Consider the following 54,160-nt stretch of genomic DNA (forward strand, 5'->3'; position numbering starts at 1 on the left):
TGACCGGTAGGCGCTCCGCTCAACATGCGATCATTTTGCAAGGTCGCGGGCGCGCGAACTCCTGTCGGGACTGTCGATCCTGAAGGCGACGCGCGGACATCTGCAACATCGAGGCGTTTCGACAGATGCTTGAAGCCCTTATATTCGTCGTGTTCCCATTCTGCATGGCTTTCGCGGCCATTTCCGACATGCTGTCCATGACCATCTCCAACCGCGTCGCGGTTGTCCTCGTCGCCACATTCGCGGTCGTGGCGCCCCTTACCGGCATGGAATGGACGACCTACGCCTGGCATTTCGCGGCATTCCTGGTTGTCCTGCTGGTCGGCTTCTCGCTCTTCGCGCTCGGCGGCATGGGCGGCGGCGACGCCAAGCTGCTGGCGGCCACGGCTCTCTACATGGGCCTTGGTCTTCAACTGGTGGAGTATCTGGTGATCTCGGCCTTCCTCGGCGGGTTGCTGACATTGGCCGTGATGGGCTTTCGCGGTTCGGCGCTGGCGGTCTTCACCGGGCACAACATGTTCCTAAGGAACTTTACCGACACCAAAAAGGGTATTCCTTACGGCATAGCGCTGGGCGCCGGAGGTTTACTGACTTATTCAAGCTCACCCCTGATGATTTGGGCGATGGACCGGCTTGCTGGTCAATGAAAGGCCGGAGGGAAAGGATTTCGGGGCGGCTTCGGCCGCCCTCTGCATTTTCCGACGAATGCTTATCGTCCCGCGTCGTTCGCTTTTCGGCACGAGAAACTTAAAATTAATCATGATTGTTCGCATTGCGTTAACCGTAATTTGACGATTGCCCCCGCATGGTCCGCCTTGGGTTTGAGGTACGCCAAGTGCGGGGTCAAAAGAGATGGCTGCATCGCGACTGATCATTCTCGGCGTGGCAGTGGCCGCGGCGGGTGGTGCGGGATATGTTGCGAAGAACATGACTGCTCCGCAGGAGCGGGTCGTGATCGATCAAGGGCCTCTGCAGCCTGTGGTCGAGACCACGCAGGTTCTCGTGGTAGCGGGCGATGTCCCGATGGGCGCCAATGTCGGCGAACAACTGTCCTGGCAGGAATGGCCGTCGGCAGGGGTGAACGAGAACTTCATCACACGCGACGCTGATCCTGAGGCGCTCGAGCAATTCAAGTCGGCAATCGCCCGTGTGCCGATCTACGCCGGTGAGCCCCTGCGCAAGTCGAAGCTGGTCGGCGAAGGCCAAAGCTTCATGTCGTCGATCCTGCCCTCCGGTTACAGGGCGATCGCCACGCAGATTTCGGCCGACACCTCGGCGGGCGGTTTCATCCTTCCGAACGACTATGTCGATGTCATCATGACTCGCCGTTCCGAAAACGGATCGGCGACCGGCTTCATCACCGAGACGATCCTGCAGAACATCAAGGTTCTGGCGATCGACCAGACGATTCAGGAAGACGAGGAAGGCAAGAAGGTCAAGGTCGGCGATACCGCGACGCTCGAGCTGACGCAACAGCAGGCGGAGATCATCACGGTTGCCCAGCAGATGGCCGACCGGCTGACGCTGGCGCTTCGCTCCGTCGCCGACGCGCAGCAGGCTTCCGACCAGGAGGCCGACTACCTCGTCACCGGCAGCGGCAAGCGCGGGACCATCCGGTTGATCAAGTCCGGCGAGGTCACCGAAGTGGGAGCGAAGAAATGAGCAGAAGAGGAGAGCCGGTGGCAACCGGACGCTATGTTCCCGTGGCCATACTCAGGAAGGCGACCTCGGTTGCGACCGCATGCGCCGTTCTGCTGGCCGGAACGGGCCTCGCCGGCATCGAGACGGCATTCGCCGGGTCCAACCTGGTCCAGGTAGGGCCGAGCCAGCGGGACAGCCAGCGCATCAATCTGGGCCTGAACAAGTCGATCGTCATAGACCTTCCCACCGATGCCTACGACATCCTCGTCGCGAATCCGGCGGTCGCCGACGCGGTGACCCGGACCGCGCGTCGCATCTACCTCTTCGGCAAGGCCGTGGGTGAGACCAACATCTTCGTCTTCGGCCCCAACGGCGAGCAGATCGCCAGCCTGGATCTGCAGATCGAGCGCGATGTCGCGGGCCTCGAAGAGTATATCAAGCGATTCATCCCGACATCGGATATCACGGTCGAATTGTTGAATGACAATGTGGTGCTGACGGGGACGGTGGAGACGCCACTGGATTCCAAGCGTGCCGCCGACCTCGCGAACATCTTCGTGACTGGCGGCGAGGCGACTACGGGTCAATATTCCCAGACCGCTTCCGGCGGTTCCAGCGACAGTGGCGTCGCCATCGACAATCCGGACCAGGAACGCCGGGTCAGCCAGATCGTCAATCTGCTGCAGATCATTGGCGAGGACCAGGTGACGCTGAAGGTTACCGTCGCCGAGGTGAGCCGCAACGTCTTCAAGCAACTGGGCGTGAACCTGATCGCGGGCGGCGACTCGAACGGCATCAGTTGGGGCGCCATCGCGGAAAACGCCTACGGCCTCGGCAAGCCGCTGTCGGCGACCGGCTTTGCCATCGGCGGCTCCGCCATCGATGCTTATGTCAATGCTATGGAACAGGCGGGCGTCATGAAAACGCTTGCCGAACCAACTCTGACCGCGGTGTCCGGCGAGAAGGCAACGTTCAAGGTCGGCGGCGAGTTCAACCTCGTCACCGGGCGATCCAGTGCGGTCTCGGACGAAAACCAGACCGGCCAGATCACCTACACGGTCGAGAAGTTGGAATACGGTATCGGCCTGGAGTTCATCCCGGTCGTCCTGTCGCCGGGCCGAATAAGCCTCAAGGTGAGAACCTCCGTTTCGGAACCCACGAACGAAGGCTCCGTCGCATTTGAGGGCGGTCCACCGGCCAAGAATGGCGGCTTCCTGAGCGGAATCCTCGAACCCCGCACCAATTTGCAGGGCACGAACATGCTGTCCATCCGCAAGCGCTTGGCCGATACGACCGTCGAACTGCCCTCGGGCGGCTCGATGATGATCGCCGGCCTGGTGCGCGACGATGTCCGTCAGGCGATCCAGGGGGTGCCCGGTCTCTCCAAGATACCGGTTCTCGGCGCCCTGTTCCGCAGCCGCGACTTCGTTCGCAACGAAACCGAGTTGGTTATCCTCATCACGCCTTATCTGACCAAGCCGGTGGCGCGTACCGCGCTCGCCAAGCCGGACGACAATTTCGATCCGGCAAGCGACGGCGCCGGCATGTTCCTCGGCCGCGTCAACCGCGTCTACGGCACCATGAAGACCAACAAGCCGAACGGCCGCTACCACGGCATGGTCGGGTTCATCTACAAGTGATCGGGAAACGGGCCATGATCGACAACATCACCGTGACGACGCCGGCGGCCAGGAGCCATCGCGCCCGTATCCTCGGCAAGCCGATGCTTGCCTTGACCGCAGCGGTTTCGGTCGTCCTGATGGCGGGTTGCGCGACCAAGACCGACAGCGTGACCGTCGGGGCGATACCCGACGACTATCGCACCAACCATCCGATCGTGATCGCCGAAAAGGAGCAGGTGATCGACCTGCCGGTGGGAGCGGGCGACCGCGGCATGACCAAGACGCAGCGCGTCGCGCTGGGCGGCTTCCTTGCCGACTACGACCGCAGCGCGGCGCCCGTCGTGACCATCCTGGTTCCGGCCGGTTCCTACAATGCCCATGCGGCGTCCCAGGCCGGCGCCGACTTCGCACAATTTGCCAAGCGGCGCGGCGTGCCTGCAAGCCGCATTGCGCTCGCTTCCTACCAGGCCACCTCGGCCGAGGTTTCGGCGCCCGTCCGCGTGACCTACACCGCGATGTCGGCGCAGACCAACAAGTGCGGACGCTGGCCCGAAGACATCGCCAACACGTACGAAAACAAGCACTACGCCAATTTCGGCTGCTCGTATCAGAACAACTTGGCTGCCCAGCTCGAGAATCCAGCCGACCTGCTTGGTCCGCGCAAGACGACCGAGGTTGATGCCGAGCGCCGCAACAACGTCATCGACGCCTATCGCAACGCGCCGGTCTTTGTCGACTCGGCTGTCCGCGAAGTCGACTACTGAGGCCAGCAGCGTAAGGGGTAACGCCGATGAGCAGTCTCGCCTACGATCCCGATATCAATGCCGAACATTCCTCGGAACGCCACGCTTCCGACATGTACGCGCTTCGCCCGGTCCCTCGGATCTCCATCCAGGCGTTCTGCGAGACCGACGGCATCGCGGTGCCGATCGAGCGCGCCGGCGAGGACCGGCGCATGGCCAAGGTGCATCTGAAGATGCACATGGGCGGCCTCGCCACGGCCGTCGAACTCTACCAAAGTGCTCCGACACCCAATCTGATCATCGTCGAATCGCGCAGTGAACCCCGCAAGTTGCTCGGTGATCTCGGGGAACTCGCAGAACTCTGCGATCCCAGCACGAAGGTCGTCGTCATCGGCCACTACAACGACGTCGCGCTCTACCGCGACCTGATCAAGGCCGGCGTCTCCGAATACATGGTGGCGCCGATCTCGCTGGCAGACATCGTCGGCGTGATCTCCAATATCTTTGTCGACCCGGAAGCAGATCCGATCGGCCGCTCGATCGCCTTCATTGGCGCCAAGGGCGGTGTCGGATCCTCGACCATCGCCCACAATGTTGCCTGGGCGATGTCGAACCTGTTCAGCTCCGAGGTGGTTGTCGCCGACATGGACCTCGCCTTCGGCACGGCCAACATCAATTTCGACCAGGATCCGGCCCAGGGCATGGCGGAGGCGGTTTTCTCCCCCGAGCGCATCGACGAGGTCTATCTCGACCGCCTGCTGGCCCAGTGCGCGGAGCGGCTGTCGCTGCTGGCGGCGCCCTCGACGCTGGACCGGGTCTACGACTTCGACGCCGACGCTTTCTCGCAGATCATCGAGACGGCGCAACGCAGCGCGCCGCTCCTGGTGCTCGACATGCCGCATCTATGGACCGGCTGGAGCAAGCAGACGCTCCTGCAGGCGGACGAGGTCGTCATCACCGCGACGCCCGAACTCGCCAATCTGCGCAACACCAAGAACCTCGTGGACATGTTGAGGAAGACGCGTCCCAACGATGCGCCGCCCAAGCTGATCATCAATCAGGCGGGCGTGCCCAAGCGGACCGAAATATCGGTCGCGGATTTCTCGGATCCTCTGGGCATCACGCCGATCAGCGTCATCCCCTTCGATCCGCAGCTTTTCGGCAATGCCGCCAACAACGGCCGCATGTTGGGCGAGATGGATGCCAAGCATCCGACGGTCCAGGCGATCAGCGAGATCGCCCACGTGCTGACCGGTCGCAGCGAAATCAAGTTGAAGGCCAAGCCCGGAATCTCCGGCATCCTCGGAAAACTGAAACTTAAGAAGAAAAAGTAACCCTTCCGCGGCGAGAAACGGCAGAAGATCATGTTCGGTAGACGAGGCAATGACGACGGTGGGCGGGCTAAGGCGGAATTCCGGCCGCCCGCGCCGGTGAGTGCGCCTCCCTCGTTCGGCGACACTGCCACCCTGCCGCCCCGGCAGGCCGAAGCGAAGCCAGCCGCGCCGGTAGCTCCCCCGCGCCGGGTGGAAACGCCTCCGCCGGCCGAGCCGCGCCGGCCCCAGCGCGAACGCAGCGAAAGCTACTATGACACCAAATCGCAGGTCTTCTCCGCGCTGATCGACACGATCGACCTGTCGCAGCTCGCCAAGCTGGACCCAGACAGCGCGCGCGAAGAGATCCGCGACATCGTCAACGACATCATCGCCATCAAGAACTTCGTGATGTCGATCGCCGAGCAGGAGGAGCTGCTCGAGGACATCTGCAACGACGTTCTCGGCTTCGGGCCGCTGGAGCCGCTGCTCGCCCGCGACGACATCGCCGATATCATGGTGAATGGTTCCAAGAACGTCTATATCGAGGTCAACGGCAAGGTCGAGCAGACCGGCATCCGCTTCCGCGACAACCAGCAGCTCCTGAACATCTGCCAGCGTATCGTTAGCCAGGTTGGCAGGCGCGTCGACGAATCGAGCCCGATCTGCGACGCGCGCCTGCCCGACGGCAGCCGCGTCAACGTTATTGCTCCGCCGCTCGCCATCGACGGCACGGCGCTCACCATCCGCAAATTTAAGAAGGACAAGCTGACGCTCGACCAGCTCGTCAAATACGGCTCGATCTCGCCGCAAGGCGCCGAAATCCTCAAGATCATCGGCCGTGTCCGCTGCAACATCGTCATCTCGGGAGGCACCGGCTCGGGCAAGACCACGCTGCTCAACTGCCTGACCAACTTCATCGACCGCGACGAGCGGGTCATCACCTGCGAGGACTCGGCGGAATTGCAGCTCCAGCAGCCGCATGTGGTTCGGCTGGAGACGCGCCCGCCCAATCTCGAGGGTGAAGGCCAGATCACGATGCGCGACCTGGTCAGGAACTGCCTGCGCATGCGTCCGGAGCGGATCATCGTCGGCGAGGTGCGCGGACCCGAAGTGTTCGACCTGTTGCAGGCGATGAACACCGGCCACGACGGCTCGATGGGCACTATCCACTCCAACAGCCCGCGCGAATGTCTCAACCGCATGGAATCGATGATCGCCATGGGCGGCTATTCGCTGCCGCAGAAGACGGTTCGCGAGATCATCGTCGGCTCAATCGACGTCATCATCCAGGCCGCGCGCCTGCGCGACGGTTCCCGCCGCATCACCCACATCACCGAGGTGATCGGCATGGAAGGCGACGTGATCATCACCCAGGATCTGGTCCTCTACAACATCAAGGGCGAGGACGCCTCGGGCCGGTTGATCGGCGAGCATGTCTCGACAGGTATCGGCCGGCCGCATTTCTGGGACCGCGCCCGCTATTTCGGCGAGGAACAGCGGCTGGCCACCGCGCTCGAGGCGATGGAAAAGCGGGCAGAATAGCGGGAAAGGGCCGCCATGTTCGGCTTGGATACGACGACACTGATTTTCATCGCCCTTGCCGGATTGAGTGCCGGCGCCGTGGCCTACGCCTTTCTTTTCAACCGCATCGCGGAGGAAAAGACCATCGACAGGCGTCTCGACACGGTGAAGAAGGCCGATACCGACCGGTCGGTAGTCAAGGCGTCGCGCGACCGGCAGGCGGAAGCCGCCAAGCGCCGCAAGTCGCTCCAGGATTCGTTGAAGGACCTCGACGCCAAGCAGAAGGCTCAGGATCACAACGTCAAGAAGCCGCCGATGCGCATCCAGCTCAAGCAGGCGGGCCTCAATGTTTCGCTCGAGCGGTTCTATTTGTACTCGGGGCTTTGCGGCATCGTTCTGACCGCCCTGGCCTTCGTCGCCGGGGCGCCTCTTCTGCTTCTGCCCGGCGTGCTGATCGTCGGCGTCCTGGGCCTTCCGCGCTGGTTCGTGACGTTCTGCCGGAAGCGGAGGGTCAAGGCCTTTCTCAACGAGTTTCCGAACGCGCTCGACATTATCGTGCGTGCCGTCAAGTCCGGCCTGCCGCTCAACGACGGCATTCGACTGATCGCAAGCGATTCGCCGGAACCGGTGAAGAGCGAATTCCGCCGCATCGTCGAATCGCAGCAGATCGGCATGTCCATTCCGGACGCGGCGATGCGCATGCCGGAGAGCATGCCTTGCCCGGAGGCGGGATTCTTCGGCATAGTCATTCAGATCCAGAGCCAGGCGGGTGGCAATCTCTCGGAGGCGCTGGGCAATCTCTCGCGAGTCCTGCGCGATCGCAAGAAGATGAAAGCCAAGGTGCAGGCGCTGTCGATGGAAGCCAAGGCTTCCGCGGCGATCATCGGCGCTCTCCCCTTCATTGTCGCGACGCTCGTCTATCTCTCCAGCCCGAACTACATCATGCCGCTGTTCACGACGACCACCGGCCACCTCATCCTCGGCGTTTCGGGATTGTGGATGTCGATTGGTATTTTCGTGATGCGGCAGATGATCAACTTCGAGGTCTAGCCAGAAATGAGCGAGCAAGTCGCCCGGACGCTTACCGATCCGTCGTTCCTGATCGCGCTGTTGGTTGGCATCGCTGTCTTCGCCACGGTCTTCACGGCGCTGCCGGCTCTGGGCGGCAATCCGCTGAAGGCGCGCATGAAGACCGTTGCCTTGGAGCGCGACGAACTGCGCGCCAAGCAGCGCGCCCGGCTCGCCGCCGAAGCGGAACGACGCCGCAAGGGCTTGCGCGAGGAACAGTCCGTCGGCATGCGCAATATCGTCGACAGGCTCGACCTGCGACGGGCATTGGTTGACGAGGGCACGCTCAACAAGCTGAAGGTCGCGGGCTTTCGCGGCCAGAACCCGCTGACGAAATTTCTGTTTTTCCGGCTCGTTCTGCCTTTCGTCTTCCTGGCCGCTGCGCTGGTTTACCTCTTCTTGCTCGGCGGACTGCCCGAACAGCCCACCCTCATCAAGCTGTTCGTGGCGGTGGTGTTCGGCTATGCCGGCTTCTACGCACCGGTGCTCTATGTCAGCAACCGCGCCACCAAGCGCAAGCAGTCCATCCAGCGCGCCTGGCCCGATGCACTCGACCTCATGCTGATCTGCGTGGAGTCGGGCATGTCGGTGGAAGCGGCGATGAAGCGCGTCGCCGAAGAGATCGGCGCGCAGTCGGTCGAACTCGCCGAAGAGCTGATCCTGACCAACGCCGAGCTTTCCTATCTCCAGGAGCGGCGCCAGGCCTTCGAGAATCTGGCCAGCCGCACCGGGTTGGAGACGGTCAAGTCCGTCACCCAGGCACTCGTCCAGGCTGAGCGCTACGGAACGCCGGTCGCCCACGCGCTCAGGGTTCTGGCGGCCGAAAGCCGCGACATGCGCATGAACGAGGCGGAAAAGAAGGCGGCCGCGCTGCCGCCGAAGCTGACGGTGCCGATGATCCTGTTCTTCCTGCCGGTGCTGTTTGCCATCATCCTCGGGCCGGCCGGCATCCAGGTCAGCGAACGCGGCATATGGGGCGACAAGCAGTCCTCGTCCAGCAACTGAGCTGCTGCGGCGCCGTCCCGTCTGTTCTTCCGGGCAGCCATCGCTTAGAGGGGACGGATGTCCGTCTGGCCGATCTATCTGCTCATTTCATTGGGGCTGGTGCTCAACGTTCTATCCGTGACGAGCGTCGTGCTTCGGCTGCGGCGGCTGCAGAAACCCCGGTCCGAGAAACGGGCCACCGCGACCGTCATCCTGCCCATCACCGGGTTTTCGCCGAATCTCGAGACGCTGATCGGCGCGCTGAACGCGCAGACCCTGCAGCCGCGGCGCCTCATCATCACGGTCGAATCGCAGCTTGACCCGGCCTGGCGCCGTGCGACCGCGATGGCATCGCTGGCGCGATTCCCGATCGAGGTCGTCGTGGCCGGCGAGGCTTCGCACCAGGCGCAGAAATGCCGCAACCAGCAGGCCGCCCTTGCCCGCATCGATGCAAAGGACGATGCGATCGTCCTGATGGACAACGACATCGTGCCACAGTCCTGGTGGCTGAGCGCCCTTGTATCCCCCCTCAGGGACGGTCATTCCGATCTGGTCACCGGCCATCGCTGGCAACGTGTGGAACGGCACCGGCTGGGGGCGCATCTGGTCGCGGCCATCGACCGTGCGCTGACCTTGATGCCGCGCCCCGGTTGGGCTTCGACCAGCGTCGTCTGGGGCGGCAGCGTCGGCATATCGCGCGATGCCGCCAGGAGGATGGACCTCGCAGGTAGCCTGGAGCGGACGTTGTCCGACGATCTTTCGCTGGCAGAGCATGCCGAGGCGGCAGGCCTGCGCACGCTGACGCGCGGCGCCCTGCTGATTCCCTCGCCGACCGCGCTCGACCTGCCCTCGGCATGGCGCTTCGCGGTGCGCCAGTACCGGATCGGCCACATCTATCGGCCGTGGCTGTGGCGGCTGGCGGTGCTCTGCATCGGCCTACGGCTCGCCGCTTGGGTGGCGGCTTTTTTCCTGATACTGAACGGAAACATGTTTGCGGTCTGGGCGGCCATCGCCATGGCGGCTCTTGCGATCCTGAAGCAATATCTGGTCGGTGAGGTAGCGCGCGGCATCGACATGCCGGATCCATTGCCTGTGAGGGCCGCGCAGCTAGCGCTTGGGCTTGCGCAGCCGCTGGCCGACATGTTCCATTTCGCAGTGCTTGTCGCCGCCGCGTCGACCCGGCGGGTCACCTGGGGCCATGTCACCTACGAGATCGCCGGCCCCTATGCGGTCGAAGTGAAGGAACGCCTGCCATTCTCCGCCTCCTGAACCTCCTGTTCGCAACGCTTGGCCGGCTGCCCTATGCGTCAAGGCTGGTCAGCCGGGCGTTCCCGGACCCGATGCGTTTCGTCGCCGGCAAGCCGCTCGAGCGCTGGCTGCTGGTCATGGACCTGCCGCACCGCAAGCTCGCCTTGGCTAACGATCCCAAGACCGTCGAAACGGTCATGCTCGACCGCAAGGGGGAGTTCCCGAAAAGCGCTGTCGTTCATGACCTGCTCCGTCCTCTGATCGGCGGCGGCGTTTTTGGCCAGCCGGGTGGCGCGCAGGTGAAGGAAACGCGCCGCATCTTCTCGCGCTCGCTGGCGACGATCCCCGACGGGCTGGTCGGCGAGGTGACGGAGGCGATCACAACGGAATATATCGACCGCTGGCTGACCACGGCGGAACGGAAGGTGGCGATCAGCGAGGAGTTGTCGCGGCTCACCGTTGACGTTGTCTCGCAATGCACGCTCGGAAACCGCTTCAATGCCGACGAGTCGGTGCGCTTCACCCGCCTGTTCTTCGCTTTCCACCAGAAGGCGACGCCGCTGGTGCTCATGCTCGCCCGCCGCGATCCGAAAGTGCGTGCCGGCATTGTCAAGGAAATGGGCATCGACAAGATCGGCGCCGAAATGCGGATGCTGATGCGCGAGCGGTTCGTCCGCCCGCTGGTGACCGGCGCCCAGCCGCTGGAGAGCGCGCCCTTCGCGCAGGCGCTTGCCGAGGCCGGCCGTTTCAAGACGGGCGCCGACGGTGAGGAAGCGCTGCTGGACGAGATCGCGGTGATGCTGTTGGCGGGCCATGAAACCACGGCATCGACGCTTTCTTGGCTGGCCTTCGAGCTTGCCGGGCGCGTGGCGATGCAGGACGAGGCCGCGCGCGCGATCGTCGATGCACCCGCCGGCAAGGGAATCTGGAAGGAAAGCCCGCCGCAGGCGGTGGCCGATTCGCTTGCCAAGGAGGCGCTACGGCTGTATCCGCCGATTGGGTTCTTCCTGCGCGAGACCGAACAGGACGTTACCTTCCGCCAGAAGGCGATCCCGGCCGGCAGCTTCTTCGTGATCGCGCCATGGACGCTGCACCGGCACCGGCAACTGTGGCGTGGCCCGGACAATTTCCAGCCGCAACGCTGGCTCGAGGACACGCCGCCGCCCGCCCGCACCAGCTACATGCCGTTCGGCATGGGCGCCCGCGGCTGCCCCGGCATGCGTTTTGCGACGGTCGAGATGGCAGTCATCCTGCGTGGACTTCTCACCCGCACTCGGTTATCGCTGCTGCCCGGAACCCCGCCGAAGCCGCTCGGCAATCTTACGTCGCGGCCGGACCGGGAAATTGTGTTGAGCGTCACGGAGCGCCGCGACTAACGCGGGCCGCGCGCCGGACTGCAAAGAGGCCAGTGAATGGCGCAAATCGAATCGAGCCGTGCTGCCGTTTCCGACGGCAAGCCGCTGCCGCCCTGCCCGATCACCGGAAAGCCGGCAGCAAGGCGCATCCACGGCGTTTCGGCCCGCACCATCGAGGATATCTGGCGGATCGGGCAGGGCGTCGACGTGACGGCGCTGTTCAAGGGCGTCGACCGGGTGACACTTTACGAGTCGCCCACCGGGCTGGTGTTCTTCGAGCCGCGCATCGTCGGCGACGGGCATTTCTACGAGACGTACTATGAAAAGTGGGACGTGCATGCCGGGCTGAACAATGTCTCGCATTCGCGCGTCGACTACAAACATTCCGCCGGCGTGATCCCGCCGGGCGCAAAAGTGATCGACGTCGGCTGCGGGCCGGCGGTCTTCCGCCACCATCTGCCGCACGCCCATTACACCGGGCTCGACCCCTATGCGGGCGACGACGTCGACGATGTGGTGATCCGCGAGACGCTCGACGAGCATGCGAGGAAGCGGCCGGGGTCCTACGACGTCGCGACCGCCTTCCACGTCATCGAGCACGTTCCCGATCCGCGCCGTCATGCCGAGTTGATGGTCGAGCTGCTGCGCCCGGGCGGCCTGCTGATCCTCGCCGCACCGCTGCATCCCTCGCCGCTGACCGAGATCCCCAACCTGCCGATCAACATTCCGCCGCATCACGTGACCTGGTGGAATCCGGGCGCGTTCAGGGCGCTGGCCGGCGAGTTGGGGCTGGATGTCGTCGAGGCGACCACGCTCGATCCCTCGCCACACCAGAGCGTCATCTACTGGCTGCACCGGCTGCTGCCGGTGCGCACCGGCAAGCCGCCGAACGAGCGCTATGTCGCGCATCGCTGGAGCTGGCACGCCAGCACCATGATCGCCTATGCGCTGGCCAAGGTGATGAGCCGCATCAAGCCGCTGCCGGCCAAGGCCCGTCCGGTCGATGCCTATCTGGTGGCGAGGAAGCCGAAATAGGGCAGTAGGGCAGTAGGGCAGTAGGGCAGTAGGGCAGTAGGGCAGTAGGGCAGTAGGGCAGTAGGGCAGTAGGTTTAGTCGTTCGAAAGCTTTCGGATCAGAAGCCGCAGCAGTTTTCCGACGCTTTCACTGCTGGTCAGCAAGGAGCGATTCCCTCACGCGATGCGATACCTATGCGTTGCGCGATCAACAAATGCGTCTCCAGTTCCTTTAGCGACCCCTGCGCGATTCTAAGGAATTGTTGATAGGAGCCAACATTTTCACGGCCGTAGCCTTCGGCGATGTTGGCGGGAACGGAGGTGGCCGCCCTGCGAGCCTGACTGGTCAGCCCAAAGAGTTCGTCCCTCGGCCAAGTTCTTTTCATTTCGTACACGGCTACGGCCAAATCCATTGCCTGCTGCCAGACAACAAGATCCCTGTACGAATCGATCTTCTCGGGCATTCTCTCCCTACTGCCCTACTGCCCTACTGCCCTACTGCCCTACTGCCCTACTGCCCTACTGCCCTACTGCCCTACTGCCTTACCGCCTTCTTCTTGTCCTCCGCCTTCAACTGCTTCCAGGCGTTCTGCTGCGAGAGCATGCCGCGCAGATAGGCGACGTTGGCCTGCGCCTGTTCCGGCGAAAGCTCCTGGCTGGCGATCTGCTCGGCCTCGTCGAAGCGGCCCTGCAGCCCGACCACGAGGGCGAGGTTCTGGCGCACGCGGCTGTCGGCGGCCGGTGATTCCACGGCGCGGCGCAGATAGGTCTCAGCGGTCTTGAGGTCGCCGTCGAGGATATAGGACATGCCGAGGTTGGACAGCACGGACGGCTCGTTCGGCTGCATGTCCAGCGCCTTGCGGTAGGCCTCGCGCGCCTGCTGTTTCTCGCCGATCTGGTCGAGGATTGCGCCTTCGGCGGACAAAAGCTTCCAGTCGGGATATTCGGGCGTCTGCGCCCTGCGGATCGCATCGAGCGCCGGCTCGAACTGTCCAACGCCGGCCAGCGCCTTGCCATAGGCCGCCAGCACGACGCGGTCCTTGGGATGGTCGATCACCGTCTTGCGCATGACCGCCAGCGCCTGGTCCGAATGACCCTGGATCTGCAGCACGTTGGCGTAGCGGAGCGCGACATTCTTGTTGCGCGTATCCCGCGCATAGGCCTTGCCCAGCGAGGCCGCGGCGCCAGGAAGCTCGCTTGAGGAAAGCTGGTCGACCGGTTTTCCGGAAGACCGCGACACGGAACCGGTGGTCTCGCGCGACACGCCGCCCGCGCACCCCGCGGCGCCTGCCGCCAGTGCGAGAACGATCGCCACGCTGGCGATGCGCGTCCAGTTCGCGCCCGACCGGACGCCTGTCGGAACTGAAGTCTTCATTGATGCGATGGCCCCCGGACCCCTTGTCATCCCTGTGAGAAATATTCTGTTAACCCTAACGGATCGTTAAGCGCGGAGGCCTTGGCGACCCGGATTGAATGGGTTGTGGCTGCCCGGCAACTCCGCGCCGATCCGTTGGCCCGTGCTGCTGCTCTTGAGGTAAGGCCAATCCGACGCCAAGAGATCCGGTGGGAAGACAAACGCCTTGCGCTGCACCATTTTTCCTTTGTATGCTACTGCCTTGGGGATGGCGGGTGACTGATCCTTTGCTCACGCAGGAGGTGCTCCCCCATGCCGACCGTCGAGTTTCAATTTCACTATGCGGATATCGGGAACGGCCAGATAACGAACCTTGCAGGTAACGACTCCGATCCGAGTACCGTCTACACGATTACCTTCGACGGCCAGCTTGAGAGCGGCGACCTGGTAACGCTCACCTACCCGAACGGCGCCACCGATCAGCTCCAGTATTTTGGCCTGAACGACAACGGCGAACCGGGTTTTGTCCTGCCCGGCAACCCGCAAGGGGCAACGGATGCGCATCTTATCCTGTCCAATACGCAGTTCGACAACGGCGATCCGTTCCCGACCGGCTACGATCCGACGGAACCGTTCGTCTGTTTCCTTGCCGGCACGATGATCGCGACGCCGACGGGCGGGACGGTGGTGGAAAGCCTTTCGATCGGCGATCTGGTGATGACAGCCGATGGTCGCGCCGTTCCCGTGAAATGGCTCGGGCGGCAGACCATCGTGGCGCTGTTCGGCATTAACGAAAGCCGCCAGCCGGTCAGCATCGCCGCCGGCGCGTTGGGAGAAGGGCTTCCCGAACGCGAATTGCGGCTCACCGCGACCCATGCGCTGCTGATCGATGGGGTGCTCGTGCATGCCGGGGCACTGGTCAACGGCACGTCGATCCAACGCATTGCGCCGGCCGAACTCGGCGAACGTTTTGTCGTCTATCACATCGAGACGGAAAACCATGAGGTCGTGCTGGCGGAAGGAATGCCAGCCGAAACCTTCATCGACAACGTCACGCGGACCCACTTCGACAATTATGCGGAGTATGAGGCGCTCTATGGCCCGGCGCCGGCGGCGATGGAAGAGTTGCGGCAGCCTCGGGCGATGAGCCATCGGCAGGTTCCCGCCGCGATCCGCGCCCGCATCGCTGCGGCCGCTGCCGCGCTGCTGCCGGCACGGAGCGAAGTGGCGTAATCGGAACGCGCGACGGTCATCGAGCGGCGCCTCTCCGGTGCCGCTCGTCCGTCTCGTGGGAAGCTGCTGGTGCGGATTCAAGCCGTGGGACTGTCGTAGTGACGGAACGGTGAAGCGGGCCGGCCGTCGCAGATCGGACGTGCGCGCGCGATCGAGCAAGCCACGACCCGCCGGCCGACAATCGTTCGACCGGCCAGCCCTGTCCCTTGAAGACCAGGCCGGAGCGCTTCGCGGGAGGCGCCGCACCGGCCAACTCCCGAAATCACGGCGAGCAGAAGGATCGCAATTGTGGCCGCGGCTTGCGGCTGCCTCTTCCGGCATTTCGCGGGTCCGCTCCTCTCTTTCCCGGCGGAAATATTCTGTTAACCGTAACGGGTCGCAAACGTCCGCCAATTTTGGAAATGCCGCATGCCCGTCGAACTGCTCGAACGCCGCCCGAAAAATTCCCGCCCGGTCCGGCTGGTCACCACCGCCGGTTTTGGCGCGATGGCGCTGCCGGCCGGAACCCGCGCCTGGGCGGAGGCCAACGGATTTTCGGGAGAGGCGGGCCGGCTGCTCGTCGTTCCTGACGCGACAGGCGGCATAATGGAGGCCCTGTTCGGCCTTGGCGGTGGACAGGAAGGGGCGCTGGCCGCCGGCGCACTGGCGAAAACCTTGCCGGAAGGCGACTGGCATTTTGCCGAGGAGCCGGAGGATGCGACCCTTGCCATTCTCGGGCTGGTGCTCGGCGGCTATGCCTTCACCCGTTACGGCAAGAAACCCGGCAAGGCGATCCGCTTCACCATGCCGAAGGGCGCTGACGCCGGTGCGGTCGGACGCGCCGCCGAGGGCGTCTTTCTCGCCCGCGACCTGATCAACACGCCGACCAACGACATGGGCCCGCGGGCGCTGGAGCAGGCAGCGCGCGACCTCGCCAAGGCGCACAAGGCGCGTTTTTCGGTGATGGCCGGCGACAAGCTGTTGGACGAAAATTTCCCGATGATCCACGCGGTCGGGCGCGCCTCCACCGAGGCACCTCGCCTGATCGACTTCTCCTGGGGGCGCAAGACGGCGCCCAAGGTGACGCTGGTCGGCAAGGGCGTATGCTTCGACACCGGCGGCCTCGACATCAAGCCGGCGAGCGGCATGCTCTTGATGAAGAAGGACATGGGCGGGGCGGCCAACGTGCTCGGCCTCGCCTCGATGGTCATGTCGGCCGGGCTCGACGTCAGGCTCCGCGTGCTGATCCCGGCGGTCGAGAACGCGATTTCCGGCAACGCCTTCCGGCCCGGCGACGTGCTGACGAGCCGCAAGGGATTGACCGTCGAGATCGGCAACACCGATGCGGAAGGCCGGCTGATCCTGGCGGATGCGTTGGCGCTTGCCGACGAGGAGGCGCCGGACCTTCTGATCGACATGGCGACGCTGACCGGCGCGGCGCGGGTGGCGCTCGGCCCCGACCTGCCGCCCTTTTATACTGCCGACGATGCGCTTGCGGACCAGATCATGCAGGCGTCGGCCGCCGTCGAGGACCCGCTGTGGCGCATGCCGCTGTGGAACCCCTACGCGACAAAACTGTCGTCCAAGATCGCCGACATCAACAATGTCACCACGGACGGCTTCGCCGGTTCGATCACCGCGGCCCTGTTCCTGCAGCGTTTTGTCGAGAAGGCGAAGAACTGGGTGCATTTCGATATTTTCGGGTGGAACCCGTCGGACCGGCCGCAAGGCCCGACCGGCGGCGAGGCCCAGGCGATCCGGGCGTTGGAAAGGGTGATTGCCGAACGCTACGGCAAGTAGAGAGAAGCCGGGCGACGGTCTGCTTCCATCCGCCTGCGCAAGCCCGCCGTGGCTGCGGCCATTCCGTGGGTAGAAGCAAACTGTCCCCTGCATGCAACCGTCCCCGTCGCCACGCTGCGAAAATTCGCCCTGGCCGTTGAACTCCCTGCCTCGGAGGGAGAAGTCGGGAAGACGGGCGGCCGTTCGATCGCTCATCTAGTAAATAATCTGCGACCTTGCGGCCGCCCGTCCGGCGCGTGCTTTTGCCGTCCCGTTCCGCTACGATCAACCACCGCCTTACGGCTTTCACCTGCGATTAAGTTGCGTACTGGCAGACATACTCCAGGTTGTGTATGTGGGAACTCTTGGGACAGCCCCCGGCCTTCGCGGCCACGTTAGCCGCTCTCTCCAGGACGCCGGCTCCTCCCCGCAAACCACCGTCATGATCGGCGTCCCCGCGGGAGAAACTGCGCAAAAGTATGCGCGTGGTTTTGGGGAGGGGGATAAGATTTTGTCCGCCGACGTTTTTTCGCAAGGGACGGGAAAGGCGGGTTCAGCAAAAGCAACGGCTTGGCGCTGCTTGCTAGCCGGCAATCGAGAAAATTTTCTCGATGAGGAGAAAAGCCATCCCCCTTTTTCGACCGCGCGGCAAACCTTCGCGGACACCTGATTGCATCCGCGCGATGCAACGTCATAACGCTTCCGGAACAATTATCTGGCAAAGAAGGCAAATGTCGATCGCCCTGCGTCCGAGCCAGTCCCTGCGCCTGTGGCAGCAGGTCGCCTTGTCGGAGGTTCAGGCGGGCATGGCGGACCTGTCGATGCGGCAGATGGCGATCCTGCTCACCGTCTATCTCGACCCGCCGCCGCATACGGTGCGTGGGCTGGCCGGGCAACTCGGTGTGACCAAACCGGTGATCACCCGCGCGCTGGACACCATGGGCGCACTGAAACTGGTCGGCCGCCAGCGCGACGAAAAAGACCGCCGCAACGTTCTGGTGCGCCGCACGGTCGAGGGCGCGCTCTATGTCGAGCGGTTCGGCGATGTTATCATCGCGCGTGCCAGGGAGCTTCCGATTTGACCATCCGCGACAAACGCCTGCATGCCTACCGGCCCGATCTCGCCGACCTGCGCCTGCAAGGCGAGGTGGAGGCCGAGCGTTTTGTCGAGGGCCGCGCCGGGCGGATCGCGGCGTCGGTCGCCGACATGCGCGCCGCGCCGCGGCCTGACTCCGGCGTGAACACCCAACTGCTGCGCGGCGCCTCGGTCACCGTGTTCGAGGAGGCGGAAGGTTTTGCCTGGGTGCAGGCCGCGGACGACGGCTATGTGGGTTATGTGGCCGACAGCGACCTTGGTCCGTGCGACCCCGCGCCTACCCACAAGGTCGCAGCGCCGCGCACCTTCGTCTATCCCGGCCCGGATTTGAGGCTGCCGCGCAGCGGGGCCTTGTCGATGGGAGCATCCGTCGCGATTGTCGGCCATGCGGAAACGCGCGGCACGCTCTACGCGCTGCTGGCGTCGGGCGAGGCGATCATTGCCGCGCATCTGTGCCCCGCCGACGCGGTCGCCGCCGACTATGTCGCGGTCGCGGAGTTGCTGATCAACACGCCCTATCTGTGGGGCGGCGTCTCCGGCTTCGGCATCGACTGCTCCGGCCTGGTGCAGCTCGCCCTGCGCATGGCCGGCCGGCAGGTTCTGCGCGATTCCGATATGCAGGCGGCCGGGCTCGGCGTGCCGGTCGACCCCGGCCCGACTTTCGGGAACCTGCGGCGCGGCGACCTCGTCTTCTGGAAGGGCCATGTAGCGATCATGACCGATGCGCAGACGATGATCCACGCCAACGGCCACACCATGCTGGTGTCGCGCGAGGGGCTGAAGGAAGCGATCGACCGCATCGGCTATCTTTATGGCGGGCCGACGGGGTTTCGCCGGCCTTGAGCGGGATTGATTGCGTCCTTCGCGGCGAGCCTCGAAGGACGCACTCAAACCGAAGCTAAGGCAATCGCGCCAGCCGCTCGGTCAGCAGCGTGTAGAAACCCTCGTGGTCGACATGGCGCATGTAGGTGGCGTTCTTCTCGCGTTTGGTCACACCCCACCAGTCCGCGACGGTCATGCCCATGGTGAGTTCGGAAGCCGTCTCGATCGAAACGTTGATGAAGCGGCCCTTGAACAGCTCCGGCTTGAGCAGATAGGCGATCACGCAAGGATCGTGCAGCGGCCCACCATCGGTGCCGTATTTGTCCTCGTCGAAGCGCTCGAAGAACTCCAGCAGTTCCGCCGTGGCGACGCCCACCCTGGTGCCGAGCGCGCGCAGGGCGGCGATGCGTTTTGCCGTGGTCAGCGCCTGGTGGGTGACGTCGAGCGGCATCATGACGATCGGCGCGCCGCATTTCATGACGATGTCGGCGGCGTGCGGGTCGACATAGATGTTGAACTCGGCGGTCGGGGTGACATTGCCGCCCTCGAACAGGCCGCCGCCCATCAGCACGATCTCCTGGATGCGCGGCGCAATGCGCGGCTCGCGCGAGATCGCCAGCGCGATGTTGGTCAGCGGCCCGAGCGGGCAGAGCGTGACGGTCGCCGGCTGCTCGCGCATGATCGTCTCGATGATGAAGTCGACGGCGTGCTGTTCTTGCAGTTTCATCGTCGGCTCAGGCAGATCGGGGCCGTTGAGGCCGGTCTTGCCATGCACCTCCTCGGCCGTCACCAACTGGCGCACCAGCGGCCTGACCGCGCCGGCGAACACCTTCGTGTCGGGCTTGCCGGCAAGCTCGCAGATCTTCATGGCGTTCTTTTCGGTGAGGTGGAGCGGCACGTTGCCGGCGACGGCCGTGAGGCCGAGCACGTCCAGTTCGGGACTGGCCAGCGCCAGCAGGATGGCGACGGCGTCGTCCTGGCCGGGGTCGGTGTCGATGATGATCTTGCGCTTGTCGGACATTTCGCTTCCTTGGATAGGGCTTTTTATGAAGGCTTGAAGTCGGCCGCGGCGCGAACCATATCCAGATCGACGGGAAAAATGCCACCTGGATTTTTCCCTGATATGTCGCTCGATGAGGACAAAGTGCCATGAGCCGGATGCCGCCATTCTCGAGCCCGCTACTATTGGGGTTCGATGCGATGGAGAAGACGATCGAACGTCTCGCGAAGTCCGGCGACAGCTATCCGCCCTACAACATCGAGCGAATCGGAGCGGTTGCGGGCAGCCCGGAGCGGTTGCGCATCACGCTGGCCGTCGCGGGTTTCTGCGAGGAAGACCTCGAAGTGACCACCGAGGAAAGCCAGTTGGTGGTGCGCGGCAGGCAGCGGGACGACACGGAGCGCGACTACATCCACCGCGGCATCGCGGCACGCCAGTTCCAGCGCACATTCGTGCTGGCCGACGGCATGCGGGTGATCGCGGCGGAACTGAAGAACGGGCTTCTGGCGATAGACCTGGACCGGCCCCAGCCCGAAAGGCTGGTACGGAAAATAAACATTTCGGTGAAAGACTGATTGTCGACTCGTTCGCAATTCGCCGGAACCGAAAGCTCTAAAGCGGGTTGGTCATGTGGACGCCCCGCGACAAGGAGGCTGAAATGACGAGCACAGACACCAGACCGGTCGTGAGCCAGGCCGATCTCGCCCATCTCGGCGAAGGCACCGTGGCTTACCTGCGCGAAATGGGCTCGGAGGAGCTGAAGGGCAAGTTTCCGGGGCTTCCCGAAATCCAGCCCGGCCTGAAACTGTGGGCGCTGTTTGCCGCCGACGGCCGGCCGATCCTGCTTTCGGACGAGCGCGACCGGGCGCTTGCGGGTGCTCTGGAGAACGATCTCGTTCCCGTCGCTTTGCACTGAAGATCCCAGACGACAACGGGCGGCTCGCGCCGCCCGCCTCGATCGATTTCCCGTAAAATCAAGCCGCGTGCGACGTTGGTGCCGATGCCAGCAGCGCATGGATGGCGCTGGCGTCGCGGGTGCCGCGCACCTTTGCCACGGTATCGCCGTCCCGCAGCACGCGTGCGATGCGCGATAGCGCCTTGAGATGATCCGCGCCGGCGCCCTCCGGCGCCAGAAGCAGGAAGACAAGGTCGACCGGCTGGTCGTCCAGCGCCTCGAAATCGACCGGCTGCTCCAGCCGCGCGAACACGCCGGTGATCTGCTTGACCCCCGCCAGCTTGCCGTGCGGAATGGCGATGCCGTTGCCGACGCCGGTCGATCCCAGTCGCTCGCGTTGCAGGATGGTATCGAAAATCTCACGCTCGGGAATATGCGTGATCGCCGCCGCCCGCTCGGCCAGAAGTTGTAGGAGCTGCTTCTTCGAATTCGCCTTCAGGGCCGGCAGGATGGCCGGCACCTGAACCAGATCACTGAGATCCATGCCAAATACCTCTTGTAGCCCGGACCGGCCGCGTGGAGCGTCCTGGCCGGGTATCCCCCGTTTCAACCCTGAGCTGATCTCGTCGTCGACGGATCGATCCAGCCGATGTTGCCGTCCGGTCGGCGGTAGACGATGTTGACGTGATCGTTGCCTGCATTGCGGAAAACGAAGACCGGGCTTTCCTTGGTGTCGAGTTCGACCACGGCGGAGGCGACGGTCATGGTCTTCAGCGCCATGGTCGATTCGGCGACGATGGCCGGCGAATAGTCGTCTGCGACCTCGATCTCGTCATCGTCGGCGAGCGCCTCCATGACCGTATAGGCCACGTCGGTCTCCTTGCCGTTGCCGCTGCGCGACTTCAACCGGCGCTTGTAGCGGCGCATGCGTTTTTCGAGACGCTCGGCCGCGCCGTCGAATGCGATGATCGGGTCCTGGGCGTCGCTGGTCGCCTGCAGCGCCGCGCCGCTGTCGAGGTGGATCATGCAGTCCGCGGTGAAGCGGGAGCCGGACTTGGCGACAGTGACATGTCCGGCAAATCCTCCGTCGAAATATTTGTCGATCGTCTCGCCGATGCGTGCTTCGATACGGGAGCGGAACGCATCGCCGATATCCATGTGCTTTCCTGAGATACGCAGGCTCATGAGATCGCCGACCTTCCTGTTCAGTCTTCCAACGGGGTGAGTTTATACCGGTTGCGGGAGCGCACAAGCATGACAGTGCTCAGCGACGGCAGCCCTTCTCAAGCTTCAGGTTAGCCACGTGCCGCCTCCCGACGAAAATCCCTTCGACATCGCCCGGCCTATGGGCGCGGGCTTCTAGTGAGTTCGGCAGGCCTTGTCAATGAATCGGCAGCGGCCGCAGGGGAAGCTCGGGACAGTCCACCAGGGAAACCCGCTGTTCAGCGGCCAGCGGTGCTCATCGCCCGCTTCTCGCGCCGCCGCTGGACGGAGGAGGGAATGTTCATGCCCTCGCGGTATTTGGCGACGGTGCGCCGCGCGATGTCGATGCCATCCTTCTTCAGGATATCCACAAGCGCGTCGTCGGATAGCACGTCGTCCGGCTTTTCCTCGTCGATCATCTGGCGGATGCGGTCGCGCACCGCCTCGGACGAATGCGCCTCGCCGCCGCCGGCGGAAGCGATCGAGGCGGTGAAGAAGAAGCGCAGCTCGAAAACGCCGCGCGGGGTGAGCATGTATTTGTTGCTGGTGACGCGGCTGACCGTCGATTCGTGCATGCCGATGGCGTCGGCGACGTTGCGAAGATTGAGCGGGCGCAGATGGCGGATGCCGTGGAGCAGGAACGCGTCCTGCTGGCGCACGATCTCGGTGGCCACTTTCAGGATGGTCTTGGCCCGCTGGTCGAGGCTGCGGGTCAGCCAGTTGGCGTTCTGCAGGCATTCGGTGAGGAAGTCGCGTTCCCCCTGGTTCTTTGCGTGCCGAGACACCGTGGTGAAATAGATCTGGTCGACCAGAACCCGCGGCAGGGTGTCGGGATTGAGCTCGACCGCCCAACTGCCGTCGCCAGCGGCGCGCACCTCCACGTCGGCGACTATGGTGTCGGCCGCGCCGCCCGAGAAGGCCAATCCGGGCCGGGGGTCCAGCGTTCGGATTTCCGCCAGCATGTCGAGGAGATCCTCCTCGTCGACGCCGCAAAGCCGCTTCAGTGCCTGGAAGTCGCGGCGGGCCAGAAGCTCCAGATTGGCGACCAGCGCCCGCATCGCCGGGTCATGGCGGTCCTTGCGCTGAAGCTGCAAGGCCAGGCATTCGGCAAGGTCGTGCGCGAACAGGCCGGGCGGGTCGAAGGATTTGCATCGCGACAGCACCGCCTCGGCCTCACCGGGTTGCGCGCCTAGCCGCAGACCGATCTCGGCTGCGTCGCCGCGAAAATAGCCTGCCTCGTCGAGCTCGTCGGTGAGTTCGTGGGCGATCAGCCGCGACGCGGGATCGGCAAAGGCGAAGGCGATCTGCTCGCCGACGTGATCGCGCAGCGTCGGCTTCGCCGCGGCGACACCTTCGAGGTCGAAGCCATCGCTGTCGCCGCCACCGCCGCCGGTCGATGCCGATTTCCACTGCGCGGCGAGATCGGGGCCGAGCTTCTCGCTGGTGCCGGGATCGTCGGGAAAGACGTTCTCCAGCGACGTGTCGAGCCGGTCGGAGATCGTTTCGGAGGTGACGGCCCCGCCATCCTCGTACCAGTCTTCGGACCGCGCGCCTTCGTCCAACTCCTTCTGGACCTGGTCGGTGGCGGCGTCTTCCTGGGGCTCGACGCGTTCCAGCAGCGGATTGCGCTCGATCTCCTCATCGACGAAGCGTTCGAGTTCGAGATGTGTGAACTGCAGCAGCTTGATGGACTGCATCAGTTGCGGCGTCATGATCAGCGACTGCGACTGCCGCAACTGCAGTTTGGCCGAAAGCGCCATGTCCGGTCGTCCAACTCCTACCGCAACGCCACCCGCAGTCCCGCCTTGGCAGATGGCGGGACGGGAAAGTGGAACAATGAACTGGCCCAGCTTTTGCTTGTCAAGCCGGACGGTAGGAAAAACGTCTTGCCATTTGGTAAAAGGCAAAAAGGGATTGCGCGCGCCGCGCATGCCCGCGGCGTTAGAGGGTAAAACTCTCACCGAGATAGAGGCGGCGCACATTGGTGTCGGCGATGATGTCCTCGGCCGAACCATGCTTCAGTATCTCGCCGCTGTGGATGATGTAGGCGCGGTCGATGAGCTTGAGGGTCTCGCGCACATTGTGGTCGGTGACCAGGACGCCGATGCCGCGTGTGGTGAGGTGACGGACGAGATGCTGGATGTCGGCGACAGCGATCGGATCGATGCCGGCGAAGGGTTCGTCGAGCAGCATGTAATGCGGCCGGCTGGCCAGCGCCCGTGCGATCTCGAGGCGCCGACGCTCGCCGCCCGACAGGGCCATCGAGGGCGATTTGCGCAGATGTGAGATGTGGAATTCATCGAGCAACCCGTCGAGGGCCTTTTCGCGCTCCTTGCGGCTGGGTTCCACCACTTCGAGCACGGCGCGGATGTTATTCTCGACGCTCAGGCCGCGGAAGATCGAGGCCTCCTGCGGCAGGTAGCCGATGCCGAGGCGGGCGCGGCGGTACATCGGCATCGAGGTGATGTCGAAGCCGTCGATCTCGATCCTGCCCTTGTCGACGGGCACGAGGCCGGTGACCATGTAGAAACAGGTCGTCTTGCCGGCGCCGTTGGGGCCGAGCAGACCGACTGCCTCGCCGGCGCGCACGCCGAGCGACACGCCGTTGACCACCTGCCGCCCCTTGTAGCTCTTGGTGAGGCCGGTCGCGATCAGCGTTCCCTTGAGTTCGGCGCGATGCCGCACGACCGCTGGCGCGGCCGGCGCAAAGCCGAGCCGCCCCGACAGGCGGGCTAGCAAGGACTGCTGCTGCGTCATTAGTTTTTCTGCGAACCGGGCGTTATCGACATGATGACGCGGCGGTTGCAACCGTCGACCTCTGCCTTGCTCGTCTTCATGTTGACGGTGAGCTTGCAGCCGATCAGCGTATTCTTTCCCTCGGAAAGGACCACTTCCTTGCCCGACAGCACCAGCGTCTGGCTCGTCATGTCGAAGGTGCCGCGGTCGCCGGTGGCAACCTGGGTGTCGGACTTGATATAGACCTTGTCCTCGACCTCGATGCGGTCGATGTTGGCCGAACCGGTGGAAGAGGAACCGCTGCCGTCATTGGCATAGAAGACCGTCATCTTGCCGGCTTTCATCAGCGTCGGGCCCTGTGTGACGTTGACGTTGCCGGTGAACACGGCCTTGCTTTCGCCGTCGATGACCTCGAGCTTGTCGCCCTCGATCTGGATTGGCTGGCCGCTGTTGATGCTGAGCCCCTGCAGGCGCCCGGTAGCCGTATTGTTGGCCGCCGCCTCCTGCGCTTGCAGCGGCAGGACCGGCAGCGCCGCCAGCGCAAGCACGGCGCAGGCGGAGAGACTGAAGCTTTTCCCGAACATCCCGTTACCCACCCTCACTGGCTGGCCGTCTCTTTCTTCGGCAGCACTATATGCACACGGACGCGTTTGTCGAAAACAACGATCTTGCCGCGATCCTCGACCGACATCGTGTCGGCGGTGATCGTGCCCCCCTTGTAGCTGATCTCGACCGGTTTGTCGGTCGACATGCGGCCTGCGCTGAGATCGAGCAGGGCGGAGCCAAGCGTCGCGACCGCACCGTCCGAGGTGGCGATGTTGATCTGCGTGTCGACGTTGAGCATGTTGGTGGTGCGGTCGAACTGGCCGCGCGCGGCATCGATGGTTGCCGATCGCTCCATGTCGATCGGCACGGTCGCGGCAATCTCCTGGAGTTCCACGACGGCGTCGTTGGCAATGTCCTGAACGGCGCGCAACGCACTGACGGCGTAGGGCTGGTTGTCTCTGGTGAAGCCTTCCAGCTTGGGATTGGCCATCACCAGCTTGCCGTCGGAGACCGTCGATTCCTGCGACGTGATGTCGGCCGACGGCGTGGAGCGGTAGGATTGCAGCAGGAAGCCGGCGGCCATGATCACCGCCAGCGCCGGCAGGACGATCTTGAGCACCCCGACCCGGCGCGAATGGCGCTGTGCGTTGCGGAACATGGCGGAACGCTCGGCCGTCGGCCGGGCCGGGCCCGCAATGGCCTCAGGGGATGCGTCGCTCGAATCCGGCGATCTTGCCAACATAGCATACCTGTTTCGCGTCGCAGCGCCGGCAGAACCCGTCGCGCCGGATCACCAAGATGACTGACCGCGATCAACGTGCCGAAAGCCACGAAATTATGGCCAACTGCCTGAGGCCGCTTCGACTTTCCCCCTTCCGCAAGCGCGGAACAGCCGATGCACCTGTCCGTTCGACCAGATGGCGGACGTCCTGCCCGCTTCCAGTCTCGCGTGCGCGCCACTTTAGATCATGCCGTCGCGCGCCAACAATTGGGCAATATGGTTATGTTTGAACGAATTGTCAGCCCCCACATCTCCGGGAAGGCGGCCGATCGGGCAGTTTTCCTGACTTTAGTTTAGCAAAAGGTGAGGGGTGTTGTCCTCAGAGCATCCGTCGGTCGCAGGGAACCGGGCGAAACCGGTCAGACGGCCATGCGGCTCGGCGGACGATCCTTGGCGAGCTTGCGGAATTTGCGCACGACCATATCGCGCTTGAGTCGTGAGATGTGGTCGATGAACAGCACGCCGTCGAGATGATCGATCTCGTGCTGGAGGCAGGTGGCCAGCAGCCCTTCCGCCGTCACCTCGCGCGGCTTGCCGTCGAGGTCGAGATATTTCACCCGCACCGTGGCCGGCCGCTCGACCTCGGCATAATAGTCGGGGATGGACAGGCAGCCTTCCTCGTAGACCGAACGCTCGTCGGAACGTTCGACGATCTGCGGGTTGATGAAGACCTGCGGCGCCTTGGGCTCGTCTTCCTTGGCGAGGTCGATGACCAGCATGCGCAGCGGCTCGCCAACCTGGATCGCCGCGAGCCCGATGCCGGGCGCGTCGTACATGGTTTCCAGCATGTCGCCGGAAAGTTTGCGCAGCGGCGCGTCGAAGCGCTCGACCGGCTTGGACACCAGGCGCAGAACCGGATCGGGAAGAATAATCAGCGGCTTGATCGACATGCGTTTCAGGTAATGGCTTGCGTGAAAAGCGTCAACGGGGGTCACGCGGCTACCGTTCCCGTTTTGATCTGCAGGCCGCCGGCGAATCGGCTATTCTTGCCGGCATGACCGACCTTGCCCAACTCCTTGCCCAGCCTGTAGCCCAGTTTGGCGCCACGGTGGTGACGCTCGGCCACACGCTGGCCGGGTTCGCGGTGCTGTTGCTGGCTCTGCTCGTGGCGCTCGTCGTGGCGCTGTGGCGCTCGGCGAAAGCGCGCGCCGTGGCCGCCGCCGAGGCAGCCGACCTTGCGCGCGACACCGAGGCCCGCATGGCCGGCCTGCTGCGGGCCCAGGCCGAGATGCAGGGCCGCATGAGTGCCGTCGCCGACGTGCTCGGCGCGCGTCAGGCCGAGCTCAACCAGTCGATTGGCCAGCGGCTCGACGCCATGACCGGCCGCATCGGCCAGACCATGGCGGAGCAGACCAAATCGACGCACGACAACCTTGCCCGCCTGCAGGAGCGGCTGGCGGTGATCGACACGGCCCAGAACAACATCCAGTCGCTGGCCGGCCAGGTGGTGCAGTTGCAGGCGATCCTGTCCAACAAGCAGACGCGCGGCGCCTTCGGCCAGTCGCGCATGGAGGCGATCGTCGCCGACGGGCTGCCGCAGGGCGGCTACACATTCCAGCACACGCTCTCCAACGGCAGCCGGCCGGACTGCGTGGTGAGGATGCCCAACGGCGCGCCGCCGCTGGTGATCGACGCAAAATTCCCGTTGGAGGCGTGGAACGCCATCCGCGCCGCGGCGGAGGCCGACCAGAGCGGCGAGGCGCAAAGGGCGGCGCAGCAGGCGTTCCGCCGCGATCTCGACGTGCACATAAGGGCGATCTCGGAAAAGTACCTGCTGCCCGGCGAGACGCACGACACGGCCTTCATGTTCGTGCCGTCGGAATCGATCTTCGCCGAGATCCACGAGAATTTCGAGCCGATCGTGCAGCGCGCCCATCGCGCCCGCATTGTCATCGTCTCGCCCTCGCTGCTGATGCTGTCGATCCAGGTGATCCAGTCGATCCTGAAGGACGCCTCGATGCGCGAGCAGGCGCATCTCATCCAGGGCGAGGTGGTGCGGCTGATGGAGGATCTTTCCAGGCTGGACGACCGCGTGCGCAAATTGCAGGTGCATTTCGGCCAGGCCAACAAGGATATCGACGACATCCTGATCTCGGCGTCGAAAGTCGCCAAGCGCGGACAGAAGATCGAAGCACTGGAATTCGGCGATCCGCCGCCGGCTGCGATCGAGCCGGAACCGGCGCACAGCGCGCAGAGCAAGACCGGGCAGCTCCGGCTGCGGGTGGTCGAGGATGGGTCGGCCTGAACTGAAGCTGAATATGCATGGGCGCGCGGGGCATCTTGCGCGACGGCAAAACTCCTGATTCAGTTGTTGCAGGATCAACAGGAGGATTGGATATGGCCAAAGGTTCGATGAGGCCGGGCAAGGAAGCCCGCAAGCCGAAGAAGGACGCCAAGAAGCCGGCTGCTGCCCCGGTGCTGCACGCGCCGGCCGTGCCGGCTATGAAGATCAAGGAAAAGAAATAGCCTCGTCCTGAACTGACTTATTGCCATGGCCGCTCCGATCACGGAGCGGCCATAAGTGCCTGTTTGTTTGCTTCAGAGTTTCGCCGCGACGTCCTCGAGCTGATCGGCGCACTGGCCCCAGCCCTCGTGAAACCCCATCTTCTCATGGGCCTCGCGGTCCTCGGCCGTCCAGTGGAGGACGCGGGCCGTGTATTTGGTCTTGCCCGGACCGGCATCCTCGAAGGTGAGGATGCCCGTCATGAACGGCTTTTCCGACGGCTCCCAGGCGCTGACGAAGGCGTCGGTGAAGACGAGGCGCTCGTTGGGCACCACTTCGAGGTAGATGCCGCGATTGGGGAACTCGGTGCCGTCCGGTCCGGCCATGACGAACAGGTTGGATCCGCCCGGCCGCACGTCGACCTCGACCTTCGGCGTGGTCCATGGTTTTGGCGCGAACCACAGCGGCAGGATTTTTGGGTCCGTCCAGCAGCGATAGACGTTTTCGCGCGGCGCGTTGAGGATGCGGGTCAGCACCAGTTCGCGGTCGCCCTTGGTCGTGTCGGTCATTCTTTTCTCCTGAAAGCTGGTTTCGAGCCTAGGACGCCAATGGGCCGAAGGTTCCGACAGACGCCACGAATTTTTTCGCGGGCCGCCTTGCTGACCCGCATACGTGGGCAGGAAAATAGCGTCGATGCCGACGCGCGCTACCCCGCGCGGGGCGTTCTCCTGACAGGGTCAGACGTGCTTGCGGCCGCCGGCCGCCCGGAACCAGTCGTCCGGATAGGGATACCACCACTCCTGTATCGTCGGCTTGTGGTCGATGATCACCATCTTCGAGCGCCGGAAGGCGTCGAGACCCTGGCGGCCGAGCTCGCGGCCGAGGCCGGACGCCTTCCAGCCGCCGAAGGGCAGGGCGTCATTGTCGATCAGCGGATTGTTGACCCACACCATGCCGGCCTCCAATCGCTCGGCGGCCTCATGCGCCTCGGCGAGGTCGGTGGTGAAGATCGAGGCGCCGAGGCCGAACGGGCTGTCGTTGGCAAGCCTTATCGCCTCGTCGAAATCCTTGACGCGGCAGATGGCGGCGACCGGCCCGAAACATTCTTCCCGGCAGATCGCCATGTCCGGCGTGACGCCGGTGAGGATCGTCGGCTCATAGAACCAGCCGACATTGTTGGCCGGCGGGATGCGGCCGCCAGTGACGGCCGTCGCGCCGCTGCGCACTGCGTCGTCGACCAGTCGCATGACCTTGGCGCGCGCCGCCTCGCTGACCAGAGGTCCGATCTCTGATCTGTCGAGGCCGTTGCCGATGCGCAGTCTTCGCGTCTCGGCGGCGAATTTCTCCACGAAGGTGTCGTGCACGTCGTCGACGACAAAAAACCGCTCGGCAGAAGTGCAGACCTGTCCCGAGAGATGGAAAGCGGCCGTCACCGCGCCCGCCGCCGCGACGTCGAGCGGCGCATGTTTCGAGACGATCATCGGATCGGAGCCGCCAGCCTCGATGACGCAGGGCTTCATGCGTTCGGCGCAGGCGACCGCCACTGCCTTGCCTGCCGCCACGGAGCCTGTGAAGGCGACGGCGTGCGTGCGCGGTGACTGGATCAGCGCCTGGGCGGTCGCGGCGTTGCCGGGCAGGCAGCAGACAAGACCTTCCGGCAGCGAGCGAAAAACGTTCATGTAGTCGAGCGTCGAAAGCGTCGTCGCTTCCGCCGGCTTGATGACGCAGGCATTGCCGGCGGCGAGCGAGGCGGCGACGGTCCAGCACATCAAAAGCACCGGAAAATTATACGGCATGATGTGCACCGATACGCCGTAGGGTTCGTAGCGCGCATACTGAAACGAGCCGGCCTGCGTGGTGCCGGCGATTTTCCCGGCCTCGTCGCGCGCCATCTCGGCGTAATACCGAAACACCGGTGCGCAATTGGCGATTTCGCCGATCGCTTCCGGATAGGGTTTGCCCATCTCGCGCACCATCAACTCGGCGCAGCGGGTGAAGTCGGCTTGTTCGATGGCGTTGGCAACCTGGTGCAGGTGTTTTGCCCGGCTTTTGGCGTCGAGTTTTTTCCACTTGGCCTGGGCGGCGGTAGCGGCGTCCAGCGCCACTTCGATCTCGGCCGCGGTCGCGGCGGAAATCGCGCCGACCGTCTCCAGCGTGGCGGGGTCGATGACGGGTCTTTGCGTGCCCGCCATCGGCCGGAAGTTTGGATTGACGAAGAGCGTCGGCTGATGGGGTGAAAACGTCATGACCTGCCTCGACCCTAGCGGATCATATAAACCTTCCTGATCGTCTCATGGACGGTGCAGACGCCCTTCCAGTCCTGTGGGAAGAAGGCGGCGGTGTCGGGCGTGATCTCGATCACCTCGCCGCTTTCGTGCACATAGGTGCAGCGGCCTTCGAGGAAGTGGCAGAACTCGTCGCGGGTGACGTGGCATTCCCATTTGCCGGGCGTGCAGACCCACAATCCGCATTCGGAGCGCCCGTCCGGCCCCTTGTGCAGCAGCTTGCCGGAGGTGTGCGACTGGCCCTCGATCATGGTGGGGATGACGCCCCAGTCGACGAGATCGGTGAAGGCGAGCGGGTTTTTCCAGACGGGCGTGGTCATGCTTGTGTCCTTGTTCAAAAGGTGCGGTCAGCGGCACATGAAGGCTTTGCTGAGCGTTTCGGTGATGATCGAGGTTCCCGCCCAGCCGGCCGGGAAGAAGACGACCGCGCCGGCCTGGACCGGAATTTCTTCGCCGCTGTCGCGGACATAGGTGCCGCGGCCGCCGATGAAATAGCAGAACTCGTCGGTGGCGAAAGCGACTTTGCGCGTGCCCGGCGTGCATGACCACAGCCCGCATTCGCTGGAGCCGTCGGCGTTGACGGAGAGAATCTTTCCGGATGCATGCGGGTTGCCGGCAATCGTGTTGGCGCCGGGTCCCCAATCGTCTAGGGCGACCAAGGCGGCATCGGGCCAGTTCGGTGTCGTCATGAAAAACCTCAGGCGACCAGGATGTAGATGTTGCGCATGGTCTCGTGCACGTCGCATTCGCCGGACCAGCCGGCGGGAAACAGCACGACCGTTCCCTTTTCGACCTCGATGACCTCGCCGTCGTCCGAGCGGTAGGTGGCGTGGCCGGCGACGAAATGGCAGAGTTCGTCGCGCGGAATCGATAGTCGCCAGCGGCCCGGCGTGCAGACCCAGATGCCGCATTCAGGGCGGTTGTCCGGTCCCTTGTGGACGAGTCTTCCGCGCGAATGCGAGGCGCCGGAGATGGCGTCCGGCTGCACACCCCAGTCGACGAGGTCGCTGCGGGTTGAGGCGCCGTGGAGATGAGGGGCGGAGGAAGTCACTATCTTTACCCTCCCCCTTGTGGGGAGGGTCGAGCCGCGCAGCGGATCGGGGTGGGGGTAGATGGCTTTTCGTCACGTTTGCCCGACCGTACCGTCAGACTGGCGGACCCCCACCCCGCGCCTCCGGCGCGACCCTCCCCACAGGGGGGAGGGTAGAGGCCGGCGCCCCTCACAGTAGCCCCTCCAGCAGGCCTGCCGCCTTTTCCGGGCCGTTCTGGCTTTGCATATGTTTGGAGGTGGCGACGAGCTTCGCCTGCATTACCGGATCGGAAATGCAGCTTTCCAGCTTGGCGATCAGTTCCGCATCGGTCCAGTCGTAGCGCGGCATCTTGAAGCCGTGGCCGGTTTCCTGGACGCGGGTGGCGTTGTCATGGCCGTCCCAGACATAGGGCATGATGATGGCCGGCTTGCCGAAGAACAGGCATTCGGTGAAGGAGTTGTTGCCGCCGTGATGGATGACGGCATCGACCTGCGGGATGACCGAAGGTTGAGGAAACCAGCTTTCGATGATCACATTGCCGGGCACGTCGCTGTAGGCTTCTTTGTAGCCGCCGACATTGACCAGCGCGCGAAAACGGCTGTTGCCGATCGCCGCGATGATGCGCTTCAAAAGGTCGGTGTCGCCGGCGCCAAGCGAGCCGAAGGACACATAGATGAGCGGCCCGTCATTGTTCTTCGCGAAAGTGGGCATCTCGTAAGGCGCCTCCTTGCGCACGCAGCCCTCCAGATACTGGAATCTTGCCGGATCGAGCGGATGCCGGCGGTTGAATTTCACGGCTTCCGGATAGAGCAGCAGGTTGAGATAGGGCGAAGCCTCGAAGAACTGGCCGATCGGATAAGGGTTCTCCTGGCAGGTCCTGAGGAAGAAGTTGAATTCCTCGTGGATCGGCCGGATCACTTCGTTGAAATGCTCACGATAGGCCTTGTGGCAGGCGTGGTCGTTCTCGCCGCAGCCGGAGAGATGCGGCGGGATGCCGTCGTCCTCGATCTCGTTCTCCGAGCAGGAGATGATGCGCACCCAGGGTTTGCCAAACTGCTTGATGGCCGGGAACAGCACGACGTTGTCGACGCAGATGACGTCGGGCTGGATTTTCTCCAGCACGCCGGGCAAGTCGCGCTGGGCCCATTTGGCGCTGTCGACGATCGCCGTCCAGCAGTCCTTCACATAATTGTCGACCTGGTCGTAAGGCGATTTGCGGAAGTTCGGGATGTGGCCGTTGATAAAATCTTCCCAGAATTTTGCCATCTGCTCGGGCGGCATCGGCTCGGAAAGATTCACCGGATACGCCTCGAAGCCATAACCCTTATAGACGTCGACGAAGCCGGGATCGGACAAAAACACCGCCTTGTGGTCGCGCGCCTGCACCGCCTGGGCGATCCCGACCGAGTTCAGTGCCGGCCCGTAGGCGGCTTCGGGAAAGAATGCGATCGTTTTCTGGGCCATGCCTGCCTCCAACAGAACTCAGTTCCTGAAAATGCGCGTGTCTTCCGCCGCCCAGCCGATCTCGACTGTATCGCCGGCCTTGACCGGACGGCGGTTGGCGGCGTCGGCGGTGACGCGGACGAGGAAGGGTTTTTCGGTCAGCGCCGTGCGGATGTGAAGCTGCAGGTCGAGCCCGTGATAGGCGAGCGCCTCAACCGTGCCGGAGACGCGGTTGGCGATGTCTGCCGTAGGGGACAGCGCCACCCGCTCGGGACGTACGGCGGCGATAGCCGCGCTACCCGGGCTTAGATCGTCCGGAAGCGTCCCGGCGATCAGTGCGTCGTTGGCCGCCCGCACGCCGTATTGCTCGGCGCTGCCCTCACAAAAATTCATGACGCCGATGAAGTCGGCGACAAAACGGTCAGCGGGCCGCTCGTAGATCTCGTGCGGCGTATCGCATTGCAGCAGGTGGCCATCCTTCAGAACCGCCATGCGGTCAGCCATGACCAGCGCTTCCTCCTGGTCGTGGGTGACCACGATGAAGGTGATGCCGACCTCGTGCTGGAGCCGCTTCAGTTCCATCTGCATGGCGCCGCGCAGCTTTTTGTCGAGCGCGCCGAGCGGCTCGTCGAGCAAGAGCAGGCGCGGCCTTTTCACCAGCGCGCGGGCAAGCGCGACGCGTTGTTTCTGGCCGCCGGAAAGCTGCTCCGGCTTGCGATCGGCCAGTTGGGAAAGCTGCGTGGTCGCCATGATCTCGTCGACGCGAGCACGGATTTTTTCCGCTGGCAGCCGCTCCATCTCGAGGCCGTAGGAAATGTTGGCACGAACCGTCATGTGCGGGAACAGGGCGTAGGACTGGAACATCAGATTGACCGGCCGGCGGTTGGGCGGGACGGCGGAAATGTCCTTGCCGTCGAGCAGGATTTTTCCGGCGCTCGGCGTCTCGAAGCCCGCCAGCATCCTGAGCAGCGTGGTTTTTCCGCAGCCGGACGGACCGAGCAGGGCAAAGAACTCGTTCTCGCGGATCGCCAGCGACACGTCGTCGACGGCGGCGATGCGGCCGAAGTTTTTCGTCACCCGGTCGATGGCGAGCAGCGTGCGGGTCACTGGCCGATCATCCCGCGATTGAGGCGCTGCGAGAGGGTGAGAGCGATGACGCTGACGGCCATGACGATGGTGGCGAGCGCGTTGATCTCCGGCGTAATGCCGAAGCGGATCATCGAATAGATCTGCATCGGCAGCGTGGTGGAGGCGCGGCCGGCTCCGGCGGTGAAATAGGCGATGATGAACTCGTCGACCGACAGCGTGAAGGCGAGCAGCGCGCCGGCGACCACCGCCGGCAGGATGACCGGCAGCGTGATGCGCCGGAAGGTGGTGACCGCCGAGGCGCCGAGATCGGCGGACGCCTCGGTGATCGACCAGTCGAAACTTTTCAGCCGCGCCCGCACGACGGAGCAGACGAAGGCGATGTTGAAGACGACATGAGCCAGCACGATGGTGTGCAGGCCCATAGTGACGTCGAGCATGGAAAAGAACGACAGCAGCGCTATGGCGAGCACGATGTCGGGGATGATCATCGGCGCGAAGATCAGTGCCTCCAGCGCCGAGCCGCGCTTGCGCCGCATCTCCACGCCGAGCGCCAGCAAGGTGCCGAGCAGGGTGGCGATTGCCGTCGAGACGATTGCCACGATCAGCGTGTTGAGCGCGGCCGACAATATGTCGTTGTTGGACGCCAGCGAGACGTACCATTTGAACGAAAATCCGGACCAGACGGTCGGCAGGCCGCCCTCGTTGAACGACAGCGCGACCAACACCGCGATCGGGATATAGAGGAAAGCGAAGACGGCGACGAGGATGGCGCGGTTCATACCGCTTCCTCCCTGACCGTGGCGCGGCCGGATGCCCGTTCGGCGGCGAAAGCCTGCAAGGTCAAGAGCAGCATCATGATGGCGATCAGCACCATCGACAGTGCGGCGCCGAACGGCCAGTCATTGGCGGTGAGGAACTGGTCGTAGACAAGGTTGCCGATCATCTGGAAGCGGCCGCCGCCAAGCAGCGCCGGGGTGACGAAATTGCCGATCGACAGCACGAACACGAACACCGCGCCGGCGGCGATGCCGGGCAGCGTCAGCGGCAGCACAATGCGGCGAAAAGTGGTGAAGGCCGAGCCGCCGAGGTCGCGTGAGGCTTCCGCTAGTTCCGGATTGAGCCGCGACAGCGGCGCGTAGCAGGCAAGGATGACGAAGGGCAGGTAGTTGTAGACGAGGCCGGCGATCACCGCGCCTTCGGTGTAGAGCATCGACGGCGGTTCACCCGTATAGCCGAACCAGCGCAAAAACTGGGTGACCAGCCCCTCGCGGTTGAGCAGCACGATCCAGGCATAGGTGCGGATCAGGTAGTTCGACCAGAAGGGCAGCACGGCGAAGAACAGGTAGATCGGCTGGCGGTGGCGCGGCGCGGCGGCGATGGCATAGGCAGCCGCATAGCCGATGACGACGGCGATAAGCGTCGCCGTGCCGGCGATGCGGGCGGAGTTGAGAAAGATGCCGGCATAGAGTGGATCGAAGACCTGCGCGAAGTTCTCGAGCGTGAAGGTGTATTCGACGCCGCCATAGATGCCGCGCCTGAAGAAGGCGAGCGCCAGCACCAGCGCGCAGGGCACGACCATCAGCCCGGTCAGCCAAGCCAAGGCAGGGGCCATCAGCAGGGTGGAGCGGGAGGTCACTGGCCTTACCCTCCCCCTTGTGGGGAGGGTCGCGGCGAAATCCGCGCACAGCGCGGCTTTTGACGCGGGGTGGGGGTATGGCGAAATGCCATCCGCTCACCCTTGCGCGTCTCTACCCCCACCCCGCCTCGCAATTTCCGCTACGCTCCAATCGCTCGGCGACCCTCCCCACAAGGGGGAGGGTAAGCGCCGTTCACTGCGCCGCCTTGATCTCGCTGACGATCTTCGAATATTCGCGCTGCGCCTCGCCCACGTCGCGCAGTTCCTCGAACTTCACCAGATCGGCCACCGGCATCGCCATGTTGGGGTACTGCGCGGAAAGTTCGGCCGGCAGCGAGTCCATCGCCGCCTTGTTCGGCACCTTGTAAAGAATGTTCTGCGCCGCCCAGCCGTGGTTCTTGGCGTCGAGCATGAAGTTGACGAACTTGAAGGCATCGTCCTTGTGCTCGGAGGCCTTCATCACCACCATCGTGTCCAGCCAGAGATCGGAGCCCTCTTTCGGGATCACATATTTGATGTCCTTGTTGTCGGTGATGCCGTAGTTGCACCAGCCGTCCCAGGCCTGCACCATCAGCGCCTCGCCGGAGACGAGCTTCGAGTAGAAGGTCGTGTCGTCATAGGCGAGCAGCGTCTTCTTGGCGGAGATCAGCAGGTTCTTGACCTCCTCCATCTTCGCCGGATCGGTCTCGTTGACCGAAAATCCCTTGGCAAGCTGGCCGGCGGCGAGCAGCCAGCGGTCGGTGGCCAGCATCGTGGTCTTGCCCTTGAGGTCGTCGGAGGGCGCGAGCAGATCGTTCCATGAGGCAGGCTCCGTCTTCACCAGGTCGGAGCGGTAGCACAGGCCGGTCGTTCCCCAGGTGTAGGGCACGGAGAAGGCATTGCCCGGGTCGTAGGGCAGCTTGGTCGCTTCGGGATACAGGTTGGCGAGGTTCGGCACCTTGGCATGGTCGATCGGCTCGGCGAGGCCGAGCTTGTTCAGCACCTCGGCGAAGGGCGAGGAGACGAAGACGACGTCGTAGCCCTTGCCGCCGGAGGCGACGAGCTTACCCATGATTTCCTCGTTGGTGGCGTGTTTCACCACCTCGCCGGACACGCCGGTCGCGGCCTTGAAGGCGTCCATGGCGTCGGGCGCCATGTAGCCGTCCCAGTTGGAGATGACGAGGCTTTGCGCGGCGGCCGGCGAGGCGAAGGCCAGCGCGAGGCCGAAAAGGGCGGAGCGGGCGCTCCACGAAAACTGCCGGGACGGCGCGGTCATGACGGACTCCCATTCCTGTTGAAACGACGATTGTCTTTGTCAGGCGCCCATCCGGATGTTCCGCTTATGGCCGCCCAGTTCCCCAGCCTGTTTCCGGCTGCTTTTGATTGACAGTACTATTGCAGAAAAAAGTACGTCAATCCATAATTTGCACGGATCGTTCGAAACGCTTGCCTCCGGCGGCGCACCACACCTCGATCCATGATCGGGCGACAATGCAGGCGGCAGACAAGAAACCTCGCACCAGCCATATCGATCTCGCCCAGCGCATCCTGGATGTGGCGCGCGCCGGCGGCTTCGAACCAGGCGCACGCCTGCCGGAGCAGCAGATCGCGTCGCTCTGCAACGTCTCGCGCACACCGGTTCGCGCCGCATTGCGCCTGCTGGCGGAACAGGGGCTGGTCGGGTGGGTGCAGGACGATGGGTTCCGGCTTGCCGCCGATCTCTCGACGCTGTCCGGGTCGCTGACCGATCTGCCGAGCGCCGAGGAGGACGATCTGGCGGCGGCCATACTGCGCGACCGGGCGGCCCGGCGGCTGGACGGCACGGTGACGGCGGCCGCGCTGGCGCGGCGGTACAGCACCCAGCGAACGACGGTACTAAAAGCGCTGACAAGACTGTCGGAGGAGGGGCTGATCGAGCGCGCCCCCGGCCAGTCCTGGATGTTCCGGCCGGCTCCGGACAGTCCGGAGGCGATTGCCGAGAGCTACGATTTTCGCCTTGCGCTGGAGCCGACAGCCATCCTCGCGCCGGGGTTCCGGCTGGACGGCGCAAAGGCGTCGGCGCTGCGGCAGGCAATGGAGGCGCTGCTAGCGGCGCCGGATTCGACCTTCGACATGCGTGAATGCCAGCGCCTTGACCGTGAGTTCCACGCGTTGATCGCGGCGGGCGCGGCGAACCGTTTTGTCGCCGACGCCCTTGCTGCGCACCACCGGCTGCGGCAATTGCCGGGCGCCACGCCGGGCGTCAGCGTGTTCCGGCTGCGTCAGTCGACGCGCGAGCACCTCGCCATTCTCGACCAGATCGAGAGCCGGCAATACGAGGTCGCCGCCGACCTGCTGAAAGTGCATCTGCGGCTGTCGCGCAGCCAAAGGCCGCATGCGGCCAACCGCGGGGCACCGGCACTGACCGCCATGATCCGGCGGCCGGGCTGACGTTATGGCGGGAACGTCGAACGGCCGGCCGACGGTTGCCTTCTTTCCGGAAGCCAGTTTTGGCGCGGCGCTGAATTGCGTCGGTATCGCACAGTCACTGCGGGAGCGGGGTGCGCGGCCGGTGTTCCTCTGCCATGCCGGTTTCTCGGGCGTATTCGCCGACTACGGGTTCCAGGAAATCCCGCTGCCGACCGACGAGGCGCTGACGGAAAGCGAGCGCCAGAGCTACTGGCAGGATTTCGTCAATCGCCACCTGCCACATTTCCGGCTGTCGCCGCTCGACCAGATCGAGACCTATGTGGCGCCAACTTGGGAGGCGATCGTCGACACGGCGATCAAGGCGGAGGCGCCGCTGCGCCAGGCCCTGGCGCGGCTGAAGCCTGACGCCGTCGTGCTGGACAATGTGGTGATGTTTCCGGCGATCGCCTCCGCCGGCGTCCCCTGGGTGCGGGTGGTGTCCTGCGCCGAGACCGAGCTGCCGGACGCAAACGTGCCGCCCTATCTCTCAGGCCTCGCGGCCGATGATGAAATAGGTCGCACCGAATTCGAGCGGCGCTACCGCGCGGCGGTGGCGCCGGCGCATGAGCGTTACAACGGCTTTCGCGCCGCGCTCGGTATGCGCCGGTTGTCTCCCGGCGAATTCCTCGAGCCGTCGCCCTGGCTCAACCTGCTGCTGACGCCCGAGATCGTCGCAAGGCGTCGCGCCACGCCGCTCGACGCGAAAAAATTCGTCTACCTGCAAGGCTGCGTGCGGGAGGAGGGACCGTTCGAGGCACCGGTGCTGCCGCGCAACAGCGGTCCGCTGGTCTATGTCAGCTTCGGCAGCCTGGGCGCGATGGACGTGGAACTCATCGAGCGCATGCTGGCGGTGTTTTCAACGCTGCCGGCGCGTTTCCTGGTCAATGTCGGCGGTTTTCGCGATACCTATCGCGCCGTGCCCGACAATGTCTTCGTCGACGGCTGGTTTCCGCAGCCTTCGGTAGTGGCAAAGGCCGATCTGTTCATCCATCACGGCGGCAACAACAGCTTTTGCGAGGCGCTCGCCTTCGGCGTGCCGTCGCTGGTCATGCCTTATTGCTGGGACGGCCATGACAATGCCCGACGTGCCGAGGAGATGGGCACCGGCCGATGGCTGGATCGCTCGGCCTGGACGCCGCAGGAGCTTGGGCAAAACATTCTCGGCCTGCTGAACGACGGCGCGATGCGGGAACGACTACGCGCCAACGCTGCGGCGATGGCGGCCGAGTCGGGCCGCGAGAGCGCGGCCGACGCCATCCTCGCGCTGCTGTGAGCAGCACCTCGGATCGCTGTCGTACAAAAACCCGGTATGCCGCCCCAAGGCCTGTTGATATTCGGGCCATGGCCGCCTGCAAATGGCGACTTTCTGCGCTTCCGGTACTCACGTATCAGAACATACGCTGCGTTCCGGTTCTCGAAATCCGCCATTTTCGACTCGCCCTGACCTGAATCTCAACAGGCCTTAGATTGCCCCAAGTCTTGGGGCCTCTAAGGCGCGGCATTCAGGTTTCATCGGAGCGAGGCATTTCTTATGGATCGACGCAGTTTCCTGATCGGCGCCGGGACCGCGGTCGTCGCCGTGCAGGCCGCCTTTGCGCAGGATGCGACGGCGCTGACCGTACTCACCGACAAGGTGACGGCGGCGGAAAAATCGGTGCCGGAGGGCGTCAGCCGCGTCGCCACTTTCGCCTACGATGCCGCGTTACATCCGACGCGCGGCGGCGCGCGCTACAGGCTGAGCGATGCCGACGAAACGGCGCGCTACCCTGAGGCTGCCTGGTTCCCCACCGCCGACAGGCGGTATTTCCTGCTGGACGAAAATCCCGCCTCGCCGCTGATGCTGGGCGCAATCGGCGACGGCGAGACCGACGATGCCGCGGCCGTACAGGCCACGCGGGATTTCTGCGCCGTGTCCGGCGCGCCGGTGCTGATCGATGCCTATTTCGCGCATAAGGGCACGCTGGAGCTGAACCATCCGGTCTCGATCCGCGGCGTCGGACGCGAGCGCTGCGGCCTTTACCTCGCAATCGATCGCGAGAACGAGGGCGTCAACATCCTGGCCTCCGGCGTCTCGCTGGAGGACATGGAGATCCGCGCCCATATCCCGAAGGGTATCCAGAACGGCCAGGGCTCCTACGGAACCTGCATCACCGTCGGCAGATCTTTCTACGATCCGGTGCGCGAGGGCGGCAGGCTTGTGGCGCCGGACCTTGTCACTGGCACGTCGTTCGACCGCCTCAAGATCACGCGGGCCGAAGGTTCTGCGTCCGCCCACGCCATCGCCTGCATGGGTCGCATTTCCGGCGTCTTCGCCAACGACCTCGTCATCGAAGGCGCCTCGCCCAAAAGCGTCCACGGCGATGCGATCCTGGTGCATTGGAGCACGTCCGGGCGCGATTTCCCGCTCGACGCCGACGGCAACGTGATAAAACCGTTCGTGCTGCCGAAGGAAAAGGACGCCCACAGCTACCATCCGAACAATATTCGTTTCGAGAATCTGCGGGTGCGCAACACCGCGCGGCTGATCGCGATCTCTTCGGCCTATGCGGTGCAGATCAGCAAGGTCGATTTCGACGGTCTGGACGACGGGATCAACCGCAACGGCGCACAACTGCTCGACCTCGTCGTCGGCGACGAAGGCGACCGTTACGCCCATCCCGACGACCAGGGGAAAGTCTATTCGAACATCGCCCTGCGCGACATCGTTGCCTACAACATCACCGGGTCGGGCATCAATGCGCGCGCGATCATCGACGTGTCGGGATTCGGCACCTCGAAATATGCCGACGATCCGAATACCGGCGCGCGCTACCAGGACCAGCCGCGCTGGAAGAACATCGAGATCGCCAATGTCGTGATGGAGGCCGATCTTTCGGACACGGTAGACATCGTCAACGTCCGCAACTTTCTTGGCGACATCACCTTCCGCAACATCGACGGCAACGCCAAGGTCAGCCAGGGCGGACTGCGTCTGCAGCAATGCGAGGGCAATCTTCGTTTCGAAAACTGCAAGGTCAATGGCCGCACGCTGGTCAGCGACTGCGACGGCCTGTCGATGCGCGAATGCCGGCTTGCCGGCTCGATGTTCCCGCTGCTTTCGCTGAAAGTCGATTCCAGCGAGGGTTTTGTGCTGGGCGAGCCGGTGACGGGAGGGAAAAGCGGCGTCGCCGGCAGCATCGCCGCCATTCCGGACGAGACCACGGTGAACGTGCAGTTGCTGGAAGGTTGGGTTCCGTTCCTGGAGGGCGAGGAGCTTGCCGGTTCGGCGCGGGCCAGGATCGCGACGGTGTCGACCGCGTCCAGCGCGACGTTGGCGATCGGCGGCGAAACCTCCGCCGGCGCGCTTGCCGCCGGCATCGAGGCGGGCGCCACGGTGCTGTCGGTCGATTCCGGCGGCGCGAAGCCGGGCCTGCCGCGAGCGGTAAAGATCGGCGACAAGATCGCCTATGACGGCGGCGTGCTCTACGTTACCCGCTATGCGCCCGCCAACACGGCCAATATCGAGGTCGCGCCCGCGCCGGCGCCGCTCAAGGCCGGCGGGGAACTGATGCTCGAGTGGCGCAGCCGCAATCTACGCTTCGAGAATTGCGATATCAGCGGTTCGAACCGGGCGGTCGACGCGCGCAACTGCAACGCCGTGATCTTCGACGGCGGGCGTATCCGCGACGCCGGCCAGTACGGGCTGCTCGTGGCCGGGGGCGCGGAAGTGTCGGTCGCCGGCACCAGCTTTTCCAACAACGGGCTGCGCCGCCTGCTGCAGCAGGACGCCACGCTGGCGACGCGCGACATCGCGGTGGCGGCCGGCGCGCTGTTCAACGGCCGCGACATCCGCTTCGAGGACAGCGGCCGCGCCGTCAACAACGTCAGCGTCAACGAGGCCGCGCTTGGCGGATCCTTGCAGAACAGCGTCTTCGCCGGCAAACCGATCGAGGCCAACCTGTCGGTCGCTGGAAAGCTGAAGGGCGGGGGCCGTTTCATGCTGGCCGACAACCGCACGGCCGACGGCGCGGCGGTGGACGCGAACTAGAGCATTTCCGGGCAAATCCGGGTCAGCTCTGTTTCTCCGATGGCGAGGCGATCCGCCAGGGTCCGAAGGACGGGCGAGACGCGTGGCTCGCCCTGAGCGAAGGTCGTGGTGGCGCCACGGCCGAGCGGCTCGACGCAGCGGGCGCCCGCCAGCGGGAAACCCTTCGGGCCGGGTGCATTTGGCCCAAATCCTTTGGGTTCCGGCTCGGCCGTATCACCGATACGACCTTCGCCGAAACCCTCGACCTTGGGCCAAACGCCCTCCGGCAGAGCGACCCGGATTTACCCGGAAATGCTCTCGCAGCGATTCAGGCCGTGCGCCCCAATGCAACGGCCGATCCCGTGAATGGCAACACGAGCTTGTAGCCTTTCGGCGTAGGCTCGATCGGAACCGTCCCGGCGGTTCCGAACTGGGTGATGCCCGGGCCGAGATGATCGGAGAGATCGTAGCGGTGGCCGCCGAATTCGAATGGCGTGCTGGCGGTGAGCCGCGCCGAGAACACGTTGGCGCCGACGACCGATACCGTTTTCTTGCCGACCGTGGCGTCGACCGTCGTGCCCACCACCATGCTGGTGCGGCGGAAGGTGGCGATGCGCTTGCCTTCTCCGAAGGACGCCGGGTTGTCGTAGGTTCCCGCCGGCCGGCGTTGAAGATACAGCGAGAACTCACCGACCGGATCGAGCCCGAGTTTCAGCGCGCCATTGTCGATCTCCGGCGCCTTGAACGGTTTTGCGGCGAAGGTGAAATGCGCCGTCGTCTCGGAAATTGCTCCGTCGAACAGCGGCGCCTCGATGAAGGGCAGGTGCAGGAAATAGCCGTAGTCGGCGAGAGAATCGTCCTTGCTGGCCTGGTAGAAGCGACCGGTAGCGTACCAGGCGAGTTCGCCGGCGAGCAGGGCTGACATGAGTGGCCTCTCGGTTGCTGCCGGCTATTTCTTGATATGCGGGCCGAGCAACGACAGGTCGGCCGGACCGAGCCGGTCGTTCGCCGTCCACAACTGGTGCCAGTAGGGATAGAGCACCGGCGGCGCGCTGACGGCGTCGAGGCGGGCGCGCTCGTCGTCGGTGAGCTTGAGATCGGCCGCGCCGAGATTGTCCTTGAGCTGGGCCTCGGTGCGGCCGCCGATGATGACGGAAGTGACGCCCTGCCGGCCGAGCAGCCAGGCCAGCGCCACCTGCGCGCCCGAGACGCCCCGGGCGTCGGCGATGCCGACCAGCGTGTCGACGATGCGCCACAGCCGTTCCTCGTCGCGGATCGGCGGCTCGCTCCAGCCGGCGAGCTGGCGCGTGCCTTCCGGCGCAGCCCGGTCGCGGCGGTGCTTTCCAGAGAGTAGCCCGCCGGCGAGCGGGCTCCAGACGAGGATGCCGAGGTTCTGGTCGATGGAGATCGGGACAAGTTCGTATTCGGCCTCGCGCGCCTCCAGCGTGTAATGGATCTGCTGGCTTATGAAGCGCTGACGATGCTCGGCCGCCGAGATGCCGAGCGCCTTCATGAGGTGCCAGCCCGAATAGTTGGAGCAGCCGATGTAGCGCACCTTGCCTTGGCGCACGAGCGTGTCGAGCGCCTCGAGTGTCTCCTCGAGCGGCGTCTGGCCGTCCCATTCATGCACCTGGTAGAGATCGATGACGTCGGTGCGCAGCCTTCTCAGGCTGGCCTCGCAGGCGCGCATCAGATAGTGGCGCGACAGGCCTCGATCGTTGGGGCCGTCGCCCATGGGAAAGCGCGCCTTGGTGGCGATCAGCACGCCGTCCTTACGCTTGCCGCCGAGCGCCTCGCCGACGATCTCCTCGCAGCCGCCGGTGGAATAGATGTCGGCCGTGTCGATGAGATTGACGCCGGCGTCGATGCAGAGGTCGATCTGCCGGCGCGCATCGTCGAGCCCGACATTGCCGACCTTGGCGAAAACGCCCCCGCCGCCCATCGTCATGGTGCCGAGCGTGATGGTGGAGATCTTGAGGCCGGATTTTCCGAGCAGCCTGTATTCCATGAAACCCTCCCTCGCGACGGCGCCATGCGTCGGCATCCATCAGGAACCGGCGACAAATAGCGCGCGGCGGGTCCGTTGGATAGGGAGCGCGGCGGTCTTGTGCCGGCTTCAGCCGATCTTGCCGTAGATGAAATAGCGCCCGGCGGGCACGCCCTCGGGGAGCGGCAGCGGCGCCAGATCCGGATGATCGAGCGGCAGGCCGCTGACCGCGATGCCGCGCGGCCGCAGCAGACTGGCGGAAAGGCCCGGCAGCCATTGCAGCGTCTTCAGGTCGAGTTCCTCGATGCCGGTGCCGATGTCGGCATGGACAAGTGCCGCGCCGATGCCGGCGTAGCGCGCGGCGGTCTCGCGGATCTCGCCGATGACCAGGTCGCCCTCGGGCGGGACCGAACTCGGATGCGCGCCCAGCGCCCGGTCGAAGGCGATGATGCGCCGGCCGGGCAAGCGCTCGCGCAGATGGTCGAAGGTGCGGCCGTTGCCAAGCCCTAGCTCGAGGATCGGGCCCTCCATGCCGGAGACTTCCGCCGAGACGGCGTCGAGCACGACGCGCTGCGCCGTCATGCGGCGGATGAAGCTCTCCAGGCGGCTCATGCGCGATTGCCGGACGATGGCGCGTGCGCGGCGGTAGCCGCGTTTGGGATGCATGAAATCATCGGCTGGTCAGACTCCGCCCGCCGAAGCTTGCGGCAGGTAGCGCAGGATGAGTTCCTCGACATGGGCGTTGCGCTGGCGCGCCGTATTGCCGCCCATGACCACGACGACGAGCTTGCGGCCGCCGCGATTGACCGAGGTGACGATGTTGAAGCCGGAGGCGCGGATATAGCCGGTCTTGATGCCGTCGACGCCCTCGACCCGGCCGATCAGGTCGTTGTGGCCGCGGATGTTGCGGCCACGGAAGTTGAAATTCTGGCTTGAGAAATAGGCGAACTGCGCCGGGAAGCGTTTTCGCAGCGACAGGCCGAGTAGCGCCATGTCGCGCGCCGTGGTCCGCTGCTCGACGTCGGGCAGGCCCGACGCGTTGCGGAAGGTGGTGCCGCGCATGCCCAGCGATCGCGCCTTGGCGGTCATCATCTGGGCGAACTGCTCCTCGGATCCACCGAGATATTCGCCGACCGCGACCGCCACGTCGTTGGCGGATTTGGTGGCAAGCGCGCGGATGGCCATGTCGACGTCGATCGTCTGGCCCGGCTTGAGGCCGAGCTTGCTGGGCGGCCGGCGCGCGGCGTAGTCGGAGATGGGGATTTCGGTCGCGGTCGTGACGCGGCCCTGCTGCATGGCCTCGAACAGAAGGTAGAGCGTCATCATCTTGGTCAGCGACGCCGGATAGCGGGGTGCGTTCGAATCGGCCTCGTAGAGCACGCTGCCGGTGCTTCCGTCCACCACGATCGCCGCGTATTTGACCGACATGGACGCCGTCGAGGCGAGCGGCGGGGCGACGTCCAGCGTCCTGGACGTCGAGCAGGCGGCAAGGCCGAACATCAGGAGAAGGATCGCCGCTGCCCGGAACGGCGCCGTGATCGACATTTTCAACTGCCCGCCTGAAACCGAGTGCCCGATGGCCGGCCGCGTTTGCCCCGCGAAGCAGCCGGGCGGAACCTACCGCAACTGCCATCGGTCCCGCAACGCGCATCGCGCGTTTGTTTTGCCAGTGCGCCTCCCCATGCGCAAATCGGGAGCCGAACTCAACATGCACCGATATCATGTGGCATAGTTGCCCGGAGGCGCGTCCGGACGCCTTGCGATGGAGGATAGCATGTCGGAAATAGCCACGCTCGCGGCGTCGATCTTCAAGCATGCGGGCGGCCGCAAGCGTTTCGTCGTGGCGGTGGCCGGTCCGCCCGGCAGCGGCAAGTCGACGCTCGCCCAGCGCCTGGGGGATCTCTTCCCGCAGGGCAGCGCCGCCGTCGTGCCGATGGACGGGTTCCATTTCGACGACGTCGTTCTCGATGCGCGCGGCCTGCGCCCGCGCAAGGGCGCGCCGGAAACCTTCGACTTCTACGGGTTCGAGGCGCTGCTGAAGCGCATCCGCGACAATGCCTCGGAGATCGCCATCCCGGTGTTCGACCGCGGCATCGAACTGTCGCGCGCCGGCGCGGCGATCATCGGCCAGGAGGTGAAGTTCGTGCTGGTCGAGGGAAACTACCTGCTGCTGGACGAGGAACCGTGGAATCGACTCGGGCCGCTATTCGATTTTTGCATCTATGTCGACGTGGCGCGCGACGAACTCGACCGCCGGCTGCGGCAGCGCTGGGACGAGCACGGCAAGACCGAGGCTGAGGCCCGCGCCTGGATCGACAGCAACGACATGCCCAACATCGACCGCGTGCTGGCGCGCCGCCGGCAGGCCGATCTGGTGTTCCGGAGCTGAGGCCTTGAGCCTGATCCCTCCGAAGCCGTTGGATTTCAGGCCTTTCACGGAACCAAAGGCCTTGCCGCGCATTGAGCGGCACGTTCAACCGGAGGGCCTGGAGATGCCAGAATCCAACAAATCTTCCACCAAGCCGGCGAAGGAGCCGAAGGCGGCGACCCCGAAAGCGACGGCCAAGAAGGCCGCGGACGCCAAGTCGGGCGCCGCCCCCGCCATCGCGGCGCGGTCGAAGGATGCAGCGACAGGCAGGAAGACGCAGGCCAAGTCCGCCGGGCCAAAGGCTGCGGCTGAAAAGAAGCCCGCCGCCAAGGGCGCTTCGGCAAGATCCGCCGCCATGGCCTCGGCCAAGCCGGCGAAATCGTCAGCGACCAAGCCCGCGAAGCCATCGGTCGCCAAGTCTGCGAAGACCTCTGCCGCCAAGCCAGCGAAGAGTTCGGCCGCCAAGTCAGCGAAGACGTCGGCGACCAAAGCGGCCGATACCAAGCCGGCGCGCGCCAAATCCGGCAAGGATGCGTCCAAGCCGTCGCTCGCCAAGCGCGTGCTGCGCAAGGTCAAGTCGGCGGCAAGCGGGGTGGCTTCGGTTGCGGGGTCCGTCGTCGGGGGCGGCAAGCATTAGGACTTCCCGCCCGGAGCACGTCGCTGTCGGCAAGAGGATTCTGCGCTACGATGCGTCCCGGCGGCGGGTGACCGCCGGGCTGGATGGATTCGTCAAGGTCTCGGCGGGATGTTCAGGCCTCTCTGGCTTGCCGGTCGTGCCAGCCCTGCCTCCAGCCAGCGGTTGACGTTGGCAAGACTGTCCATATCGAGCAGTTCGCCGGCTTCATAAAAAACTTTCAGGGTGCGCACCCAGCCGAGCATGGAGATGTCGGCGATGGTGTAGTCGTCGTCCATGATCCACTGCCGGCCGGCGAGCCGGGTTTCGAGCACGCCGAGCAGGCGTTTCGATTCGTCACGGTAGCGCTCCAGCGGCCGCTTGTCGGAAATGTCCTTACCGGCGAATTTGTAGAAGAAGCCGAGCTGGCCGAACATCGGCCCGATGCCGCCCATCTGGAAGAACACCCATTCGATCGTCTCGTAGCGCCGCGCCGGGTCCGAGGGCAGGAGTAGGCCTGTCTTCTCGGCGAGGTAGAGCAGGATCGCGCCCGACTCGAACAGCGCCAGCGGCTTGCTGCCGGGACCGTCCGGATCGAGGATCGCCGGGATCTTGCCGTTCGGGTTGAGCGACAGGAAGTCCGGCGTCCAGGTTTCGTTCTTCATAATGTTGATCAGATGCGGCTCGTAGGGGATGCCGATCTCCTCCAGCGCGATCGACACCTTCACGCCGTTGGGCGTCGGGAAAGAGTAGAGCTGAAGCCGGTCCGGATGCTCGGCCGGCCAGCGCGCGGTGATCGGGAAGGCGGAAAGGTCGGTCATGCAGGTTCTCCTGGGAGGGCGGTCGCGCGCAAACCGGCGCCGGGTGGGATAGCGCGCTACGTAGGAACTGAAGCAGCTTCTGTCGAGAAGCCGGCCTTGTCTGTTTTGGGGCAGTTCGTGCCGGTGGAGAATCAAATCGCCTTGAAGGCGACGACGGCGTTGGTGCCGCCGAAGGCGAAACCGTTGCTGATCGCCGCGCGCACCTTGCGTTCGCGCGCGACGTTCGGCGTCACGTCGAGGTCGCAGTCGGGATCGGGCGTGGTGTAGTTGGCTGTCGGCGGGATGACGCCGTCGCGGATCGCCATCACGCAGGCGATCATCTCCAGGGCGCCGGAGGCTCCCATGCAATGCGCGTGCATCGATTTGGTCGAGGAGACCGACAGCTTGTCGGCATGCGCGCCGAACACGCTTCGGATCGCCTGCGTCTCGATCTGGTCGTTGGCCTTGGTGCCGGTGCCGTGGGCGTTGACGTAGTCGACGTCTTCCGGCGCAAGCGCCGCGTCGGCGAGGCAGCGCCGCATGGCGGAAGCCGGTCCCTCGACGGTGGGAGCGACGATGTCGCTGGCGTCGCCCGACAGGCCGGCGCCGGCAAGCTCGGCCAGTATGGGCGCGCCGCGCGCCCGGGCATGCTCGTAGGTTTCAAGCACCGCCATGCCGGCGCCCTCGCCGATGACCAGCCCATCGCGTTCGGCCGAGAACGGACGGCAGGTGTCACGCGCCAGAGCGCGCAATGCTTCCCAACCCTTCAGCACGCCGAACACCAGCGGCGCGTCGGTTCCGCCGGCGATCATGACGTCGGCGCGCCCGAGCCGCAACTGGTCGACCGCCGTGGCGAAGGCATGGTTGGAGGAGGCACAGGCCGAGGTGACGCCGAACACCGGGCCGCGGAGCCGATTGGCCATGCTCACCTGGCCGGCCGCCGCGCCGGGCATGGTTTTGGGGACGGTGAAGATGCCCACCCGCGACCGCTTTTCCCGATAGGCATGGCGGTAGGCTTCGTCGGCGGTGATCGCCCCATAGATGCCGGTCCCGACCACGGCTCCGGCGCGGGGCGACAGCGCTTCGCTTATCTCCAGCCCGGCGGAACGGATCGCTTCGCTGGCCGCGATGGCGGCGAGAAGGCTGAAGCGATCCATCGTGGCGATCTGCTTGCGGTCCAGATCATGCGCCGGCAGTTCCTTGATCTCGGCGCCGATCTGAACCTTCAGGTCTTCCATCGGCGTTGTCGTGATCGGGCCTATGCCCGAACGTCCGGCACGCATCGATTCCCAGATTGCCGGCACGTTCGTGCCGAGCGCGCACAGCCCGCCGATACCCGTGATGACGACGCGCTGTCGCGACATGTCAGCCTTTTTTGGCGATCAAGGCGCGCACGGCCTCGACGATGTCGCCCACATTGGACAGCTTGCTCCAGGCTTCGGCGGTGTTCATCTGGACCTCGATGCCGTAGGCCTCCTCGAGGTCGAAGATGATTTCGGTCAGTTCCAGCGAATGGATGCCGAGGTCGCCCAGGTCGGTGTCAAGCGCGATCTCGCCGATCTCGGGATCCGCGTGAGCCTTGATGTTGCCGATTATGTCCTGAGCAAGTTGATCCATGTTGCCTTCCCGATTGTTTCCGCGCCCTTGTGCCGGACGCTGCCCTTTCCGCCGCACCCGCCGCCCGCTTACGATGCAATTCATCCGGCCGGTGTCACAAACCATTCCTCTATAGAAACCGGATGCCTGCAAGGCAACAAGCGAAGCTCTCTCCTGCGCTCTCGACTTTGCCGTCCACCGGCTTAAGCTGGCCCTTCATGAATCTTGCCTTCTCTCCGCCATTGCCCGATGCCGATCGCCTCAAATCCCAGCGTGTCTGTGCCCGCGGCCTGCTCACGGTGCGGCGGCGCGGTGGGCGCACCCGTATCGAGCGGCTGTCGCAGGAGGGCGCGGCCAAGATCAGGATGCCGAGGACGGACGCCGATCCGCTGGAGGCGGTCCTCATCAATACGGCTGGCGGCCTGACCGGCGGCGACCGGCTTGCCTGGGAGATGGAAGCCGGCGTCGGGTCCTCGCTGGTAGTGACGACGCAGGCGTCCGAGAAAGTCTACCGCGCGTCCTCCGGGCAGCAGGCCGAAACGTCCGTACGCCTGTCCGTGGGCGAAGGCGGCAGCGTCGCGTGGCTGCCGCAGGAGACCATCATGTTCGACCGCGCCGCCTTTTCCCGCCGGCTCGACGTCGAACTCGCCATGGGCGCGACGGCACTCATTGCAGAAGCCACCGTCTTCGGGCGGAGCGCCATGGGCGAGAGGGTGGAGAATGGTTTCTTTCGCGACCGGTGGCGCGTTTCTTGCGGCGGCCGGCTCACCCACGCCGAGGACTTTTTCGTCGGACCCGAGGTACGCGCGTTCCTGGCTGGCAGCGCGGCGCTGGGCGGCGCGGCGGCGATGGCGACGGTGCTGCTTGTCGGCGACGAAACGGAATCCTGGCTCGACCGAGTGCGGGAAATCGTCGGCGAGGAGGGCGGCGCCAGCACCTGGAGCGTCGGCGGGACTGGCAAGCTTCTTGCGAGGCTCTATGCCGGTGACGGATACGGCTTGAGGAAGCGGCTGGTGCCGCTTCTGGGTCTGCTCAACGGACGGGCAGGCCTGCCCAAATGCTGGTCACTGTGAGGGAATTTTGCAGGTATGAACTTGACGCCTCGGGAAAAGGACAAGCTGCTGATCGCCATGGCGGCCATCGTCGCGCGCAAGCGGCTGGAGCGCGGCGTCAAGCTCAACCATCCAGAAGCGATCGCGCTGATCACCGATTTTGTCGTCGAGGGCGCGCGCGACGGCCGCTCGGTCGTCGATCTGATGGAGGCCGGCGCGCATGTCGTCACCCGCGACCAGGTCATGGAAGGGATCGCCGAGATGATTTCTGACGTGCAGGTCGAGGCGACGTTCCCGGATGGGACCAAACTCGTCACCGTGCACGAGCCGATTCGCTAGGAGGAGAAGATGTTGGAGCTGCGGCCAAATTGCGAATGCTGCGACCGCGACCTGCCGCCGGAGTCGGACGAGGCGCGCATCTGCACCTTCGAGTGCACTTTTTGCACCGATTGCGCGGACGGGGTCCTCGGCGGCGTCTGTCCCAACTGCGGCGGCAATTTTTCACCCCGGCCGATCCGCCCGGCGGCGATGCTGAAAAAATATCCGGCCTCGACCAAGCGGGTGCTGAAGGCCGAGGGCTGTGCGCCCGCCGGCAAGGCTGCCTGAGTCGCGGCCGAAGGAGACGATATGATCCCCGGAGAAGTGATCACCGCGCCCGGCGACATCGAGCTGAACAGTGGGGCAGAAACCGTCACGCTGAAAGTCGCCAATACCGGCGATCGGCCGATCCAGGTCGGCAGCCACTACCATTTCTTTGAGACAAACGGCGCGCTGTCTTTCGATCGCGACAAGGCGTGCGGAATGCGGCTCGACATCGCCGCTGGAACGGCGGTGCGTTTCGAACCCGGACAGGAGCGCGACGTGACGCTGGTGCCACTCGGCGGCAAGCGCGAGGTTTTCGGTTTCCAGCAGAAGGTCATGGGCAAGCTGTGACGCCCTCGCCTGCCGTACGGCGGTCAGCGTGGGGGCTTGGCGGCCGCATAGATGACGACATTCGCCTTGTCGAACGACACAGCCAGCACGTCCTCGACCAGCACCTGCCGCGAATCGAGCGCATGGTAGAGCATGGCGTTGCCCTCGATCTCGTCGCGAAGCTGTTCGATCTCCTGCCTGTGCTCTGCCACCTTGGATTCGATGGCAGGCGGCGGGCCGCCCTCGGTCTTGGCCGAATCGGTCAGGAAGACGATATCGACCTGATCGAGCTTGGTGGCGGTTCTGACCGCCTTCGTGCTTTCGGCGGTCTTCTCGATCGCCGCTACCACCTTGTCCGGAACCGCCTCGGCGCTGGTTTCCTCCTGGCGGACCTCCGAGCCGATGATGGCGTCGACCGCTTCCTGGCTTTTCGTTCCTTGAGCGAACGCCGCCACGGCCGGCAGCGCGGCGGCCAGCAGGGTTGCGGCCGCGAGGGCGTGCGGCCATTTGCTATTCGGCGGCTTGGTGGTCGTCATCGCTCGTTCCGTGTGGTTGGGCAGGACAAAGGAAAGCAACGGCGGCCCCCGTGCCGAGGTTCCCGGCATGCGGCTGTTTGCCAGACGCCGGTTGCCAGGCCCGATCTCGCGATCGAACCCGGTGCCGGCGTCCTGAACGGACGGATGATTGGCTCGCCCAAGCCGTCAGCCGGCCTTCTTGGTGACCAGTGTCAGCGCGCCTTCACGACTCATGCTGGCAGCGATGACATGCGCCGAGGTCAGGCCCTTGGCCTTCAGCGCCGACTTGACCTGGGGATTGGCGTCGATGGTGCTGCGCAGTTGCTGAAGGTCGGCGTCGCCGCTTTTGGCCACCACGTCGTTGACCTGCTTCTGCGTGGTTTCAGGCAGTTCGGTCATGTCGACGATGTTGACGCTGCGGATCGTCGTCGGGGCAGCCGCCGGGGCAGCCGCCGGGGCTTCGGGTGCCGGCGCCTGGGCGGGCGGTTGCGTGGCCTGTGCTTGCGCGTTGGCCGCCACGGCAAAGGTGAGCGTAGCGGCCGCTGCCAGGATCGTAATCATGCGCATGGATTTTTCCTTCCATCGGTTGGCAGGCGATCATGTTGGGGCAACACCGCCACCCCACACGCCCAATTGGGTCAGAAGCTGCCGCCGATGGGGTCGTTCCGTGGTTATTTGGTGTCGGAAATGAGAGGCGCCGCGCGTTCAATCCGACGAAATTCGATGGGAGAAGCCGGTGAGGGAAGATGATTGCTTTCAGCCCTAGTTCGCCTTACTTTCCGATCAAGAAGTAAGGAGCACCAAGATGCCCATAGCGTCCGCCAAGGTAACATCAAAGGGCCAGATCACTCTTCCGGCCAAACTGCGCGACCAACTTGGAATCAAGCCGGGCGACCGACTGGATTTCGAGCGGAACCGCGACGGCAAGGTGGAACTGGTCGCGCGAACCGAACGCTTTGAAGATCTGCGAGGTGTGCTTCCCTATGACGGCCCGCCGCTGACTGACGAAGACATCGTCGAGATGGTGCGCCAAGCTCGGTCCGAGATGGGCCAGCGCGTCCTCGATGGGCTGAAGCGTTCCGGCAAGTGATCGGCCTTGACACCAACGTCGTCGTCGCCTGGCTCGTGCAGGGGCAAAGGCGGATTGTCCTTCCTTCAACGCAGTATCGCGTAAGCCATGTCGCCTTGCTGGAACTCGAATGGGTGCTTTCGAATAAGTTTGGCTATCCTAAGGATATAGTGGTCGCCATGCTGAGGCGTCTTGTTGCCGTGTCTAACATCGAGCTAGACCGGCCCGAAGTCGTTATGGCCGTTTTGGATGACTATGAACTGGGCGGAGCCGACTTTGGCGACTTTTTGATCGCTCGCGACAATCTGGCTGCGGGCTGCACGACAACCCTGACGCTCGACGCAAAAGCCGCGCGCAAGACCGGATTCACACTCGCACGGAGTTGACAGATGCCTGCAAGACTTGCCCGCTCCGCCTATGCCCAGATGTTCGGCCCGACCGTCGGCGATCGGGTGCGGCTGGCCGACACCGAACTGTTCATCGAGGTCGAGAAGGACCTTTGCACCTATGGCGAGGAGATAAAATTCGGCGGCGGCAAAGTGATCCGCGACGGCATGGGCCAGAGCCAGGTGAGCCGGGCCGGCGGCGCGGTCGACACGGTCATCACCAACGCGCTGGTCGTCGACCACACCGGTATCTACAAGGCCGACATTGGCCTGAAGGACGGCCGCATCCATGCGATCGGCAAGGCCGGCAACCCGGACACGCAGCCGGGCGTCACCATCATCGTCGGCCCGGGCACCGAGGCGATCGCCGGCGAGGGAAAAATCCTGACGGCCGGCGGCTTCGACGCGCATATCCACTTCATCTGCCCGCAGCAGATCGAGGAGGCGCTGATGGCCGGCGTCACCACCATGCTTGGCGGCGGCACCGGCCCGGCGCACGGCACGCTGGCCACCACCTGCACGCCCGGCCCCTGGCATCTGGCGCGCATGATCCAGTCCTTCGACGCCTTC

At 64.6% G+C, this 54,160-nt stretch carries 60 protein-coding genes and 1 pseudogene (1 of these 61 only partly in view); 32 read left to right on the top strand and 29 right to left on the bottom strand.

Going from position 1 to position 54,160, the window contains the following annotated elements; genetic code table 11:
* The first annotated feature begins 125 nt into the window (after positions 1–125).
* The 11 genes from RB623_RS17010 (at position 126) to RB623_RS17060 (ending at position 12,530) form a co-directional block, all read left to right on the top strand.
* Positions 126–647 (top strand): prepilin peptidase, encoded by a 522-nt coding sequence (locus tag RB623_RS17010; RefSeq protein WP_308058094.1) that lies wholly within the window; start codon positions 126–128, stop codon positions 645–647.
* 205 nt (positions 648–852) lie between these two features.
* A complete protein-coding gene (gene cpaB / locus RB623_RS17015; RefSeq protein WP_308058095.1) occupies positions 853–1,662 on the top strand; it encodes a Flp pilus assembly protein CpaB in 810 nt (269 codons plus the stop codon).
* Complete coding sequence (locus RB623_RS17020; protein ID WP_308058096.1) at positions 1,659–3,281, top strand: type II and III secretion system protein family protein; 1,623 nt, start codon at positions 1,659–1,661, stop codon at positions 3,279–3,281. The genes cpaB and RB623_RS17020 overlap by 4 nt, the downstream gene beginning before the upstream one ends.
* 14 nt (positions 3,282–3,295) lie before the next feature.
* Entirely contained in the window at positions 3,296–4,027 is a 732-nt protein-coding gene (locus tag RB623_RS17025) for a CpaD family pilus assembly protein (RefSeq protein ID WP_308058097.1), read from the top strand.
* 26 nt (positions 4,028–4,053) lie between these two features.
* Positions 4,054–5,340 (top strand): CpaE family protein, encoded by a 1,287-nt coding sequence (locus RB623_RS17030; RefSeq protein WP_308058098.1) that lies wholly within the window; start codon positions 4,054–4,056, stop codon positions 5,338–5,340.
* Between the two features lie 30 nt (positions 5,341–5,370).
* Positions 5,371–6,861: a CpaF family protein gene (locus RB623_RS17035; protein ID WP_308058099.1), complete on the top strand. Its 1,491-nt coding sequence runs from the start codon at positions 5,371–5,373 to the stop codon at positions 6,859–6,861.
* A gap of 15 nt (positions 6,862–6,876) precedes the next feature.
* Positions 6,877–7,890, top strand: a complete 1,014-nt coding sequence (locus RB623_RS17040; RefSeq protein ID WP_308058100.1) for a type II secretion system F family protein — start codon at positions 6,877–6,879, stop codon at positions 7,888–7,890.
* A gap of 6 nt (positions 7,891–7,896) precedes the next feature.
* Positions 7,897–8,913, top strand: coding sequence for a type II secretion system F family protein (locus RB623_RS17045; protein ID WP_308058101.1), 1,017 nt, complete (start codon positions 7,897–7,899; stop codon positions 8,911–8,913).
* 57 nt (positions 8,914–8,970) lie between these two features.
* Positions 8,971–10,161: a glycosyltransferase family 2 protein gene (locus RB623_RS17050; RefSeq protein WP_308058102.1), complete on the top strand. Its 1,191-nt coding sequence runs from the start codon at positions 8,971–8,973 to the stop codon at positions 10,159–10,161.
* A gap of 71 nt (positions 10,162–10,232) precedes the next feature.
* Positions 10,233–11,516 (top strand): cytochrome P450, encoded by a 1,284-nt coding sequence (locus RB623_RS17055; RefSeq protein ID WP_308058103.1) that lies wholly within the window; start codon positions 10,233–10,235, stop codon positions 11,514–11,516.
* 36 nt (positions 11,517–11,552) lie between these two features.
* Positions 11,553–12,530 carry a class I SAM-dependent methyltransferase gene (locus RB623_RS17060; RefSeq protein ID WP_308058104.1) on the top strand — a complete coding sequence of 326 codons (978 nt, stop codon included), beginning with the start codon at positions 11,553–11,555 and terminating at the stop codon, positions 12,528–12,530.
* 74 nt (positions 12,531–12,604) lie between these two features.
* On the opposite strand, the pseudogene RB623_RS17065 reads toward RB623_RS17060, so the two are convergent.
* Positions 12,605–12,972 (bottom strand): annotated as a pseudogene (locus RB623_RS17065) (four helix bundle protein).
* A gap of 71 nt (positions 12,973–13,043) precedes the next feature.
* Positions 13,044–13,883: a tetratricopeptide repeat protein gene (locus RB623_RS17070; RefSeq protein WP_308058105.1), complete on the bottom strand. Its 840-nt coding sequence runs from the start codon at positions 13,881–13,883 to the stop codon at positions 13,044–13,046.
* Between the two features lie 291 nt (positions 13,884–14,174).
* Here RB623_RS17070 and RB623_RS17075 point away from each other — a divergent pair, with 291 nt between their 5' ends.
* The 5 genes from RB623_RS17075 (at position 14,175) to RB623_RS17095 (ending at position 18,792) form a co-directional block, all read left to right on the top strand.
* Positions 14,175–15,095 carry a Hint domain-containing protein gene (locus tag RB623_RS17075; RefSeq protein WP_308058106.1) on the top strand — a complete coding sequence of 307 codons (921 nt, stop codon included), beginning with the start codon at positions 14,175–14,177 and terminating at the stop codon, positions 15,093–15,095.
* Between the two features lie 408 nt (positions 15,096–15,503).
* On the top strand, positions 15,504–16,874 hold the full coding sequence (locus RB623_RS17080) for a leucyl aminopeptidase family protein (RefSeq protein ID WP_308058107.1): 1,371 nt from the start codon (positions 15,504–15,506) through the stop codon (positions 16,872–16,874).
* A gap of 421 nt (positions 16,875–17,295) precedes the next feature.
* Positions 17,296–17,523, top strand: coding sequence for a hypothetical protein (locus tag RB623_RS17085; RefSeq protein ID WP_308058108.1), 228 nt, complete (start codon positions 17,296–17,298; stop codon positions 17,521–17,523).
* Positions 17,524–17,584: 61 nt separating this feature from the next.
* The gene (locus RB623_RS17090; RefSeq protein ID WP_308058109.1) at positions 17,585–17,935 is read left to right on the top strand and encodes a MarR family winged helix-turn-helix transcriptional regulator; all 351 of its coding nucleotides are present in this window, start codon (positions 17,585–17,587) and stop codon (positions 17,933–17,935) included.
* Entirely contained in the window at positions 17,932–18,792 is an 861-nt protein-coding gene (locus RB623_RS17095) for an NlpC/P60 family protein (protein ID WP_308058110.1), read from the top strand. The genes RB623_RS17090 and RB623_RS17095 overlap by 4 nt, the downstream gene beginning before the upstream one ends.
* A gap of 55 nt (positions 18,793–18,847) precedes the next feature.
* On the opposite strand, the gene RB623_RS17100 is transcribed toward RB623_RS17095, so the two are convergent.
* Entirely contained in the window at positions 18,848–19,792 is a 945-nt protein-coding gene (locus RB623_RS17100; protein WP_308058111.1) for a nucleoside hydrolase, read from the bottom strand.
* Positions 19,793–19,920: 128 nt separating this feature from the next.
* On the opposite strand from RB623_RS17100, the gene RB623_RS17105 reads away from it, so the two are divergent.
* Both RB623_RS17105 and RB623_RS17110 read left to right on the top strand, forming a co-directional pair.
* Positions 19,921–20,346, top strand: coding sequence for an Hsp20 family protein (locus RB623_RS17105; RefSeq protein ID WP_308058112.1), 426 nt, complete (start codon positions 19,921–19,923; stop codon positions 20,344–20,346).
* Between the two features lie 83 nt (positions 20,347–20,429).
* Complete coding sequence (locus RB623_RS17110; RefSeq protein WP_308058113.1) at positions 20,430–20,687, top strand: DUF1150 family protein; 258 nt, start codon at positions 20,430–20,432, stop codon at positions 20,685–20,687.
* Between the two features lie 58 nt (positions 20,688–20,745).
* Here the strand turns inward: RB623_RS17110 and ptsN are convergent, their stop codons facing one another.
* The 7 genes from ptsN to def all read right to left on the bottom strand — a co-directional run bounded on the left by ptsN (position 20,746) and on the right by def (position 26,822).
* Positions 20,746–21,210, bottom strand: a complete 465-nt coding sequence (gene ptsN, locus RB623_RS17115) for a PTS IIA-like nitrogen regulatory protein PtsN (RefSeq protein ID WP_308058114.1) — start codon at positions 21,208–21,210, stop codon at positions 20,746–20,748.
* A 62-nt stretch (positions 21,211–21,272) separates the two neighbouring features.
* Entirely contained in the window at positions 21,273–21,851 is a 579-nt protein-coding gene (hpf, locus tag RB623_RS17120) for a ribosome hibernation-promoting factor, HPF/YfiA family (RefSeq protein ID WP_308058115.1), read from the bottom strand.
* A 257-nt stretch (positions 21,852–22,108) separates the two neighbouring features.
* Positions 22,109–23,629, bottom strand: a complete 1,521-nt coding sequence (rpoN, locus tag RB623_RS17125; protein ID WP_308058116.1) for an RNA polymerase factor sigma-54 — start codon at positions 23,627–23,629, stop codon at positions 22,109–22,111.
* 181 nt (positions 23,630–23,810) lie between these two features.
* Complete coding sequence (gene lptB / locus RB623_RS17130) at positions 23,811–24,626, bottom strand: LPS export ABC transporter ATP-binding protein (RefSeq protein WP_308058117.1); 816 nt, start codon at positions 24,624–24,626, stop codon at positions 23,811–23,813.
* Entirely contained in the window at positions 24,626–25,189 is a 564-nt protein-coding gene (locus tag RB623_RS17135; RefSeq protein ID WP_308058118.1) for an LptA/OstA family protein, read from the bottom strand. Before RB623_RS17135 ends, lptB begins: the two co-directional genes overlap by 1 nt.
* Before the next feature lie 14 nt (positions 25,190–25,203).
* Positions 25,204–25,809, bottom strand: coding sequence for an LPS export ABC transporter periplasmic protein LptC (gene lptC, locus RB623_RS17140; protein WP_308058119.1), 606 nt, complete (start codon positions 25,807–25,809; stop codon positions 25,204–25,206).
* 482 nt (positions 25,810–26,291) lie between these two features.
* The gene (def, locus tag RB623_RS17145; protein WP_308058231.1) at positions 26,292–26,822 is read right to left on the bottom strand and encodes a peptide deformylase; all 531 of its coding nucleotides are present in this window, start codon (positions 26,820–26,822) and stop codon (positions 26,292–26,294) included.
* A 104-nt stretch (positions 26,823–26,926) separates the two neighbouring features.
* Between def and RB623_RS17150 the strand changes: the two genes are divergently transcribed.
* Together RB623_RS17150 and RB623_RS17155 are read left to right on the top strand one after the other, a co-directional pair.
* On the top strand, positions 26,927–28,177 hold the full coding sequence (locus tag RB623_RS17150) for a DNA recombination protein RmuC (protein WP_308058120.1): 1,251 nt from the start codon (positions 26,927–26,929) through the stop codon (positions 28,175–28,177).
* 92 nt (positions 28,178–28,269) lie between these two features.
* Positions 28,270–28,398: a hypothetical protein gene (locus tag RB623_RS17155; RefSeq protein WP_308058121.1), complete on the top strand. Its 129-nt coding sequence runs from the start codon at positions 28,270–28,272 to the stop codon at positions 28,396–28,398.
* Positions 28,399–28,470: 72 nt separating this feature from the next.
* On the opposite strand, the gene RB623_RS17160 is transcribed toward RB623_RS17155, so the two are convergent.
* From RB623_RS17160 to RB623_RS17205, 10 genes are all read right to left on the bottom strand, one after another.
* A complete protein-coding gene (locus tag RB623_RS17160; protein ID WP_308058122.1) occupies positions 28,471–28,944 on the bottom strand; it encodes an SRPBCC family protein in 474 nt (157 codons plus the stop codon).
* 168 nt (positions 28,945–29,112) lie between these two features.
* Positions 29,113–30,621, bottom strand: coding sequence for an aldehyde dehydrogenase family protein (locus RB623_RS17165; protein ID WP_308058123.1), 1,509 nt, complete (start codon positions 30,619–30,621; stop codon positions 29,113–29,115).
* Positions 30,622–30,635: 14 nt separating this feature from the next.
* Entirely contained in the window at positions 30,636–30,980 is a 345-nt protein-coding gene (locus RB623_RS17170; RefSeq protein ID WP_308058124.1) for a cupin domain-containing protein, read from the bottom strand.
* 27 nt (positions 30,981–31,007) lie between these two features.
* Positions 31,008–31,349, bottom strand: a complete 342-nt coding sequence (locus RB623_RS17175; RefSeq protein ID WP_308058125.1) for a cupin domain-containing protein — start codon at positions 31,347–31,349, stop codon at positions 31,008–31,010.
* Between the two features lie 8 nt (positions 31,350–31,357).
* A complete protein-coding gene (locus tag RB623_RS17180) occupies positions 31,358–31,711 on the bottom strand; it encodes a cupin domain-containing protein (RefSeq protein WP_308058126.1) in 354 nt (117 codons plus the stop codon).
* Between the two features lie 169 nt (positions 31,712–31,880).
* Complete coding sequence (locus tag RB623_RS17185; protein WP_308058127.1) at positions 31,881–33,155, bottom strand: glycosyltransferase; 1,275 nt, start codon at positions 33,153–33,155, stop codon at positions 31,881–31,883.
* Positions 33,156–33,173: 18 nt separating this feature from the next.
* Positions 33,174–34,241 carry an ABC transporter ATP-binding protein gene (locus RB623_RS17190; RefSeq protein ID WP_308058128.1) on the bottom strand — a complete coding sequence of 356 codons (1,068 nt, stop codon included), beginning with the start codon at positions 34,239–34,241 and terminating at the stop codon, positions 33,174–33,176.
* Positions 34,238–35,002, bottom strand: coding sequence for an ABC transporter permease (locus RB623_RS17195; protein ID WP_308058129.1), 765 nt, complete (start codon positions 35,000–35,002; stop codon positions 34,238–34,240). Before RB623_RS17195 ends, RB623_RS17190 begins: the two co-directional genes overlap by 4 nt.
* Positions 34,999–35,835 (bottom strand): ABC transporter permease, encoded by an 837-nt coding sequence (locus RB623_RS17200; protein ID WP_308058232.1) that lies wholly within the window; start codon positions 35,833–35,835, stop codon positions 34,999–35,001. Before RB623_RS17200 ends, RB623_RS17195 begins: the two co-directional genes overlap by 4 nt.
* A gap of 217 nt (positions 35,836–36,052) precedes the next feature.
* Entirely contained in the window at positions 36,053–37,114 is a 1,062-nt protein-coding gene (locus RB623_RS17205) for a spermidine/putrescine ABC transporter substrate-binding protein (protein ID WP_308058130.1), read from the bottom strand.
* A gap of 215 nt (positions 37,115–37,329) precedes the next feature.
* On the opposite strand from RB623_RS17205, the gene RB623_RS17210 reads away from it, so the two are divergent.
* The 3 genes from RB623_RS17210 (at position 37,330) to RB623_RS17220 (ending at position 42,313) form a co-directional block, all read left to right on the top strand.
* A complete protein-coding gene (locus tag RB623_RS17210) occupies positions 37,330–38,268 on the top strand; it encodes a GntR family transcriptional regulator (protein ID WP_308058131.1) in 939 nt (312 codons plus the stop codon).
* 4 nt (positions 38,269–38,272) lie between these two features.
* Complete coding sequence (locus RB623_RS17215) at positions 38,273–39,559, top strand: glycosyltransferase (protein ID WP_308058132.1); 1,287 nt, start codon at positions 38,273–38,275, stop codon at positions 39,557–39,559.
* 258 nt (positions 39,560–39,817) lie between these two features.
* Positions 39,818–42,313, top strand: coding sequence for a right-handed parallel beta-helix repeat-containing protein (locus tag RB623_RS17220; protein WP_308058133.1), 2,496 nt, complete (start codon positions 39,818–39,820; stop codon positions 42,311–42,313).
* 307 nt (positions 42,314–42,620) lie between these two features.
* Here RB623_RS17220 and RB623_RS17225 read toward each other — a convergent pair whose 3' ends face one another.
* From RB623_RS17225 to RB623_RS17240, 4 genes are all read right to left on the bottom strand, one after another.
* A complete protein-coding gene (locus RB623_RS17225) occupies positions 42,621–43,217 on the bottom strand; it encodes a hypothetical protein (protein WP_308058134.1) in 597 nt (198 codons plus the stop codon).
* A 24-nt stretch (positions 43,218–43,241) separates the two neighbouring features.
* Entirely contained in the window at positions 43,242–44,300 is a 1,059-nt protein-coding gene (locus tag RB623_RS17230) for an aldo/keto reductase (RefSeq protein WP_308058135.1), read from the bottom strand.
* A gap of 108 nt (positions 44,301–44,408) precedes the next feature.
* A complete protein-coding gene (locus RB623_RS17235) occupies positions 44,409–44,891 on the bottom strand; it encodes a class I SAM-dependent methyltransferase (protein WP_308058233.1) in 483 nt (160 codons plus the stop codon).
* 69 nt (positions 44,892–44,960) lie between these two features.
* Positions 44,961–45,824 (bottom strand): D-alanyl-D-alanine carboxypeptidase family protein, encoded by an 864-nt coding sequence (locus RB623_RS17240; protein WP_308058136.1) that lies wholly within the window; start codon positions 45,822–45,824, stop codon positions 44,961–44,963.
* Between the two features lie 229 nt (positions 45,825–46,053).
* Here RB623_RS17240 and RB623_RS17245 point away from each other — a divergent pair, with 229 nt between their 5' ends.
* Positions 46,054–46,668 (top strand): nucleoside triphosphate hydrolase, encoded by a 615-nt coding sequence (locus tag RB623_RS17245; protein ID WP_308058137.1) that lies wholly within the window; start codon positions 46,054–46,056, stop codon positions 46,666–46,668.
* A 103-nt stretch (positions 46,669–46,771) separates the two neighbouring features.
* On the top strand, positions 46,772–47,284 hold the full coding sequence (locus RB623_RS17250; protein ID WP_308058138.1) for a hypothetical protein: 513 nt from the start codon (positions 46,772–46,774) through the stop codon (positions 47,282–47,284).
* Positions 47,285–47,376: 92 nt separating this feature from the next.
* Here the strand turns inward: RB623_RS17250 and RB623_RS17255 are convergent, their stop codons facing one another.
* The 3 genes from RB623_RS17255 to RB623_RS17265 form a co-directional block, all read right to left on the bottom strand.
* Positions 47,377–48,081: a glutathione S-transferase N-terminal domain-containing protein gene (locus RB623_RS17255; protein WP_308058139.1), complete on the bottom strand. Its 705-nt coding sequence runs from the start codon at positions 48,079–48,081 to the stop codon at positions 47,377–47,379.
* A 131-nt stretch (positions 48,082–48,212) separates the two neighbouring features.
* A complete protein-coding gene (locus tag RB623_RS17260; protein ID WP_308058140.1) occupies positions 48,213–49,424 on the bottom strand; it encodes a beta-ketoacyl-[acyl-carrier-protein] synthase family protein in 1,212 nt (403 codons plus the stop codon).
* 1 nt (position 49,425) lies between these two features.
* Positions 49,426–49,677 (bottom strand): acyl carrier protein, encoded by a 252-nt coding sequence (locus tag RB623_RS17265; RefSeq protein ID WP_308058141.1) that lies wholly within the window; start codon positions 49,675–49,677, stop codon positions 49,426–49,428.
* Between the two features lie 197 nt (positions 49,678–49,874).
* Here RB623_RS17265 and RB623_RS17270 point away from each other — a divergent pair, with 197 nt between their 5' ends.
* Genes RB623_RS17270 through RB623_RS17285 form a run of 4 tightly spaced genes read left to right on the top strand, consistent with a single transcriptional unit; the run spans position 49,875 to position 51,641 of the window.
* Positions 49,875–50,729, top strand: a complete 855-nt coding sequence (locus tag RB623_RS17270) for an urease accessory protein UreD (RefSeq protein ID WP_308058142.1) — start codon at positions 49,875–49,877, stop codon at positions 50,727–50,729.
* Between the two features lie 15 nt (positions 50,730–50,744).
* Complete coding sequence (locus RB623_RS17275; RefSeq protein WP_308058143.1) at positions 50,745–51,047, top strand: urease subunit gamma; 303 nt, start codon at positions 50,745–50,747, stop codon at positions 51,045–51,047.
* A gap of 9 nt (positions 51,048–51,056) precedes the next feature.
* Positions 51,057–51,314 (top strand): DUF1272 domain-containing protein, encoded by a 258-nt coding sequence (locus RB623_RS17280; protein ID WP_308058144.1) that lies wholly within the window; start codon positions 51,057–51,059, stop codon positions 51,312–51,314.
* 21 nt (positions 51,315–51,335) lie between these two features.
* Positions 51,336–51,641, top strand: coding sequence for an urease subunit beta (locus RB623_RS17285; RefSeq protein WP_308058145.1), 306 nt, complete (start codon positions 51,336–51,338; stop codon positions 51,639–51,641).
* 23 nt (positions 51,642–51,664) lie between these two features.
* Here the strand turns inward: RB623_RS17285 and RB623_RS17290 are convergent, their stop codons facing one another.
* Positions 51,665–52,156 carry a hypothetical protein gene (locus RB623_RS17290; protein ID WP_308058146.1) on the bottom strand — a complete coding sequence of 164 codons (492 nt, stop codon included), beginning with the start codon at positions 52,154–52,156 and terminating at the stop codon, positions 51,665–51,667.
* 165 nt (positions 52,157–52,321) lie between these two features.
* Entirely contained in the window at positions 52,322–52,702 is a 381-nt protein-coding gene (locus RB623_RS17295) for a hypothetical protein (RefSeq protein ID WP_308058147.1), read from the bottom strand.
* A 238-nt stretch (positions 52,703–52,940) separates the two neighbouring features.
* Here RB623_RS17295 and RB623_RS17300 point away from each other — a divergent pair, with 238 nt between their 5' ends.
* The 3 genes in view from RB623_RS17300 to ureC are tightly spaced (at most 3 nt apart) and all read left to right on the top strand, a layout consistent with a single transcriptional unit that may run on beyond the window.
* On the top strand, positions 52,941–53,225 hold the full coding sequence (locus RB623_RS17300; RefSeq protein WP_308058148.1) for an AbrB/MazE/SpoVT family DNA-binding domain-containing protein: 285 nt from the start codon (positions 52,941–52,943) through the stop codon (positions 53,223–53,225).
* Entirely contained in the window at positions 53,222–53,590 is a 369-nt protein-coding gene (locus tag RB623_RS17305; protein ID WP_308058149.1) for a hypothetical protein, read from the top strand. Before RB623_RS17300 ends, RB623_RS17305 begins: the two co-directional genes overlap by 4 nt.
* 3 nt (positions 53,591–53,593) lie before the next feature.
* Positions 53,594–54,160 carry the 5' end (the start) of an urease subunit alpha gene (gene ureC, locus RB623_RS17310; protein ID WP_308058150.1) on the top strand. The gene runs 1,146 nt beyond the window's last position, so only the first 567 of its 1,713 coding nucleotides appear in the window; it begins with the start codon at positions 53,594–53,596; the stop codon falls past the right edge of the window.

Source organism: Mesorhizobium sp. LHD-90, assembly GCF_030929505.1.
Lineage (GTDB): Bacteria > Pseudomonadota > Alphaproteobacteria > Rhizobiales > Rhizobiaceae > Kumtagia.

What these genes read in the sequence shown, in the direction of transcription:
- RB623_RS17300 (WP_308058148.1), top strand. Translation starts at nt 52,941, where the DNA reads ATGCCCATAGCGTCCGCCAAGGTAACATCAAAGGGCCAGATCACTCTT.
- RB623_RS17020 (WP_308058096.1), top strand. Translation starts at nt 1,659, where the DNA reads ATGAGCAGAAGAGGAGAGCCGGTGGCAACCGGACGCTATGTTCCCGTG.
- RB623_RS17105 (WP_308058112.1), top strand. Translation starts at nt 19,921, where the DNA reads ATGAGCCGGATGCCGCCATTCTCGAGCCCGCTACTATTGGGGTTCGAT.
- RB623_RS17220 (WP_308058133.1), top strand. Translation starts at nt 39,818, where the DNA reads ATGGATCGACGCAGTTTCCTGATCGGCGCCGGGACCGCGGTCGTCGCC.
- RB623_RS17210 (WP_308058131.1), top strand. Translation starts at nt 37,330, where the DNA reads ATGCAGGCGGCAGACAAGAAACCTCGCACCAGCCATATCGATCTCGCC.
- RB623_RS17090 (WP_308058109.1), top strand. Translation starts at nt 17,585, where the DNA reads ATGTCGATCGCCCTGCGTCCGAGCCAGTCCCTGCGCCTGTGGCAGCAG.
- RB623_RS17230 (WP_308058135.1), bottom strand. Translation starts at nt 44,300, where the DNA reads ATGGAATACAGGCTGCTCGGAAAATCCGGCCTCAAGATCTCCACCATC.
- RB623_RS17250 (WP_308058138.1), top strand. Translation starts at nt 46,772, where the DNA reads ATGCCAGAATCCAACAAATCTTCCACCAAGCCGGCGAAGGAGCCGAAG.
- RB623_RS17050 (WP_308058102.1), top strand. Translation starts at nt 8,971, where the DNA reads ATGTCCGTCTGGCCGATCTATCTGCTCATTTCATTGGGGCTGGTGCTC.
- def (WP_308058231.1), bottom strand. Translation starts at nt 26,822, where the DNA reads ATGTCGATCAAGCCGCTGATTATTCTTCCCGATCCGGTTCTGCGCCTG.
- hpf (WP_308058115.1), bottom strand. Translation starts at nt 21,851, where the DNA reads ATGAGCCTGCGTATCTCAGGAAAGCACATGGATATCGGCGATGCGTTC.
- RB623_RS17035 (WP_308058099.1), top strand. Translation starts at nt 5,371, where the DNA reads ATGTTCGGTAGACGAGGCAATGACGACGGTGGGCGGGCTAAGGCGGAA.
- RB623_RS17270 (WP_308058142.1), top strand. Translation starts at nt 49,875, where the DNA reads ATGAATCTTGCCTTCTCTCCGCCATTGCCCGATGCCGATCGCCTCAAA.
- RB623_RS17215 (WP_308058132.1), top strand. Translation starts at nt 38,273, where the DNA reads ATGGCGGGAACGTCGAACGGCCGGCCGACGGTTGCCTTCTTTCCGGAA.
- RB623_RS17275 (WP_308058143.1), top strand. Translation starts at nt 50,745, where the DNA reads ATGAACTTGACGCCTCGGGAAAAGGACAAGCTGCTGATCGCCATGGCG.
- RB623_RS17260 (WP_308058140.1), bottom strand. Translation starts at nt 49,424, where the DNA reads ATGTCGCGACAGCGCGTCGTCATCACGGGTATCGGCGGGCTGTGCGCG.
- RB623_RS17075 (WP_308058106.1), top strand. Translation starts at nt 14,175, where the DNA reads ATGCCGACCGTCGAGTTTCAATTTCACTATGCGGATATCGGGAACGGC.
- RB623_RS17135 (WP_308058118.1), bottom strand. Translation starts at nt 25,189, where the DNA reads ATGTTCGGGAAAAGCTTCAGTCTCTCCGCCTGCGCCGTGCTTGCGCTG.
- RB623_RS17175 (WP_308058125.1), bottom strand. Translation starts at nt 31,349, where the DNA reads ATGACGACACCGAACTGGCCCGATGCCGCCTTGGTCGCCCTAGACGAT.
- RB623_RS17165 (WP_308058123.1), bottom strand. Translation starts at nt 30,621, where the DNA reads ATGACGTTTTCACCCCATCAGCCGACGCTCTTCGTCAATCCAAACTTC.
- RB623_RS17240 (WP_308058136.1), bottom strand. Translation starts at nt 45,824, where the DNA reads ATGTCGATCACGGCGCCGTTCCGGGCAGCGGCGATCCTTCTCCTGATG.
- RB623_RS17060 (WP_308058104.1), top strand. Translation starts at nt 11,553, where the DNA reads ATGGCGCAAATCGAATCGAGCCGTGCTGCCGTTTCCGACGGCAAGCCG.
- RB623_RS17265 (WP_308058141.1), bottom strand. Translation starts at nt 49,677, where the DNA reads ATGGATCAACTTGCTCAGGACATAATCGGCAACATCAAGGCTCACGCG.
- RB623_RS17055 (WP_308058103.1), top strand. Translation starts at nt 10,233, where the DNA reads ATGCGTTTCGTCGCCGGCAAGCCGCTCGAGCGCTGGCTGCTGGTCATG.
- RB623_RS17170 (WP_308058124.1), bottom strand. Translation starts at nt 30,980, where the DNA reads ATGACCACGCCCGTCTGGAAAAACCCGCTCGCCTTCACCGATCTCGTC.
- RB623_RS17255 (WP_308058139.1), bottom strand. Translation starts at nt 48,081, where the DNA reads ATGACCGACCTTTCCGCCTTCCCGATCACCGCGCGCTGGCCGGCCGAG.
- RB623_RS17070 (WP_308058105.1), bottom strand. Translation starts at nt 13,883, where the DNA reads ATGAAGACTTCAGTTCCGACAGGCGTCCGGTCGGGCGCGAACTGGACG.
- ptsN (WP_308058114.1), bottom strand. Translation starts at nt 21,210, where the DNA reads ATGGATCTCAGTGATCTGGTTCAGGTGCCGGCCATCCTGCCGGCCCTG.
- RB623_RS17245 (WP_308058137.1), top strand. Translation starts at nt 46,054, where the DNA reads ATGTCGGAAATAGCCACGCTCGCGGCGTCGATCTTCAAGCATGCGGGC.
- RB623_RS17010 (WP_308058094.1), top strand. Translation starts at nt 126, where the DNA reads ATGCTTGAAGCCCTTATATTCGTCGTGTTCCCATTCTGCATGGCTTTC.
- RB623_RS17235 (WP_308058233.1), bottom strand. Translation starts at nt 44,891, where the DNA reads ATGAGCCGCCTGGAGAGCTTCATCCGCCGCATGACGGCGCAGCGCGTC.
- RB623_RS17100 (WP_308058111.1), bottom strand. Translation starts at nt 19,792, where the DNA reads ATGTCCGACAAGCGCAAGATCATCATCGACACCGACCCCGGCCAGGAC.
- RB623_RS17025 (WP_308058097.1), top strand. Translation starts at nt 3,296, where the DNA reads ATGATCGACAACATCACCGTGACGACGCCGGCGGCCAGGAGCCATCGC.
- RB623_RS17225 (WP_308058134.1), bottom strand. Translation starts at nt 43,217, where the DNA reads ATGTCAGCCCTGCTCGCCGGCGAACTCGCCTGGTACGCTACCGGTCGC.
- RB623_RS17205 (WP_308058130.1), bottom strand. Translation starts at nt 37,114, where the DNA reads ATGACCGCGCCGTCCCGGCAGTTTTCGTGGAGCGCCCGCTCCGCCCTT.
- RB623_RS17280 (WP_308058144.1), top strand. Translation starts at nt 51,057, where the DNA reads ATGTTGGAGCTGCGGCCAAATTGCGAATGCTGCGACCGCGACCTGCCG.
- RB623_RS17150 (WP_308058120.1), top strand. Translation starts at nt 26,927, where the DNA reads ATGACCGACCTTGCCCAACTCCTTGCCCAGCCTGTAGCCCAGTTTGGC.
- RB623_RS17080 (WP_308058107.1), top strand. Translation starts at nt 15,504, where the DNA reads ATGCCCGTCGAACTGCTCGAACGCCGCCCGAAAAATTCCCGCCCGGTC.
- rpoN (WP_308058116.1), bottom strand. Translation starts at nt 23,629, where the DNA reads ATGGCGCTTTCGGCCAAACTGCAGTTGCGGCAGTCGCAGTCGCTGATC.
- RB623_RS17185 (WP_308058127.1), bottom strand. Translation starts at nt 33,155, where the DNA reads ATGGCCCAGAAAACGATCGCATTCTTTCCCGAAGCCGCCTACGGGCCG.
- lptC (WP_308058119.1), bottom strand. Translation starts at nt 25,809, where the DNA reads ATGTTCCGCAACGCACAGCGCCATTCGCGCCGGGTCGGGGTGCTCAAG.
- RB623_RS17045 (WP_308058101.1), top strand. Translation starts at nt 7,897, where the DNA reads ATGAGCGAGCAAGTCGCCCGGACGCTTACCGATCCGTCGTTCCTGATC.
- RB623_RS17290 (WP_308058146.1), bottom strand. Translation starts at nt 52,156, where the DNA reads ATGACGACCACCAAGCCGCCGAATAGCAAATGGCCGCACGCCCTCGCG.
- RB623_RS17040 (WP_308058100.1), top strand. Translation starts at nt 6,877, where the DNA reads ATGTTCGGCTTGGATACGACGACACTGATTTTCATCGCCCTTGCCGGA.
- RB623_RS17155 (WP_308058121.1), top strand. Translation starts at nt 28,270, where the DNA reads ATGGCCAAAGGTTCGATGAGGCCGGGCAAGGAAGCCCGCAAGCCGAAG.
- RB623_RS17160 (WP_308058122.1), bottom strand. Translation starts at nt 28,944, where the DNA reads ATGACCGACACGACCAAGGGCGACCGCGAACTGGTGCTGACCCGCATC.
- RB623_RS17030 (WP_308058098.1), top strand. Translation starts at nt 4,054, where the DNA reads ATGAGCAGTCTCGCCTACGATCCCGATATCAATGCCGAACATTCCTCG.
- RB623_RS17200 (WP_308058232.1), bottom strand. Translation starts at nt 35,835, where the DNA reads ATGGCCCCTGCCTTGGCTTGGCTGACCGGGCTGATGGTCGTGCCCTGC.
- RB623_RS17085 (WP_308058108.1), top strand. Translation starts at nt 17,296, where the DNA reads ATGATCGGCGTCCCCGCGGGAGAAACTGCGCAAAAGTATGCGCGTGGT.
- RB623_RS17195 (WP_308058129.1), bottom strand. Translation starts at nt 35,002, where the DNA reads ATGAACCGCGCCATCCTCGTCGCCGTCTTCGCTTTCCTCTATATCCCG.
- lptB (WP_308058117.1), bottom strand. Translation starts at nt 24,626, where the DNA reads ATGACGCAGCAGCAGTCCTTGCTAGCCCGCCTGTCGGGGCGGCTCGGC.
- cpaB (WP_308058095.1), top strand. Translation starts at nt 853, where the DNA reads ATGGCTGCATCGCGACTGATCATTCTCGGCGTGGCAGTGGCCGCGGCG.
- RB623_RS17285 (WP_308058145.1), top strand. Translation starts at nt 51,336, where the DNA reads ATGATCCCCGGAGAAGTGATCACCGCGCCCGGCGACATCGAGCTGAAC.
- RB623_RS17295 (WP_308058147.1), bottom strand. Translation starts at nt 52,702, where the DNA reads ATGCGCATGATTACGATCCTGGCAGCGGCCGCTACGCTCACCTTTGCC.
- RB623_RS17110 (WP_308058113.1), top strand. Translation starts at nt 20,430, where the DNA reads ATGACGAGCACAGACACCAGACCGGTCGTGAGCCAGGCCGATCTCGCC.